Source organism: Agromyces litoreus (genome assembly GCF_040496015.1).
In the GTDB taxonomy this organism is placed as follows: Bacteria; Actinomycetota; Actinomycetes; order Actinomycetales; family Microbacteriaceae; genus Agromyces; species Agromyces litoreus.
The window spans coordinates 111203-168873 of sequence record NZ_JBEPKA010000006.1; the positions used below are offsets into that span (position 1 = coordinate 111203).

At 71.4% G+C, this 57671-nt stretch carries 46 protein-coding genes and 1 tRNA gene (2 of these 47 running past the window's edge); 8 read left to right on the forward strand and 39 right to left on the reverse strand.

Going from position 1 to position 57671, the window contains the following annotated elements; genetic code table 11:
* The 3 genes in view from ABME01_RS06785 to sufB are tightly spaced (at most 3 nt apart) and all read right to left on the reverse strand, a layout consistent with a single transcriptional unit that may run on beyond the window.
* Window positions 1-103, reverse strand: the 5' portion of a protein-coding gene (locus ABME01_RS06785; protein ID WP_353827612.1) for a non-heme iron oxygenase ferredoxin subunit. 224 nt of this gene lie to the left of the window's left edge; 103 of the gene's 327 nt are visible here — the first part of the coding sequence; it begins with the start codon at window positions 101-103; its stop codon lies beyond the left edge, outside the window.
* 1 nt (window position 104) lies between these two features.
* On the reverse strand, window positions 105-1286 hold the full coding sequence (gene sufD, locus ABME01_RS06790) for a Fe-S cluster assembly protein SufD (RefSeq protein ID WP_353827613.1): 1182 nt from the start codon (window positions 1284-1286) through the stop codon (window positions 105-107).
* Between the two features lie 3 nt (window positions 1287-1289).
* Complete coding sequence (gene sufB / locus ABME01_RS06795) at window positions 1290-2708, reverse strand: Fe-S cluster assembly protein SufB (RefSeq protein ID WP_353827614.1); 1419 nt, start codon at window positions 2706-2708, stop codon at window positions 1290-1292.
* A 242-nt stretch (window positions 2709-2950) separates the two neighbouring features.
* Here sufB and ABME01_RS06800 point away from each other — a divergent pair, with 242 nt between their 5' ends.
* The gene (locus ABME01_RS06800) at window positions 2951-3889 is read left to right on the forward strand and encodes a COX15/CtaA family protein (RefSeq protein ID WP_353827615.1); all 939 of its coding nucleotides are present in this window, start codon (window positions 2951-2953) and stop codon (window positions 3887-3889) included.
* 253 nt (window positions 3890-4142) lie between these two features.
* Here ABME01_RS06800 and ABME01_RS06805 read toward each other — a convergent pair whose 3' ends face one another.
* A complete protein-coding gene (locus tag ABME01_RS06805) occupies window positions 4143-5063 on the reverse strand; it encodes a heme o synthase (protein WP_353827616.1) in 921 nt (306 codons plus the stop codon).
* 282 nt (window positions 5064-5345) lie between these two features.
* Here ABME01_RS06805 and tkt point away from each other — a divergent pair, with 282 nt between their 5' ends.
* From tkt to pgl, 6 genes are read left to right on the forward strand one after another with little or no spacing between them, the layout of a single operon-like run.
* Entirely contained in the window at window positions 5346-7442 is a 2097-nt protein-coding gene (tkt, locus tag ABME01_RS06810) for a transketolase (protein ID WP_353827617.1), read from the forward strand.
* A gap of 23 nt (window positions 7443-7465) precedes the next feature.
* Entirely contained in the window at window positions 7466-8575 is a 1110-nt protein-coding gene (gene tal, locus ABME01_RS06815; RefSeq protein ID WP_353827618.1) for a transaldolase, read from the forward strand.
* Window positions 8572-10176, forward strand: a complete 1605-nt coding sequence (locus ABME01_RS06820) for a glucose-6-phosphate isomerase (RefSeq protein WP_353827619.1) — start codon at window positions 8572-8574, stop codon at window positions 10174-10176. Before tal ends, ABME01_RS06820 begins: the two co-directional genes overlap by 4 nt.
* Before the next feature lie 12 nt (window positions 10177-10188).
* Window positions 10189-11730, forward strand: a complete 1542-nt coding sequence (gene zwf, locus ABME01_RS06825) for a glucose-6-phosphate dehydrogenase (protein WP_353827620.1) — start codon at window positions 10189-10191, stop codon at window positions 11728-11730.
* On the forward strand, window positions 11727-12698 hold the full coding sequence (locus ABME01_RS06830; RefSeq protein ID WP_353827621.1) for a glucose-6-phosphate dehydrogenase assembly protein OpcA: 972 nt from the start codon (window positions 11727-11729) through the stop codon (window positions 12696-12698). Before zwf ends, ABME01_RS06830 begins: the two co-directional genes overlap by 4 nt.
* Window positions 12695-13465: a 6-phosphogluconolactonase gene (gene pgl, locus ABME01_RS06835; RefSeq protein ID WP_353827622.1), complete on the forward strand. Its 771-nt coding sequence runs from the start codon at window positions 12695-12697 to the stop codon at window positions 13463-13465. Before ABME01_RS06830 ends, pgl begins: the two co-directional genes overlap by 4 nt.
* 73 nt (window positions 13466-13538) lie before the next feature.
* Here the strand turns inward: pgl and ABME01_RS06840 are convergent, their stop codons facing one another.
* From ABME01_RS06840 to ABME01_RS06915, 16 genes are all read right to left on the reverse strand, one after another.
* Window positions 13539-13910, reverse strand: a complete 372-nt coding sequence (locus tag ABME01_RS06840) for an RNA polymerase-binding protein RbpA (RefSeq protein WP_353827623.1) — start codon at window positions 13908-13910, stop codon at window positions 13539-13541.
* Between the two features lie 16 nt (window positions 13911-13926).
* Window positions 13927-14178 carry a preprotein translocase subunit SecG gene (secG, locus tag ABME01_RS06845; RefSeq protein ID WP_353827624.1) on the reverse strand — a complete coding sequence of 84 codons (252 nt, stop codon included), beginning with the start codon at window positions 14176-14178 and terminating at the stop codon, window positions 13927-13929.
* 121 nt (window positions 14179-14299) lie between these two features.
* Entirely contained in the window at window positions 14300-15088 is a 789-nt protein-coding gene (tpiA, locus tag ABME01_RS06850; protein ID WP_353827625.1) for a triose-phosphate isomerase, read from the reverse strand.
* Complete coding sequence (locus tag ABME01_RS06855) at window positions 15079-16293, reverse strand: phosphoglycerate kinase (RefSeq protein WP_353827626.1); 1215 nt, start codon at window positions 16291-16293, stop codon at window positions 15079-15081. Before ABME01_RS06855 ends, tpiA begins: the two co-directional genes overlap by 10 nt.
* An 11-nt stretch (window positions 16294-16304) precedes the next feature.
* Entirely contained in the window at window positions 16305-17309 is a 1005-nt protein-coding gene (gap, locus tag ABME01_RS06860) for a type I glyceraldehyde-3-phosphate dehydrogenase (protein WP_353827627.1), read from the reverse strand.
* A gap of 96 nt (window positions 17310-17405) precedes the next feature.
* Window positions 17406-18032: a superoxide dismutase gene (locus ABME01_RS06865; RefSeq protein WP_353827628.1), complete on the reverse strand. Its 627-nt coding sequence runs from the start codon at window positions 18030-18032 to the stop codon at window positions 17406-17408.
* Between the two features lie 131 nt (window positions 18033-18163).
* Complete coding sequence (gene whiA / locus ABME01_RS06870; protein ID WP_353827629.1) at window positions 18164-19144, reverse strand: DNA-binding protein WhiA; 981 nt, start codon at window positions 19142-19144, stop codon at window positions 18164-18166.
* Between the two features lie 43 nt (window positions 19145-19187).
* Complete coding sequence (gene rapZ / locus ABME01_RS06875) at window positions 19188-20084, reverse strand: RNase adapter RapZ (protein WP_353827630.1); 897 nt, start codon at window positions 20082-20084, stop codon at window positions 19188-19190.
* Between the two features lie 16 nt (window positions 20085-20100).
* A complete protein-coding gene (gene uvrC, locus ABME01_RS06880) occupies window positions 20101-22035 on the reverse strand; it encodes an excinuclease ABC subunit UvrC (RefSeq protein WP_353827631.1) in 1935 nt (644 codons plus the stop codon).
* 2 nt (window positions 22036-22037) lie between these two features.
* Window positions 22038-24929 carry an excinuclease ABC subunit UvrA gene (gene uvrA / locus ABME01_RS06885; protein WP_353827632.1) on the reverse strand — a complete coding sequence of 964 codons (2892 nt, stop codon included), beginning with the start codon at window positions 24927-24929 and terminating at the stop codon, window positions 22038-22040.
* 109 nt (window positions 24930-25038) lie between these two features.
* Window positions 25039-27099: an excinuclease ABC subunit UvrB gene (uvrB, locus tag ABME01_RS06890; protein WP_353827633.1), complete on the reverse strand. Its 2061-nt coding sequence runs from the start codon at window positions 27097-27099 to the stop codon at window positions 25039-25041.
* A 74-nt stretch (window positions 27100-27173) separates the two neighbouring features.
* On the reverse strand, window positions 27174-27803 hold the full coding sequence (coaE, locus tag ABME01_RS06895) for a dephospho-CoA kinase (RefSeq protein ID WP_353827634.1): 630 nt from the start codon (window positions 27801-27803) through the stop codon (window positions 27174-27176).
* 116 nt (window positions 27804-27919) lie between these two features.
* Window positions 27920-29362 carry a 30S ribosomal protein S1 gene (gene rpsA, locus ABME01_RS06900; protein ID WP_353827635.1) on the reverse strand — a complete coding sequence of 481 codons (1443 nt, stop codon included), beginning with the start codon at window positions 29360-29362 and terminating at the stop codon, window positions 27920-27922.
* A gap of 200 nt (window positions 29363-29562) precedes the next feature.
* Entirely contained in the window at window positions 29563-31242 is a 1680-nt protein-coding gene (locus ABME01_RS06905; protein WP_353827636.1) for a DUF885 domain-containing protein, read from the reverse strand.
* 73 nt (window positions 31243-31315) lie between these two features.
* Window positions 31316-34003 (reverse strand): DNA polymerase I, encoded by a 2688-nt coding sequence (gene polA / locus ABME01_RS06910; RefSeq protein ID WP_353827637.1) that lies wholly within the window; start codon window positions 34001-34003, stop codon window positions 31316-31318.
* Between the two features lie 187 nt (window positions 34004-34190).
* On the reverse strand, window positions 34191-34799 hold the full coding sequence (locus tag ABME01_RS06915; RefSeq protein ID WP_353827638.1) for an ANTAR domain-containing response regulator: 609 nt from the start codon (window positions 34797-34799) through the stop codon (window positions 34191-34193).
* Between the two features lie 37 nt (window positions 34800-34836).
* Here ABME01_RS06915 and ABME01_RS06920 point away from each other — a divergent pair.
* Window positions 34837-34919: transfer RNA gene (locus ABME01_RS06920), tRNA-Leu, on the forward strand.
* Window positions 34920-35095: 176 nt separating this feature from the next.
* Here ABME01_RS06920 and pyk read toward each other — a convergent pair.
* The 19 genes from pyk to metK form a co-directional block, all read right to left on the reverse strand.
* Window positions 35096-36511 (reverse strand): pyruvate kinase, encoded by a 1416-nt coding sequence (pyk, locus tag ABME01_RS06925; RefSeq protein WP_353827639.1) that lies wholly within the window; start codon window positions 36509-36511, stop codon window positions 35096-35098.
* 69 nt (window positions 36512-36580) lie between these two features.
* On the reverse strand, window positions 36581-38038 hold the full coding sequence (locus ABME01_RS06930; protein ID WP_353827640.1) for a glutamate synthase subunit beta: 1458 nt from the start codon (window positions 38036-38038) through the stop codon (window positions 36581-36583).
* A gap of 53 nt (window positions 38039-38091) precedes the next feature.
* Window positions 38092-42615, reverse strand: a complete 4524-nt coding sequence (gene gltB / locus ABME01_RS06935) for a glutamate synthase large subunit (RefSeq protein ID WP_353827665.1) — start codon at window positions 42613-42615, stop codon at window positions 38092-38094.
* A 164-nt stretch (window positions 42616-42779) separates the two neighbouring features.
* Window positions 42780-43766 carry a prolipoprotein diacylglyceryl transferase gene (gene lgt / locus ABME01_RS06940; RefSeq protein WP_353827641.1) on the reverse strand — a complete coding sequence of 329 codons (987 nt, stop codon included), beginning with the start codon at window positions 43764-43766 and terminating at the stop codon, window positions 42780-42782.
* A 65-nt stretch (window positions 43767-43831) separates the two neighbouring features.
* Complete coding sequence (gene trpA, locus ABME01_RS06945) at window positions 43832-44617, reverse strand: tryptophan synthase subunit alpha (RefSeq protein ID WP_353827642.1); 786 nt, start codon at window positions 44615-44617, stop codon at window positions 43832-43834.
* Window positions 44614-45819 (reverse strand): tryptophan synthase subunit beta, encoded by a 1206-nt coding sequence (gene trpB / locus ABME01_RS06950; RefSeq protein WP_353827643.1) that lies wholly within the window; start codon window positions 45817-45819, stop codon window positions 44614-44616. Before trpB ends, trpA begins: the two co-directional genes overlap by 4 nt.
* Window position 45820: 1 nt before the next feature.
* On the reverse strand, window positions 45821-46591 hold the full coding sequence (trpC, locus tag ABME01_RS06955; protein ID WP_353827644.1) for an indole-3-glycerol phosphate synthase TrpC: 771 nt from the start codon (window positions 46589-46591) through the stop codon (window positions 45821-45823).
* 3 nt (window positions 46592-46594) lie between these two features.
* Entirely contained in the window at window positions 46595-46825 is a 231-nt protein-coding gene (locus ABME01_RS06960) for a DUF6704 family protein (RefSeq protein ID WP_353827645.1), read from the reverse strand.
* 31 nt (window positions 46826-46856) lie between these two features.
* A complete protein-coding gene (locus ABME01_RS06965) occupies window positions 46857-47558 on the reverse strand; it encodes a Trp biosynthesis-associated membrane protein (RefSeq protein ID WP_353827646.1) in 702 nt (233 codons plus the stop codon).
* Window positions 47555-49105 carry an anthranilate synthase component I gene (locus ABME01_RS06970; RefSeq protein WP_353827647.1) on the reverse strand — a complete coding sequence of 517 codons (1551 nt, stop codon included), beginning with the start codon at window positions 49103-49105 and terminating at the stop codon, window positions 47555-47557. The genes ABME01_RS06965 and ABME01_RS06970 overlap by 4 nt, the downstream gene beginning before the upstream one ends.
* The gene (gene hisI / locus ABME01_RS06975; RefSeq protein WP_353827648.1) at window positions 49102-49530 is read right to left on the reverse strand and encodes a phosphoribosyl-AMP cyclohydrolase; all 429 of its coding nucleotides are present in this window, start codon (window positions 49528-49530) and stop codon (window positions 49102-49104) included. Before hisI ends, ABME01_RS06970 begins: the two co-directional genes overlap by 4 nt.
* Window positions 49527-50288, reverse strand: a complete 762-nt coding sequence (hisF, locus tag ABME01_RS06980) for an imidazole glycerol phosphate synthase subunit HisF (RefSeq protein ID WP_353827649.1) — start codon at window positions 50286-50288, stop codon at window positions 49527-49529. Before hisF ends, hisI begins: the two co-directional genes overlap by 4 nt.
* Before the next feature lie 10 nt (window positions 50289-50298).
* Window positions 50299-51138 carry an ATP phosphoribosyltransferase gene (gene hisG / locus ABME01_RS06985; RefSeq protein ID WP_353827650.1) on the reverse strand — a complete coding sequence of 280 codons (840 nt, stop codon included), beginning with the start codon at window positions 51136-51138 and terminating at the stop codon, window positions 50299-50301.
* 46 nt (window positions 51139-51184) lie between these two features.
* Entirely contained in the window at window positions 51185-51448 is a 264-nt protein-coding gene (locus tag ABME01_RS06990; RefSeq protein WP_353827651.1) for a phosphoribosyl-ATP diphosphatase, read from the reverse strand.
* Window positions 51445-52140 (reverse strand): ribulose-phosphate 3-epimerase, encoded by a 696-nt coding sequence (rpe, locus tag ABME01_RS06995; RefSeq protein ID WP_353827652.1) that lies wholly within the window; start codon window positions 52138-52140, stop codon window positions 51445-51447. Before rpe ends, ABME01_RS06990 begins: the two co-directional genes overlap by 4 nt.
* Before the next feature lie 30 nt (window positions 52141-52170).
* The gene (locus ABME01_RS07000) at window positions 52171-53511 is read right to left on the reverse strand and encodes an RsmB/NOP family class I SAM-dependent RNA methyltransferase (protein ID WP_353827653.1); all 1341 of its coding nucleotides are present in this window, start codon (window positions 53509-53511) and stop codon (window positions 52171-52173) included.
* A 134-nt stretch (window positions 53512-53645) separates the two neighbouring features.
* Window positions 53646-54572, reverse strand: coding sequence for a methionyl-tRNA formyltransferase (gene fmt, locus ABME01_RS07005; protein ID WP_353827654.1), 927 nt, complete (start codon window positions 54570-54572; stop codon window positions 53646-53648).
* A 40-nt stretch (window positions 54573-54612) separates the two neighbouring features.
* Window positions 54613-56568: a primosomal protein N' family DNA-binding protein gene (locus tag ABME01_RS07010; RefSeq protein ID WP_353827655.1), complete on the reverse strand. Its 1956-nt coding sequence runs from the start codon at window positions 56566-56568 to the stop codon at window positions 54613-54615.
* A 20-nt stretch (window positions 56569-56588) separates the two neighbouring features.
* Window positions 56589-57671, reverse strand: the 3' portion of a protein-coding gene (gene metK / locus ABME01_RS07015) for a methionine adenosyltransferase (RefSeq protein ID WP_353827656.1). It continues 111 nt past the right edge of the window; 1083 of the gene's 1194 nt are visible here — the last part of the coding sequence; its start codon lies beyond the right edge, outside the window; the stop codon is at window positions 56589-56591.

Consider the following 57671-nt stretch of genomic DNA (forward strand, 5'->3'; position numbering starts at 1 on the left):
CGGCGGCGTCCTTCACGACGGCGATGGGCACGCCGTCGACCTCGACCTTCCTGGCCTCGTTGACCGCGAGGTCGTCGACCCCGCACACGCGCGTGGCTGCCACGTCAGCTCCCCTGCAGTTCGGCTTCGAGCGCCTCCGTCAGGCGCCCCTCGAGCTCGGCGTCGCCGATCTGCTGCACGACCTCCGCGAGGAAGCCGCGCACGACGAGGCGACGCGCCTCGTCCTCCGGGATGCCTCGAGCCTGGAGGTAGAACAGCTGCTCGTCGTCGAAGCGGCCCGTCGCCGAGGCGTGCCCCGCACCCTCGATGTCGCCGGTCTCGATCTCCAGGTTCGGGACCGAGTCGGCACGGGTGCCGTCGGTGAGCACGAGGTTGCGGTTCTGCTCGTAGCTGTCGGTGCCGACCGCGGCGTTGCCGATGAGCACGTCGCCGATCCAGACGCTGCGCGCGCCCTCGCCCTGCAGCGCGCCCTTGTAGGTCACGCGCGAGCGGGTGTGCGGGGCGTCGTGGTGCACGAAGACCTGCTGCTCGAGGTGCTGTCCGGCATCCGAGAAGTACATCCCGTAGGCCTCCACGTCGCTCCCCTGCTCGGCGAGGTGCGTCGACGGGTTGACCCGCACGACCTTGCCGCCGAGGGAGACGACGATGTGCTTCAGCTTGGCGTCGCGTCCGATGCGGGCGAAGTGGCTCGCGAGGTGGACCGACTCGTCGGACCACTCCTGCAGCGAGACGACCGTGAGGTTCGCGCCCTCGCCGACGACGATCTCGACGTTCTCGGCGAGTCGGGCATCGCCCGTGCCGCGCAGCACCACGAGGCCGCGGCTGTTGGGCGCCGCCTCGATGATCGTGTGCGCCGCGCGGGGCGTCTCGCCCAGGCCGGAGCGGGTCACGGTGGCCGTCTTGGCCTCCTCGCCGCCGACCTCGACGAGGAGCGCCTCGGCGAAGCCGGACCAGGCGTTGGCCGACGCGCGATCCTCGGGCAGCCCGGCTCGCCCGATGCGGGCGTCGTCGCGCGGGATCCACGAGACGTCGACGCCGGCGACGTCGGTCGCCTCGACCTCGACGCGCGAGCCGTCGAGCTCGCCGGAGGTCAGGTCCGCGAACGCGGCGACGGGCGAGTACTTCCACTCGTGCTCACGGCCAGTGACCGGCGCGAACTCGGCGACGTCGGTCGAGCGGAAGCGCTCCGAGCGGGTCTGGACCGGGACGACCGGGCCGTCCGAATGGGGGCGGAAGCCGTGCTGCTCCGCGGTGGGCATGGCGGTGCTCTGCATCGTCGTGCTCATCTGTCAGCCGACCGATCCTTCCATGCCCATCTCGATGAGCTTGTTGAGTTCCATCGCGTACTCCATGGGCAGCTCGCGCGCGATCGGCTCGATGAAGCCGCGCACGATCATCGCCATGGCCTCGTCCTCCGGCATGCCGCGCGACATCAGGTAGAACAGCTGCTCCTCGCTCACCTTCGAGACGGTCGCCTCGTGGCCGAGCTGGACGTCGTCGACGCGGATGTCGATCGCGGGGTAGGTGTCCGAGCGCGAGATGGTGTCGACCAGCAGCGCGTCGCATCGCACCGTGTTCGCCGAGTGGTGCGCGTTGGCGTCGACGCGGACCTCGCCGCGGTAGCCCGCGCGGCCGCCGCCGCGCGCGATCGACTTCGAGACGATCGACGACTGCGTGTACGGCGCCATGTGGATCATCTTCGCGCCGGCGTCCTGGTGCTGGCCCGGGCCCGCGAAGGCGACGGAGAGCGTCTCGCCCTTGGCGTGCTCGCCCATGAGGAAGATCGACGGGTACTTCATCGTCACCTTGGAGCCGATGTTGCCGTCGACCCACTCCATGGTGGCGCCCTCGTGCGCGACGGCGCGCTTGGTCACGAGGTTGTAGACGTTGTTCGACCAGTTCTGGATCGTCGTGTAGCGCACGCGGGCGTTCTTCTTCACGATGATCTCGACCACGGCCGAGTGCAGCGAGTCCGACTTGTAGATGGGGGCGGTGCAGCCCTCGATGTAGTGGACGTAGCTGTCCTCGTCGGCGATGATCAGGGTCCGCTCGAACTGGCCCATGTTCTCGGTGTTGATCCGGAAGTAGGCCTGCAGCGGGATCTCGACGTGCACGCCCTTCGGGACGTAGACGAACGAGCCGCCCGACCACACGGCGGTGTTCAGTGCGGCGAACTTGTTGTCGCCCGCGGGGATCACCGTGCCGAAGTACTCCTCGAAGAACTCGGGGTGCTCGCGCAGCGCGGTGTCGGTGTCGAGGAAGATGACGCCCTGCGCCTCGAGGTCCTCGCGGATCTGGTGGTAGACGACCTCGGACTCGTACTGTGCGGCGACACCCGCCACGAGGCGCTGGCGTTCGGCCTCCGGGATGCCGAGGCGCTCGTAGGTGTTGCGGATGTCCTCGGGGAGGTCCTCCCAGGTCTGGGCCTGCTTCTCGGTGGAACGGACGAAGTACTTGATGTTCTCGAAGTCGATCTCCGAGAGGTCGGCGCCCCAGGACGGCATCGGCTTGCGGTCGAACAGCTGGAGCCCGCGCATGCGGCGCTGCAGCATCCACTCCGGCTCGTCCTTCAGCCGCGAGATGTCGGCCACCACCTCGGGCGACAGACCGCGGCGAGCGGATGCGCCGGCCACGTCGGAGTCGGCCCAGCCGAACTCGTACGTGCCCAGCCCCTCCAACTCGGGGCGGTCGATGAGTACGTCCGTCATGCTCTCCCTCTTCTCCCCCCGCGCACCGGCTATCAGGCCGGCCCACCCCTGCTGCCCGGTCGAGGTGCCGCTGCGGTCGTGGGGTGATGTGCGGGTGGCTTCGTCGCGAACCTACAATGGTGATGCGCCGCGCGCGTGAGCGCGCCGACTCGCATCAACCAACCAAGTCTATAGGGTCGACCGGTTCCGAGGGCCCGACTCCCAGCGCCCTCCCACCGCGATCCGGATCAGGAACGACCAGCGTGAACCGCCTCATCGCGTGGCTGCCCGACCGCATCGACCGCCGCGTGCGCGTGGCGGCCTGGCTCTCGTTCGTGCTGAACGTGCTCATCATCGCCACGGGTGGAGCGGTGCGACTCACCGGGTCCGGACTCGGGTGCACGGACTGGCCGGTGTGCGTGCCGGGCTCGCTGACCCCGACCCCGGAGATGGGGATCCACGGCGTCATCGAGTTCGGGAACCGGACCATCAGCGGCCCGCTGCTGCTCACCGCCGTCGCGGTGGTGCTGTTCGTGTGGCGGATGCGTCGATCGCGTCGCGACCTGTTCGGCCTGGCGCTGCTCGTGCTCGCCCTGGTCCTGGTGCAGGCGCTCGTCGGCGGGATCGTCGTCTGGGAGGGGCTCGACGCGGTGCTCGTCGGATTCCACTACACGGTCTCCGTCGTCATCGTGTGCCTGACGGCGGCGTTCCTGCGGCGCATGAGCACGCCCGAGGGGCCGCGCGCCCGTGCGGTCCCCCGGCGGTTCGCGATCCTGACCCACGCGACGAGCCTCGTCCTGGCGGTGACGGTCCTCGTCGGCGTCGTGACGACGGCGTCCGGTCCGCACTCGGGCGACGAGGACGTCGTCCGGCAGGGGTTCGACGCGACGGTGCTGGCGCACGTCCACGCATGGCCCGGGTACCTGCTCGGGGTCCTCGTCGTCGTCCTCGCCGCCTGGGCCGCCGCGAAGCGGCTGCGTCCCCTGCCGTGGATCCTGACGCTCGGCGGCATCGTCCTCGTGCAGATCGCCGTGGGCCTCTACCAGGCGCGCAACGGGCTGCCGCCGGTCGCGGTCGGCGTGCACATGGTGCTCGCGGCGCTCTCGGCGGCGACGATGACGGTGCTGGTGCTGTCGCTCACGCACCCGACCGCGTCGGATGACGTGGAGGCCCCGCAGGCGGTCGCGGCCGCCGCCGACTGAGCGGAGCTCACTCCCCGGCGGCCGACCGATCCTCGTCGAGCCGGTGCACGAGGCGCGCCGACTCGACCCGGTTCGCCGAGCCGGTCTTCCCGAGCAGGTGCGAGACGTTCGTGCTCACGTCTTCTCGCTGATCATGGGCGCGCTCGCGATCTCCGCGTGGGTCCGCGGAGCCCTCCGCGGGCCGGGTCGCGGATCGCCCAGCAGGGACCGGCCGGAGGGAGGTCGGCGCCGCCGACCATTCGCCCGACGCGACTCAGACCGGCAGCAGCGGGTCGATCCCGATCGCGAGGAACAGCAGCGAGAGGTAGACGATCGAGCCGTGGAACACGCGCATCGGCGAGACCTCCTCGCCGCGCACGGCGAGCCCGTAGAGCCGGTGGCACTCGGCCACGAACCAGACGCCGATCACGACCGCGACGCTCGAGTAGAGCAGTCCCATGCCGGCGACGGGGATCAGCAGCAGCGACGCGGCGACCGTGGCCCACGCGTAGAGGATGACCTGGAGGCCGACCTGGGCGCGCCCGCGGACGACGGCGAGCATGGGCACCCCGGCGGCGGCGTAGTCGTCCTTGTACTTCATCGAGAGCGGCCAGTAGTGCGGCGGCGTCCAGAGGAAGATGATGAGGAACAGGATGAACGGCGCCCAGCTGAGGCTCTCGGTGACCGCGGCCCATCCGATCAGCACGGGCATGCAGCCGGCGACGCCGCCCCACACGATGTTCTGCGCGGTGCGGCGCTTGAGGATGAGGCTGTAGAAGACGACGTAGAGCAGGATGGCGGCGAGCGAGAGCAGCGCCGCGAGCCAGTTGGCGAACACCCAGAGCCACACGATCGACGCCGTGCCCAGCGCGTACGCGAAGACCAGCGCCTCGCGGTCGGTCAGCTCGCCGGTGACGAGCGGCCGCCCCTTGGTGCGCTTCATCACGCGATCGATGTCGCGATCGATGTAGCAGTTGAACGCACCCGCCGACCCGGCGCTCATCGCGCCGCCCACGAGCGTCGCGAGCAGGAGCCACAGGTCGGGCAGCCCGTTCGAGGCGAGGATCATGGTCGGCGCCGTGACCACGAGCAGCAGCTCGATCACCCGCGGCTTCGTGAGCGCGACGTACGCGGCGACCTTGCGTCGCACGCTCGTCGTCGGTCGAGCTTCACGGACGGTCGGCGCGGCCTGCATACATTCCTCTTCCGGGGGCACGCCGAAAGGACGAGGCGCGCGCATCCCGTTCGATTCTAGGCCATCCCCCGACCCTCGGATGGACGCGTCAAGGCCCGTCACAGTGGGCGGGCCAGTCCATATACTGAAGCCAGCGCGCCCGGCGGCGCGGATCCGACGTGCACTCCACCTGACGCATGTCCGGATCGGTCCCGGGCTCCACCGCGCCGTCGCGTTTCCCGGCGGGTCGGCGGCCGTATGGAGCGGCCCCGACGCCGTCACGACCGGAAGGAACAGCAACCCGTGGCAACTCTGCACTGGGACCACATCGACGATCGCGCGGTCGACACGGCGCGCGTGCTCGCCGCCGACGCCGTGGAGAAGGTCGGCAACGGCCACCCCGGCACGGCGATGAGCCTCGCCCCCGTCGCGTACCTCCTCTTCCAGAAGGTGATGCGTCGCGACCCGGCCGACCACGACTGGCTCGGCCGCGATCGCTTCATCCTCTCGGCGGGCCACAGCTCGCTCACGCAGTACGTCCAGCTCTACCTCGCCGGCGACGGCCTCGAGCTCGCCGACCTCGAGGCGCTGCGCACCTGGGGGTCGAAGACCCCGGGCCACCCCGAGTACGGGCACACGGCCGGCGTCGAGATCACGACCGGGCCGCTCGGCCAGGGACTCGCCTCCGCGGTCGGGTTCGCATACGCCTCGCGGTACGAGCGCGGCCTCTTCGACCCGGAGACCCCCGCGGGCGAGAGCCCGTTCGACCACCACGTCTACGTCATCGCCTCCGACGGCGACCTCGAGGAGGGCATCACGAGCGAGGCGTCCTCGCTCGCCGGCCACCAGGAGCTCGGCAACCTCGTCGTCATCTACGACTCGAACCAGATCTCGATCGAGGACGACACCGACATCGCCTTCACCGAGGACGTCGCGAAGCGCTACGAGGCCTACGGATGGCACGTGCAGACGGTCGACTGGAAGAAGTCGGGCGAGTACGTGGAGGACGTGCCCGAGCTCGACGCGGCGATCGAGGCGGCGAAGGCCGAGACCGGTCGCCCCTCGATCATCGTCCTGAAGACGATCATCGGCTGGCCCGCGCCGAACAAGCAGAACACCGGCAAGATCCACGGCTCCAAGCTCGGCGCCGAGGAGCTCGCCGCGACCAAGGAGATCCTCGGCTTCGATCCCGAGCAGCACTTCGCGGTGGCCGACGAGGTCATCGAGCGGACGCGCGCGAACGCGCGCGACCGGGCGGCCGAGGCGAAGCGCGACTGGCAGGCCTCGTTCGATGCCTGGGCCGAGGCGAACCCCGAGCGCAAGGCGCTGCTCGACCGCCTCGAGGCGGGCGAGCTGCCGGACGGCCTGGAGGACGCGCTGCCCGTGTTCGAGGCCGGATCGGACGTCTCGACGCGCGCCGCGTCCGGCAAGGTGATCAACGCGCTCGCCGCACACCTGCCCGAGATGTGGGGCGGGTCGGCCGACCTCGCCGAGTCGAACCTGACGACCATCAACGGCGCCGCCTCGTTCATCCCGACCGAGCACTCGACCCACGAGTTCCCGGGCAACCCCTACGGCCGGGTGCTGCACTTCGGCATCCGCGAGCACGCCATGGCCGCGATCCTGAACGGGATCGTGCTGCACGGCCCGACCCGCGCGTTCGGCGGCACGTTCCTGATCTTCAGCGACTACATGCGCCCCGCGGTGCGCCTGGCCGCGCTCATGGACATCCCGTCGATCTTCGTCTGGACGCACGACTCGGTCGCCCTCGGCGAGGACGGCCCGACGCACCAGCCGATCGAGCAGCTGAGCTCGCTGCGCGCCATCCCCAACCTGTCAGTGGTCCGGCCGGCCGACGCGAACGAGACCGCGTGGGCATGGCTCGAGATCCTGAAGCGCCGCGGCGGTCCGGCCGGCATCGCACTGACCCGCCAGAACGTGCCCGTCTTCGAGCGCGGCGACGGCTCGGCCTCGGGCGACACGCTCGCGGCGGCGTCGAACACCCCCAAGGGTGCGTACGTGCTCGCCGAAGGCGGATCGGGCGAGCCCGACGTGATCCTCATCGCGACCGGCTCCGAGGTGCAGGTCGCCCTCGCGGCGCGTGAGCAGCTCGCCGCCGACGGCATCGCCGCGCGCGTCGTGTCGGCCCCGAGCCTCGAATGGTTCGAGGAGCAGCCGGCCGAGTACCGCGAGTCCGTCCTCCCGTCCGCGGTCACGGCTCGCGTCAGCGTCGAGGCCGGCGTGGCGATGAGCTGGAACCGCTACCTCGGCTCGCGCGGCCGCGCGGTCTCGATCGAGCACTTCGGCGCGTCCGCCGACTACCAGACCCTGTTCCGCGAGTTCGGCATCACGCACGAGCACGTCGTCGCCGCCGCGAAGGAATCGCTCGCGTCGGACTGACCGGGCACGAAGGAGACCACATCATGAGCACGACTCCCACCGCCGCCCTCTCGGAGGCCGGCGTCAGCATCTGGCTCGACGACCTGTCGCGCGAGCGCATCGCCTCCGGAGGCCTCGAGCGCCTCATGGCGGAGCGGAACGTCGTCGGCGTGACGACCAACCCGACCATCTTCGCCGGAGCGCTCGCCAACGGCGATGCGTACCGCGAGCAGGTCGCGACGCTCGCGGCCGACGGCGCCGACGTCGACCGCGCCGTCTTCGAGATCACCACGGACGACGTGCGCGCCGCCGCCGACCACTTCCTTCCCGTCTACGACCGCACCGACGGCGTCGACGGGCGCGTCTCCATCGAGGTCGCGCCCGGGCTCGCCCGCGAGACCGACGCGACGATCGCGGAGGCCCACCGCCTGTGGGAGAAGGTCGATCGGCCGAACGTCATGATCAAGATCCCGGCGACCCGCGAGGGCCTGCCCGCGATCACCTCGGCGATCTCGGCGGGCATCAGCGTGAACGTGACGCTGATCTTCAGCCTGGACCGCTACCGCGAGGTCATCGACGCGTACCTCACGGGCCTCGAGCAGGCGAAGGACGCCGGCCGCGACCTGTCGACGATCCACTCGGTCGCCTCGTTCTTCGTCTCGCGCGTGGACACCGAGGTCGACAAGCGCCTGGAGGCCATCGGCTCCCCCGAGGCGCTCGCCCTGAAGGGACGAGCCGGCGTCGCGAACGCGCGCCTCGCCTACGAGCTGTACCAGCAGGAGTTCGGCGGACCGCGCGCGACCGCCCTCGTGGAGGCGGGCGCGAACCACCAGCGACCGCTCTGGGCCTCGACGGGCGTGAAGGACCCCTCGCTCCCCGACACGCTCTACGTGACGGAGCTCGTCGCACCGGGCGTGGTGAACACCATGCCCGAGAAGACGCTCGAGGCGACCTTCGACCACGGCGTGGTCGAGGGCGACACGATCACGGGCGCATTCGCCGAGGCCGGCCGGGTGCTCGACGCGCTCACGTCCGTCGGCGTCGACTACGACGACGTCACCGACCTGCTCGAGCGGGAGGGCGTCGACAAGTTCGTCGTCTCCTGGAACGAGCTCCTCGACACCGTGCGCGCCGCACTGGAGTCGGCTCGGTGAATGTCCGCATCTCCGTGAGCGGCCCGGCGGCCGACGCGGTGCGCCGCGTCGTCCCCTCGCTCGCGGCGGAGCGGCTCGCGACGGGCATCACCGGACTCGACGCGAGCCTGTGGGGCGCGGCGGCCGAGGCGGAGGCGGCCCGGCGACTCGGGTGGACCGAGGCCGTCGCGGTCTCGCGCCCGCTCGTCGCCGAGATCGCCACGCTCCGCGACGAGCTGCGGGCACGCGGCGTCGACCACGTCGTGCTCGCGGGCATGGGCGGGTCCTCGCTCGCCCCGGAGGTGATCGCCCGAACGGCACGCGCCGACCTGACGGTCCTCGACTCCACCGAGCCCGGCCAGGTGCGCGCGGCCCTCGGCGACCGGCTGGCGCGCACCGCGCTGGTGGTCTCCTCGAAGTCGGGGGCGACCGTCGAGACGGATTCGCAGCGCCGCGTCTACGAGCAGGCCTTCCGCGAGGCGGGGATCGACCCGGTCACGCGGATCGTCGTCGTCACCGACCCCGGCTCGCCGCTCGAGGCGGCGGCGCGGGAGGCAGGCTACCGGGTGTTCACCGCGGACCCCGACGTCGGCGGGCGCTATTCGGCGCTGACCGCGTTCGGATTGGTGCCCTCGGGGCTCGCGGGCGTCGACCTCGACGAACTGCTCGACGAGGCGGAGGCCATCGAGCTCGAGCTCGCACTCGACGCCGACGACAACCCCGGTCTCGTGCTGGGCGCGGCGATCGCCGCGACCGACCCGCGACGCGACAAGCTCGCGATCGTCACCGACGGGACGCACCTGGTCGGCTTCCCCGACTGGGCCGAGCAGCTCATCGCCGAGTCCACCGGGAAGGACGGCACCGGGATCCTCCCGGTGGTGCTCGGCACGGGCGCGCCCGAGCTCGCGCGACGACCCGCCGACCTGCAGGTGCTCCGCCTCGTGGACGACGCCGGGACCGACCGGCATCGTCACGGCGACGACGGCGAGATCCACGTGTCGGGCACCCTCGGGGCGCAGTTCCTCGTCTGGGAGTACGCGACCGCCGTCGCCGGCCGGCTCCTCGGCATCAACCCCTTCGACCAGCCCGACGTCGAGTCGGCGAAGGCCGCCGCCCGCGGCCTGCTGCAGGCCCGACCCGAGCCGTCGCCGGCCGCGTTCGTCGCCGGCGGGATCGAGGTGCGCGGGACACCGGACGTGATCGGCGCCGCCAGCGACCTCGGCTCGGCCCTCGAGGTGCTCCTCGAGGAGATCCCCGCCGACGGCTACCTCGCCGTGCACGCCTACGTCGATCGCGTCTCGCACCCGCGCTTCGCGGAGCTGCGCGACCTGCTGGCGGCCCGGACCGGCAGGCCGGTCACCTTCGGCTGGGGGCCGAGGTTCCTCCACTCGACCGGGCAGTACCACAAGGGCGGCCCCGCCAACGGCGTGTTCCTGCAGCTCGTGCAGCGGCCCGCCGAGGACCTCGCCGTCCCCGGACGCGACTTCACCCTCGGCGATCTCATCGCCGCGCAGGCGTCCGGCGACGCGACCGTGCTCGCCGAGCACGGGCGGCCGGTGCTCACGTTGACCCTCTCCGATCCCGCGCGCGACCTCGCGTCACTCCGCGGCGCGATCGACTGACCTGGAGGACCCATGGATCCGGTCGAGATCACGGCGAGCAGCAACCCGCTGCGGTCGCCGAAGGACTACCGCCTGAACCGCATCGCCGGCCCGTCGAGCCTGATCATCTTCGGCGTGACGGGCGACCTGTCGCGCAAGAAGCTGATGCCCGCGGTGTACGACCTCGCGAACCGCGGTCTCCTGCCGCCCGGGTTCGCCCTCGTGGGCTTCGCCCGCCGCGACTGGGAGGACGAGGACTTCGCCGAGGTCGTGCACGACTCGGTCAAGCAGTACGCGCGCACCGAGTTCCGCGAGGACGTCTGGCAGCAGCTCTCGCAGGGCATCCGCTTCGTGCAGGGCACGTTCGACGACGACGAGGCGTTCGCGCGCCTGCGCCGAACGGTCGACGCGCTCGACCGCGAGCGCGGCACGATGGGCAACCACGCGTTCTACCTCTCGATCCCGCCGAAGTCCTTCCCGCTGGTGACCGAGCAGCTGAAGCGCTCCGGGCTGACCGAGCAGAGGGACGGCCAGTGGCGTCGCGTCGTCATCGAGAAGCCCTTCGGTTCCGACCTGAAGACGGCGATCGAGCTGAACGACGTGGTCGCATCGGTCTTCCCGCCCGACGCGGTGTTCCGCATCGACCACTACCTCGGCAAGGAGACGGTCCAGAACATCCTGGCGCTGCGCTTCGCCAACCAGCTCTACGAACCCATCTGGAACGCCAACCACGTCGACCACGTGCAGATCACGATGGCCGAGGACATCGGCGTCGGCGGCCGGGCCGGCTACTACGACGGCATCGGCGCGGCCCGCGACGTGATCCAGAACCACCTCCTCCAGCTGCTCGCGCTGACCGCGATGGAGGAGCCGATCTCGTTCGACGCCGCCGACCTGCGCGCCGAGAAGGAGAAGATCCTGCGCGCGGTGCGCCTGCCCGCCGACCTCGCGGCGGCGACCGCACGCGGCCAGTACACCGGCGGATGGCAGGGAGGCGAGAAGGTCGTCGGGTTCCTCGAGGAGGACGGGATGAACCCGGATTCCACGACCGAGACCTACGCCGCCATGAAGCTCCTCATCGGCACGCGACGGTGGGCCGGCGTGCCCTTCTACCTCCGGGCGGGCAAGCGGCTCGGCCGACGCGTCACCGAGATCGCGGTGGTCTTCAAGCGTGCACCGCAGCAGCTCTTCGCCGACAGCCAGACCTCGCAGCTCGGCCAGAACGCGCTCGTGATCCGCGTCCAGCCCGACGAGGGGGTCACCATCCGGTTCGGCTCGAAGGTGCCGGGTGCGGGAATGCAGGTGCGCGACGTCACCATGGACTTCGGCTACGGCCACGCGTTCACCGAAGCGAGCCCCGAGGCCTACGAACGACTCATCCTGGACGTGCTGCTCGGCGACCCGCCGCTCTTCCCTCGCCAGGAGGAGGTCGAGCTGTCGTGGAAGATCCTCGATCCGATCGAACGCTTCTGGGCCGAGGGCGGGCGCCCCGAGCAGTACACGCCAGGATCGTGGGGACCGCCGTCGGCCGACGAGCTCCTCGCCCGTGACGGACGCACCTGGAGGCGGCCATGATCGTCGAACTGCCCGACACCACGACCAGCCAGATCTCGAAGGTCCTCGTCAAGATCCGGGAGGAGGGCGGCGCCGTCGCCCTCGGTCGGGTGCTGACCCTCCTCATCGCGGCGGAGCGCGGCCGCGAGGAGGAGGCCATCGAGGCCGCGAACGACGCCTCGCGCGAGCACCCGATGCGGGTCATCGTGATCTCGACCGACGGCGACGCGCCCTCGGACGAACGCGTGAGCCGGCTCGACGCGGAGATCCGCGTGGGCGGCGACGCCGGCGCGAGCGAGGTCATCATCCTGCGCGCCCGAGGCGACGCGGCGGCCGACGAGCAGAGCCTCGCCATGGGCCTGCTGCTGCCCGACGCCCCGGTCGTGACCTGGTGGCCCGGTGCCTCCCCCGAGATCCCCGGCGACTCGCCCCTCGGGCGGATCGCGCAGCGGCGCATCACCGACGCGTCCACGCAGCCCGATCCCCAGCAGGCCCTCGAGCACCTCGCCCGAAGCTACCGTCCGGGGGACGCCGACTTCGCCTGGACGCGCCTGACGCTCTGGCGCGCGCAGCTCGCCGCCGTGCTCGACCAGCCCCCCTACGAGCCGGTCACCAACGTCCGCGTGACCGGGTCGATCGACTCCCCGTCGACGACCCTCCTCGCCGCCTGGCTGTCCATGCAGCTCGGGGCCTCGACGGACTGCACGCTCACCGGACTCGAGCACGGCTCGCACGGGATCCGCGGGGTCTACCTCGGCCGGGAGACCGGGACCATCGAACTGGTCCGCGACGTCCCGGGCGTCGCCACGCTGCGCCAGCCCGGGCAGCCAGTCCACGACGTGGCCCTCCCCCGGCGCAGCCTGCGCGACTGTCTGGCGGACGAGCTGCGCCGCCTGGACCCCGACGAACTGTACGGTGAGGTGATCACCAGGGGCCTCGGTCTGCTCCCCGAACGGCGGACCGTCGACGACGAAGGAGTCACTGCATGACGAACGAGCGGCGCGTGCTCGTCCACCCCGACAAGTCCGCCCTCGCCGGGTCGGTCGCGGCCCGATTCATCACGAAGGTGCTCGACCTCCTCGACGTGCAGGAGACCGTCCACGTGGTGCTGACCGGCGGGACGATGGGCGCGTCGGTCCTGGAGGCGGTCCGGCACTCTCCGGCGCACACGTCGATCGACTGGTCCCGCGTGCACTTCTGGTGGGGCGACGAACGCTGGGTCCCCGACGGGGACGCCGACCGGAACGACCGGCAGTCCCGCGACGCGCTGCTCGACGACCTCGACCTCCCCGTCGGCAATGTGCATCCCTTCCCGGCCTCGGACGCGGGCCTGACGCTCGACGAGGCGGCCGACGCCTACGCCGCCGAGCTGGCGCGGTTCGGCATGGAGGGTCGCTCGCATCCGGTGTTCGACATCGTCTTCCTCGGCGTCGGCCCGGACGGTCACATCGCCTCGCTGTTCCCCCACCGCTCCGGTATCCAGGTCGTCGACCGCACGGTCATCCCGGTCCGGAACTCGCCGAAGCCGCCGCCCGAACGGCTCAGCCTCACGCGCCCGGTGATCAACGCGTCGCAGCGGATCTGGTTCGTCCTGGCCGGCTCCGACAAGGCCTCCGCGCTCGGACTCGCGCTCGCCGGCGCGAGCCGCGACGAGGTGCCCGTCGCCGGCATCAAGGGCCGTCGTCGCACGGTGTTCTTCGTGGACCGACAGGCATCCGCCGAGGTGCCGGAGGCGCTCATCGCCCGCGACTACTGAGACGCTCGCACCTCACCCGTACGACGAAGGGCCGCCCCGATGGGGCGGCCCTTCGTCGTACGTCGGTGCGGCGTCAGTCGTCGTCGGACGACGCGGTGCCGCGACGTGCGCGGAGCTGCTGCAGCGCCTCCTCGAGCAGGGCTGCCGCCTCCTCCTCGGTGCGGCGCTCCTTCACGTAGGCGAGGTGCGTCTTGTACGGCTCGGTCTTCGCCACCGCGGGCGGGTTGTCCTTGTCGCGCCCGGCCGGCAGGCCCGTGGACGGGCTGTCGATGACGTCGGGGATCTCCTCCTCCGGGAGGTTGGCCGCGAAGTGCCGAACGGTCTCGTTGCCTTGGGCGTCCCAGTAGCTCACCGCCACGCGGTCGGCGTGGAAGCCGCGGTCCTGTTCGCCCATCGGACCTGAACCGACCCGCGAGCCGCGGATCGCACTGTTTCCGGAAACCACCTTGCGTTCGCCTCCGTCAGATTCCCGCGTCGAACTTCGTGATGAGTCCGAGGATCACGATGCAGGTGACCCAGACGAGTCCGAGGATGATCGTGATGCGGTTGAGGTTGCGCTCCGCGACCCCCGACGCGCCGAGGCTGGACGTCATGCCGCCGCCGAACATGTCGGAGAGACCGCCGCCGCGGCCCTTGTGCAGCAGGATCAGGAGCGTGAGCAGGATGCTCGTGAGGCCGAGCAGGACCTGCAGGACGACCTGGAGAATCTCCACGGTGAAACCTTTCCGGGCATGAGGGGGTAGTCGATGCCGCTGAACGAGTATAGCCGCCGCCCCGTCCACCCCGCGTTCGGGCGGGCCGGACGGCGCGGCGGCCGCGGTGGATGCCCGGTGGTCAGGCCCCCACGTGCTTCTTGAAGCGCACGATGCTCGAGAACTCGTCGAGGTCGAGGCTCGCCCCGCCGACCAGCGCGCCGTCGACGTCGGGCTCGCGCATGAATGCGGCGATGTTCGCCGCCTTCACCGACCCGCCGTAGAGGATGCGGGTCGAGGCGGCCAGTTCATCACCGGCGACCTCGGCGAGCACCGCGCGGAGGGCGGCGGCCACCTGCTGCGCCTGGTCCGGCGTCGCGGCCTGGCCCGAGCCGATCGCCCAGACCGGCTCGTACGCGACGACGAGGCCCTCGGCGACGTCGACGCCCTCGAGCGCCGCGCGGAGCTGCGCGACGGGCACGGCGCTCGCGCCGTGCTGCTCCAGGTCTTCCGCCGTCTCGCCGACGCAGAGCACCGGGACGAGGCCGTGGCGGTGGGCCGCGACGACCTTCGCGTTGACGACCTCGTCGGTCTCCGCGTGCATCGTGCGACGCTCCGAGTGGCCGATGATCACGTACGCGCAGTCGAGCTTGGCCAGGAACGCGCCCGACACCTCACCGGTGTAGGCGCCGGAGTCCTTCGCCGAGACGTCCTGTGCGCCGTACTTGACGGGCAGGTCGTCGGCCGAGACCAGCGTCTGGACCGACCGCAGGTCGGTGAAGGGCGGGAACACCGCCACTTCGGCGTCGGCCGGATCGTGCTTGGCGTCCGAGAGGTTCCATGCGAGCTTCTGCACGAACGCGATCGCCTGGAGGTGGTCCAGGTTCATCTTCCAGTTGCCCGCGATGAACGGGGTGCGGGTCACTGCCATCCGAGGACCTCCAGTCCGGGGAGTTTCTTGCCTTCGAGGAATTCCAGGCTCGCGCCGCCGCCCGTCGAGATGTGGCCGAACGCGGCCTCGTCGAACCCGAGCTGCCGCACGGCCGCCGCGGAGTCGCCACCGCCGACGACGCTGAGGCCGTCGAGCTCGGTGAGCGCGGATGCCACGGCGCGCGTGCCGTCGGCGAAGGGGGCGAGCTCGAACACGCCCATCGGGCCGTTCCAGAACACCGTCTTCGCACCGCGCACGCGCTCGGCGAACGCGGCGGCCGTGTCGGGGCCGATGTCGAGGCCGAGGCCCGAAGCGCCGAACGGCGTCTCCTGGATCGCATCGGCCGCGGCGACCACGTGGTCGGCCTCGGCGGAGAACGACGCGGCGACCACGACATCCGTCGGCAGCACGATGTCGACGCCGCGCTCCGCGGCGTCGGCGAGGTAGCCCTTCACCGTGTCGATCTGGTCGGCCTCGAGGAGGCTCGAGCCCACCTCGTGACCCTGTGCGGCGAGGAACGTGAACAGCATGCCGCCGCCGATGAGGAGCGCGTCCACGCGCGGCAGCAGGTGCTCGATGACGCCGAGCTTGTCGGAGACCTTCGAGCCGCCGAGCACGACGACGTAGGGGCGCTGCGGGTTCTCGGTCAGCCGGTCGAGCACCTCGAGCTCGTCGGCGATGAGGAGGCCCGCCGCGCTCGGCCGGAGCTGCTCGAGCTCGTAGACGCTCGCCTGCTTGCGGTGCACGACGCCGAAGCCGTCGGAGACGACGGCGTCGGCGAACTCGGCGAGCCGGCCCGCGAACGCGGTGCGCTCCGCCTCGTTCTTGCTGGTCTCGCCGGGGTTGAAGCGGAGGTTCTCGAGCACGAGCACCTCGCCGTCGCCGAGCGCGGCGACCTTGGCCGCGGCGTCATCGCCGACCGTGTCGGCGGCGAACCCCACCGGCGCGTCGAGGAGCTCGCCGAGCCGAGCCGCGACTGGCGCGAGGCTGTACTTCGGGTCCGGCGCGCCGTCGGGGCGGCCGAGGTGGGAGATCACGATCACCTTGGCGCCTTGGTCGACCAGGCGCGTGAGCGTGGGGACCGACGCGCGCACGCGGCCGTCGTCCGTGATGACCCCGTCCTTGAGCGGGACGTTGAGGTCGCAGCGGACGACGACGCGCGTGCCGGCGAGCGGACCCAGGGAATCGATGGTTCGGAGGGTCACGTCGTCTCGATTCAGAGGCGCTCGGCCACGAACTCGGTGAGGTCGACCAGGCGGTTCGAGTAGCCCCACTCGTTGTCGTACCACGACGAGAGCTTGACCTGGTCGCCGATCACGCGCGTCAGGCCCGCGTCGAAGATCGACGAGTGCGGGTCGGTGACGATGTCGCTGGAGACGATCGGGTCCTCCGTGTACTTGAGGATGCCCTTCATCGGACCCTCGGCGGCCTTCTTGTAGGCGGCCTTGACCTCGTCGACCGTGACGGGCCGCGAGGAGGTGACGGTCAGGTCCGTGATCGAACCGGTCGGGACCGGCACGCGCAGCGCGAAGCCGTCGAGCTTGCCGACGAGCTCAGGGAGCACCAGGCCGATCGCCTTCGCCGCGCCGGTCGAGGTCGGGACGATGTTGATGGCGGCGGCGCGTGCGCGGCGGAGGTCCTTGTGCGGGCCGTCCTGGAGGTTCTGGTCGGCCGTGTACGCGTGGACGGTCGTCATGAGGCCGCGCTCGATGCCGAACTCGTCGTTGAACACCTTCGCCAGGGGCGCGAGGCAGTTCGTCGTGCACGACGCGTTCGAGATGATGTGGTGCGCGTCCGGATCGTACGAGTCCTCGTTCACGCCCATGACGAAGGTCGCGTCCTCGTCGGTCGCGGGCGCCGAGATGAGCACCTTCTTCGCGCCGGCGTCGAGGTGCTTGCGCGCATCGGCGGCCTTGGTGAAGAAGCCGGTCGACTCGATCACGATGTCGACGCCGAGGTCGCCCCAGGGCAGGTTCGCGGGGTCGCGCTCGGCGAACGCCTTGATGGCCTTGCCGTCGACGATCAGGTTCTCGTCGTCGTACTCGACCGAGGCGTCGAGGCGCCCGGTGATGGAGTCGTACTTGAGCAGGTGCGCGAGCGTCTTGTTGTCGGTGAGGTCGTTCACGGCGACGATCTCGAGGTCTGCGCCCTGCGCGAGCGCGGCGCGGAAGTAGTTCCGGCCGATACGGCCGAAGCCGTTGATGCCGATCTTTACTGACACAGGAATCTCCCCTGTAGGTACGGGCGCGAACGCGCCTATCGAGATGGATCCGATCGGACGGCGGTGTCCCCGGACGGCGCCCGGGGACACCATCCGCTATGACAGTAGCAGCAGGCCCGAAGTCCGCTCGGTCGCGGCCTGGAAGCGCTGCTGGACGTTCGCCCAGTCGACGATGTTCCAGAACGCCTTCACGTAGTCGGCGCGCACGTTCCGGTAGTCGAGGTAGTACGCGTGCTCCCAGACGTCGAGCATCAGGAGCGGCACGACACCCGCCGGGAGGTTCGCCTGCTGGTCGAAGAACTGCAGCACGACCAGGCGCTGGCCGATCGAGTCCCAGGCGAGCACCGCCCAGCCCGAGCCCTGGACGCCGAGTGCGGTGGCGGTGAAGTGCGCCTGGAACTTCTCGAACGACCCGAAGTGGTCGTCGATGGCCGACGCGATCTCGCCGGTCGGCTCGTCGCCGCCGTCGGGCGACATGTTGGTCCAGAAGATCGAGTGGTTGACGTGGCCGCCGAGGTTGAACGCGAGGTCCTTCTCGAGCTTGTTCACGTTCGCGAGGTTGCCGGAGTCGCGCGCCTCGGCGAGCTGCGCGAGCGCCGTGTTCGCACCGGTCACGTAGGCCTGGTGGTGCTTCGAGTGGTGCAACTCCATGATCGTGCCGCTGATCGACGGCTCGAGCGCCGAGTAGTCGTACGGGAGGTCAGGGAGGGTGTAGTCAGCCATTGCTTCTCCTTGTCAGCGGCCGGGTCGTACCGGACGTCTGCCCGGCGTACCGCGGCCTCCTCGATCCTATGCCCGCGCCGCGAGCCGATGACGAGGGTTGACGACCTTCACGGTCGTCGTTCCCCTGCCGTTCAGACGTCGTCGAGGTCGGCGGGCAGGCTCGCCTCCGTGCCCGGCACGCCGAGTTCCGCGGCGCGCTTGTCGGCCATCGCGAGGAGGCGGCGGATCCGCCCGGCGACGGCATCCTTCGTCAGCGGCGGATCGGCGTGGTGGCCCAGCTCGTCGAGGCTGGCATCGCGGTGCGCGAGGCGCAGCTCGCCGGCGTAGCGGAGGTGCTCGGGCACCCCGTCGCCCAGGAGCTCCATCGCGCGCTCGACCCGGGCGCACGCCGCCACCGCCGCCTGCGCCGACCGCCGCAGGTTCGCGTCGTCGAAGTTCACCAGGCGGTTCGCCGTGGCGCGGACCTCGCGACGCTGCCGCAGCTCCTCCCAGTTGCGGACCGTCTCGGTCGCGCCCATGAGGCCGAGCATGGCGCTGATCGCCTCGCCGTCGCGGATCACCACCCGGTGCACGCCGCGCACCTCGCGCGCTTTCGCCGGCACGCCGAGTCGCCCGGCGGCTCCCACGAGCGCCATGGCCGTCTCGCTTCCCGGGCACGTCACCTCGAGCGCCGCCGATCGGCCGGGGTCGGTGAGGCTTCCGCGGGCCAGGAACGCGCCGCGCCACACGGCCGCGACCTCCTCGCGGGACCCGGTCGTGAGCTTGTTCGGCAGTCCGCGGACAGGTCGGCGGCGAGCGTCGAGCAGCCCGGTCTGGCGGGCCAGGGTCTCGCCGCCGTCGAGCACCCGGACGAGGTACTGGTTGGTCCGGCGCAGGCCCGAGGCCGAGATGACGGACACGTCGGGGCGCACGCCGTAGAGCTCCCCGAGGTCGCGCGTCACGCGCCGCGCGAGGCCGGGTGCGTCGAGCTCCGCCTCGATGGCGATCCGCCCCGAGATGATGTGGAGTCCCCCGGCGAACCGGAGCACGGATGCGAGCTCCGCGGCCCGCACCGAGGTCCGCGCGACCTCGACCTTCGCCAGCTCCTCTTTCACCTCAGCCGTCAGGGCCACGTGGTCGTCCTCTCTGTCGTGCGATGGCGCTCGTGGCGCCGGTTCATTCCCGTCCGAGGTCGCGATGCTTCACGCTGACCGCGAGTCCCGGGATCGATGCGAGCCTCGCCGCGAGTTCGCGTGCGAGCGCCACCGAGCGATGCTTGCCGCCGGTGCAGCCGATCGCGATCATCGCGTGCCGCTTGTTCTCCCGTTGGTAGCCGTCGAGCACGGGTCGCAGCGCTGCGACGTACGCGTCGAGGAACTCACGCGCTCCGACCTGCCCGAGGACGTAGTCGCTGACGTCGTCGTCCTGGCCGGAGAGCGACCGCAGCTCGGGCTCCCAGAAGGGGTTCGGGAGGAACCGCGCGTCCGCGACCAGGTCGGCGTCGGGCGGCAGGCCGTACTTGAAGCCGAAGCTCTGCACCGCCACGCGCAGTCCCGCACGATCCTCCTCGGCGAAGGTCTCGGTGACGAGGGTCGCGAGCTGGTGGATGTTCAGGTCGGAGGTGTCGACGATGATGTCGCTCGACTCGCGAACGGCGGCGAGCCGGGCGCGTTCGGCGCCGATGCCGTCGAGCAGCGTGCCGTCGCCCTGCAGCGGATGCGGACGGCGGACGGACTCGAAGCGACGCACGAGCACCGCGTCGTTCGCGTCGAGGAACACCACGCGCACGTCGACGCGGTCGCGCAGCGACTCGACCATCTCCTGGAGTTCGGAGAAGAACTCACCGCCGCGGATGTCGACCACGGCCGCGATCCGCGGGAGCGAGGCGCCGGCGCGCTGCGCGAGCTCGACCAGCGGGCGGAGCATCTGCGGCGGCAGGTTGTCGACGACGTACCAGCCGAGGTCCTCGAGCGCGTCCGCGACGGTGGAACGCCCGGCCCCGGACATCCCGGTGACGATGAGCATCTCCTGGCGATCGCCGTCGGTCATGCGTTCGGCGCTCCCTTCCTGCATCCCCCGAGGGTCCAGCCTAGTCGGCGCTGGAACGCGCGGTCGCCAGCAGGTGGCCGCGGATCGCGGTGGCGAGGTTCGGTCCGATGCCGGGGACGTCGGCGATGGCCGACTCGTCGGCCTCGCGGAGCCGCGCCACCGAGCCGAAGTGCTTCAGCAGCGCCTTCACGCGGGCCGGGCCGAGCCCGGGCACCTCGCTCAGCACGGTCGCGATGTCGCGCTTGCGGCGCTGCCGCTGGTGCGTGATCGCGAACCGGTGCGCTTCGTCGCGGATGCGCTGGAAGAGGAAGAGGGCGTCGCTGTTGCGCGGCAGGATCACCGGGAAGTCGGACTCCGGCGTCCAGATCTCCTCGAGTCGCTTGGCGATCCCGCACAGGTAGATCCCTTCCACCCCGGACTCGCGGAGGGCACGCTCGGCCGCCGCCACCTGCGGCTGCCCGCCGTCGACGACGAGGAGGTTCGGCCGGTAGGCGAACTTCGCTCGCCGGGTCGAGGTGACGACCTCGCCGTCGGCGACCGCGTCGGCCCCGGCGGCGGCAGCGACGTCGGGCAGCGTCGTACCGTCGTCCCCCGGATCCGCGAGGTAGGCCAGGCGCCGGGTCAGGACCTGGTGGATGGAGTCGGTGTCGTCGGTCGAGCTCGGGATCGTGAACCGCCGGTACTCGTCCTTGCGCGGAAGGCCGTCCTCGAAGACCACCATTGAAGCGACGATGTTCGTCCCGCTCAGGTGGGAGACGTCGAAGCACTCGATGCGCAGCGGCGCGTCAGCCATCCCCAGCGCCTCCTGGATGTCCTCCAGCGCGCGTGAGCGCGCCGTGAAGTCGGCGCTGCGCCGAGTCTTGTACAGCATCAGGGTCTGCTTGGCGTTCTGCTTGGCGGTCTCGAGCAGCGCGGCCTTGTCGCCCCGCTTCGCCGCGCGGAGCCGGACCTTCCGACCGCCGATCGCCCCGAGCCATCCCTCGAGCGCCTCGGCGTCGTCGGGGAGGGCCGGCACGACCACCTCGGCGGGCGGACGGATGTCGTCGCCGTAGGCGTGCTGCACGACGGAATCGACGAGATCGCCGAGCGGCATGTCGAGCTCGGTGTCCACGGTCCAGGAGCGCACGCCGCGGATGCGTCCGCCGCGGACCATGAAGAGGTGGACGGCCGCGGCGAGCTCGTCGTGGTCGATCCCGAACACGTCGACGTCGACGTGCTCGCGGAGGACCACGGCGCTCTTCTCGAAGAACGACTCGGCGGCCTGCAGCTCGTCGCGCCGTCGCGCGGCGGTCTCGTAGTCCTGCACGGCTGCGGCGGCCCGCATCTGCTGGGTGAGGTCGGTGACGATGCGCCGGTCCTGGTTCTGCATGAACGCGACGAACCGTTCGACGTTCGCGCGGTGCTCCGCGACCGTGACCCTGCCGGAGCACGGGCCGAAGCACCGCCCGATCTGCCCGGCGAAGCAGGGCTTCCCGGTCTGGATCGCGCGCTTGTAGTCGGAGTCCTTGCACGTGCGGATCGGGAAGAGCTTGAGGAGCAGGTCGAGGGTCTCGTTGACCGCCCAGACCTTGGGGTACGGGCCGAAGTACTTCGCCCCCGGAATGCCGCGTCGACGCGTCACGATGGCCCGGGGGGCCTCGTCGGCGAGGGTGACCGCGAGGTAGGGGTAGGACTTGTCGTCGCGGTACTTGACGTTGAACGGCGGCGCGAACTCCTTGATCCAGGTGTACTCGAGCTGCAGCGCCTCGATGTCGTTGCCGACCACCGTCCACTCGACCGACGACGCGGTGGTCACCATGCGCCGCGTCCGCTCGTGCAGGGTGTGCAGCGGCGCGAAGTAGTTCGACAGCCGGGCGCGCAGGTTCTTCGCCTTGCCGACGTAGAGCACGCGGCGCTCCGCGTCGCGGAACCGGTAGACACCCGGGTCGGTCGGGATCTCGCCCGGCCTCGGACGATAGGGGACGGTGGTCGCCATGCTCAGCTGGCGGCCTCCGCCGGGCCCGCGGCCGCGTCGAAGATCTCGCGGAGGAAGTACCCCGTGTGGCTCTCGTGGACCTGCGCGACCTGCTCCGGGGTGCCCGTCGCGACGACCTGCCCGCCGCCGGACCCGCCCTCGGGGCCGAGGTCGACGATCCAGTCGGCCGACTTGATGACGTCGAGGCTGTGCTCGATCACGATGACCGTGTTGCCCTTGTCGACGAGCTTGCCGAGCACCTTGAGCAGCTTCCGGACGTCCTCGAAGTGCAGTCCGGTGGTCGGTTCGTCGAGTACGTAGACGCTGCGCCCGTTCGACCGCCGCTGCAGTTCCGTGGCGAGCTTTACACGCTGCGCCTCGCCCCCGGAGAGCGTCGTGGCGCTCTGCCCGAGCTGCACGTACCCGAGCCCGACGTCGACGAGGGTCTTCAGGTACCGGTGGATCGCCGAGATCGGCTCGAAGAACTCGGCCGCCTCGCTGATCGGCATCTCGAGCACCTCTGAGATGTTCTTGCCCTTGTAGTGCACCTGCAGCGTCTCGCGGTTGTACCGCTTGCCGCCGCACACCTCGCACGCGACGTACACGTCGGGGAGGAAGTTCATCTCGATCTTGATCGTGCCATCGCCCTGGCAGTTGTCGCAGCGACCGCCCTTGACGTTGAAGCTGAACCGGCCCGGCAGGTAGCCGCGCGCCTTCGCCTCCGCGGTCTCGGAGAACAGCGTTCGGATGCGGTCGAAGACCCCCGTGTAGGTCGCGGGGTTCGAGCGCGGCGTGCGACCGATCGGTGCCTGGTCGACGTGCACGACCTTGTCGAGGTGCTCGAGGCCCGTGACCCGACGGTGCTTGCCGGGCACCTTGCGGGCGCCGTTGAGCCGGTTGGCGAGCACCCGGTAGAGGATGTCGTTCACGAGGGAGGATTTGCCCGACCCGCTGACGCCCGTGACGGCGGTGAACGTGCCGAGCGGGAAGTCGACGTCGACGTTGCGGAGGTTGTTCGCCTGGGCCCCCTGGACGTGGATCATCCGCTCCGGGTCGATCGGACGCCGCGAAGCGGGGATCGGGATCTCCTTGCGCCCGGCGAGGTAATCGCCGGTGAGGGAGTCGGTGTTCTTCATCAGGTCGGCGTAGCTGCCGCTGTGCACGACCGTGCCGCCGTGCACGCCCGCGCCCGGCCCGATGTCGACGATCCAGTCGGCCGTCCGGATGGTGTCCTCGTCGTGCTCGACGACGATCAGGGTGTTGCCGAGGTCGCGCAGGGCGACGAGCGTGTCGATGAGCCGGCGGTTGTCGCGCTGGTGCAGGCCGATGCTCGGCTCGTCGAGCACGTACAGCACGCCCGTGAGGCCGGATCCGATCTGCGTCGCGAGGCGGATGCGCTGCGCCTCCCCGCCCGAGAGGGTTCCGGCGGCCCGGGCGAGGTCGAGGTAGCTGAGCCCGACCCGGATCAGGAAGTCGAGGCGGAGCTTGATCTCCCGGAGCACCTGGGCCGCGATCGTCTGCTCGCGGTCGGTGAGCTCGAGGCGATCCATGAACGCGCGGGCGTCGTGCAGGCTGAGACGGCACACGTCGGCGATCGAGGCGTCGTGGATGAGCACCGACAGCACCTCGGGCTTCAGGCGGTCGCCGTGGCAGACCGGGCACGGCACCTCTCGCAGGTACTCGGCCCAGCGGGCGCGCTGCACGTCGGTCTCGGCCTGCAGGTACTGCCGCTCGATGTAGGGGACGACCCCCTCGAAGCCGGAGGTGTAGCTCATCTCGCGGCCGTATCGGTTGCGCCAGCGCACGCGGACCTCGAAGTTGTCGCCTCGGAGCACCGCGGCGCGGGCGGACTCGTCGAGTTCCTCCCACGGGGTGTCGAGCGAGAACCCGAGGTCGCGGGCGAGCCCGTCGAGCAGCTTCTCGTAGTAGTTGTAGAGGCTCTTGCCCTGCGAGGTCCACGGCAGGATGACGCCGTCGGCGATGCTCAGCGACGGGTCGCCGAGCAGCAGGTCCTCGTCGACCGACATCCGCGTGCCGAGGCCGGAGCACTCGGGGCACGCGCCGAACGGGGCGTTGAAGGAGAACGTGCGCGGCTCGATCTCGGTGAGCGCGATCGGATGCTGGTTCGGGCAGCTCAGCTTCTCGGAGAAGGTCTGCCACGCGGCATCCCCCTCGCGGTCGACGTAGTTGACCTGGACGAGTCCGTCGGTCAGTCGCAGCGCGGTCTCGAGCGAGTCGGTCAGGCGGCCGAGGATATCGTCGGAGGCGACCAGCCGGTCGATCACGACCGAGATGTCGTGCTTGACCTGCTTCTTCAGCTTCGGGGCCTCGTCGAGCCGGATGAGCTCGCCGTCGACGACGGCGCGCGAGTAGCCCTGCCCCGAGAGGTCGCGGAACAGGTCGACGAACTCGCCCTTCTTCTGCGACACGACCGGGCTCAGCACCTGGAAGCGGGTGCCGGACTCGAGTTCCATGAGCCGGTCGGCGATCTGCTGGACCGTCTGGCGCTGGATGCGCTCGCCGCAGACCGGGCAGTGCGGGACGCCGATGCGCGCCCACAGCAGGCGCATGTAGTCGTAGATCTCGGTGATCGTGCCCACCGTCGAACGGGGGTTGCGGTTGGTCGACTTCTGGTCGATCGAGACCGCGGGGCTGAGCCCCTCGATGAAGTCGACGTCGGGGCGGTCCACCTGGCCGAGGAACTGCCGCGCGTACGCCGAGAGGGATTCGACGTAGCGTCGCTGGCCCTCGGCGAAGATCGTGTCGAAGGCGAGCGAGGACTTGCCCGATCCGGAGAGCCCGGTGAAGACGACCATGGCGTCGCGGGGGATCTCCACGTCGACGTCGCGCAGGTTGTGGACGCGTGCCCCCCGGACGCTCAGACGCGAATGGGCATCGAGACGTGAAACTGGCACCCTACGAGTTTACGAACGCCCTCCGACATGACCGCCCTGACGGCAGGTGCTCACAGCGAACACGCGTTCGATCCCCGGACGCACGGCAGCGGCCGACGCGATGCGCCGATCAGCCGAGGTGGCCCGCCTTCTCCATCTGGCGCAGTTCGCGCTTGAGTTCGGAGACCTCGTCGCGCAGCCGCGCGGCGAGCTCGAACTTCAGCTCACCCGCCGCCTCGAGCATCTGCTCGTTCAGGTCGCGGATGAGGTCCTCAAGGTCGTTCGCACCGGCGGCGGCGATGCCGTCCCGCTTCGCGGGCGCCGAGCCGCCCTTCCCGTCGCGACCCGCGAGCAGCGCGGCGGTGTCGGCCTCCTCGCGCGCGAGGACCTGGGTGATGTCGGCGATGCGCTTGCGCAACGGAGCCGGGTCGATGCCGTTCGCCCGGTTGTACTCGAGCTGCTTGTCGCGGCGACGGTTCGTCTCCTCCATGGCCAGCTGCATCGACTCCGTCTCGACGTCGGCGTACATGTGCACCTGCCCCGAGACGTTGCGCGCCGCGCGCCCGATGGTCTGGATGAGCGAGGTCGACGAGCGCAGGAAGCCCTCCTTGTCGGCGTCGAGGATCGCCACGAGCGACACCTCCGGGAGGTCGAGCCCCTCACGGAGCAGGTTGATGCCCACGAGCACGTCGTAGACGCCCGCCCGGAGCTCGGTGAGCAGTTCGACGCGGCGGAGCGTGTCGACGTCGGAGTGCAGGTAGCGCACGCGCACCCCGGCCTCGGTGAGGAAGTCGGTGAGCTCCTCCGCCATCCGCTTGGTCAGCGTCGTGACGAGCACGCGCTCATCGCGCTCGGTCCGAAGGCGGATCTCCTCGAGCAGGTCGTCGATCTGGCCCTTGGTCGGCTTCACGACGATCTCGGGGTCGACCAGCCCGGTCGGGCGGATGATCTGCTCCACCACGCCGTCGGCGATCCCCATCTCGTACTTCCCCGGGGTCGCCGAGAGGTAGACGGTCTGGCCGACGCGGTCCTTGAACTCGTCCCACTTGAGCGGCCGGTTGTCGAGTGCGCTCGGGAGCCGGAAGCCGTGCTCGACGAGCGTGCGCTTGCGCGACGCGTCGCCCTCGTACATCGCCCCGATTTGGGGCACGGTCACGTGCGACTCGTCGATCACGACCAGGTAGTCGTCCGGGAAGTAGTCGAGCAGGCAGTGCGGCGCCTCCCCCGCGGCGCGGCCGTCGATGTGGCGCGAGTAGTTCTCGATCCCCGAGCAGAAGCCGATCTGCTCCATCATCTCGAGGTCGAACGTGGTGCGCATGCGCAGCCGCTGGGCCTCGAGCAGCTTCCCCTCGCGCTCGAGCTCCTGCAGGCGTTCGTCGAGCTCGTCGCGGATGGTGCCGATCGCGCGCTGCATGACGTCGACGCTCGCGACGTAGTGCGATGCCGGGAAGACCGGGACCGCGTCGAGCTTCGCGATGACCGAGCCGGTCAGCGGGTGGAGGCTGTGCAGCGCCTCGACCTCGTCACCGAACATCTCGATCCGGATCGCGTGCTCCTCGTAGACCGGGATGATCTCGATCGTGTCGCCGCGCACGCGGAAGGTGCCGCGCGAGAACGCGACGTCGTTGCGCTGGTACTGCATCGAGACGAACTTGCGGATGAGCCAGTCGCGGTCGACGCGCTGGCCGACCTGCAGCGGCATCATGGCGCTGAGGTACTCCTCGGGCGTGCCGAGTCCGTAGATGCACGACACGGTCGAGACGACGACCACGTCGCGCCGGCTCAGCAGCGAGTTCGTGGTGGAGTGGCGCAGCCGCTCCACCTCGGCGTTGATCGAGGAGTCCTTCTCGATGAACGTGTCCGTCTGCGGGACGTACGCCTCGGGCTGGTAGTAGTCGTAGTACGAGACGAAGTACTCGACCGCGTTGTGGGGCATCAGCTCGCGGAACTCGTTCGCGAGCTGGGCGGCGAGGGTCTTGTTGTGCGCCAGCACGAGCGTGGGTCGCTGCACCTGCTCGATGAGCCAGGCGGTGGTCGCGGACTTGCCGGTGCCGGTCGCTCCCAGCAGAACGACGTCGGTCTCGCCGGCGTTGATACGGCCCGCGAGCTCGGCGATCGCCTGCGGCTGGTCACCGCTCGGCGCGTACTCGCTGACGACCTCGAACGGGCGCACGGAACGGGTGGACTGCATGGATTCCAGTCTAGGTTCGGCCGCCGACACGACGCCCGGACGAGTTCCGCCGTGGGCGGACGGCCGGCCTCCGGTCAGGTGCCGGACTGCTCGCGTCGCGAACGTCGTGCGCGGTCGACGTCGACCCAGAGCGCATCCGTCTGGCTCATCGTGTGCGCCAGGGTGCCGCCGGTGTCGATCACGACGTCGGCGACAGCGCGACGCTCCTCGTCGGAGACCTGCGCATCCACCCGCGCCTCGGCCTGGATCGGGTCGAGTCCGCGCTCCTCCACGAGTCGGCGCACCTGGTCGCGCTTGGGCGCGCTGGTCACCACCACCAGGTCGAACGGATGGTCCACCTGCGCCTCCACGAGCAGCGGGACGTCGTAGACGACCACCGCGTCGGGATCCTCGTCGCCCGCCTTCTCGATGAGCCGACCCGAGAGCTCGCGCACGGCCGGATGGACGATGGCGTTCAGCCGCGATCGCGCCTCGTCGTCGTGGAAGACGATCTCCCCGAGGCGCGTGCGGTCGAGGGTGCCGTCCGAGCGGATCAGCTCGTCGCCGAACGCGTCGGCGATGGCCTGCAGGCAGGCGGTGCCGGGCTCGACCACGCGCCTGGCCAGCTGGTCGGCATCGAGGTGGACGGCGCCGTGCTCGACGAGCCGACGCGCGACGGTTGACTTGCCGGACGCGATGCCGCCGGTGAGGCCGATCAGGTACACGCCTCCACCCTATTGGGCGCGAGCGCGGCGCGGTCGACCGGGCGGCGGGACGCCGGAAGGCCGGCCCCCGAGGGAACCGGCCTTCCGTTGCACCTGCAGCGCGGGCTGCGCGGCGACTAGTTGCTCGAGAGCTTCTCGCGAAGCGCCGCGAGCGAGGCGTCGTCGGCGAGGGTGCCGGCGCCGGCCGAGTCGCTCGTGTAGGTCGAGCCGCCGAAGGAGTCGTCCTCGGCCTGGGCCGCGATGGTGGCCGCGACCTGCTTCTTGTGAGCCTCCCAGCGAGCCTGGGCCGCAGCGTACTCCTGCTCCCACGCCTCGCGAGCGGCCTCGAAGCCCTCGCGCCACTCGTTGGTCTCCGGGTCGAAGCCCTCCGGGTACTTGTAGTTGCCCTGCTCGTCGTACTCGGTGAGCATGCCGTAGAGCGCCGGGTCGAACTCGGTGCCCTCGGGGTCGACGCCCTCGTTGGCCTGCTTGAGCGAGAGCGAGATGCGACGACGCTCGAGGTCGATGTCGATGACCTTGACGAAGACCTCCTCGCCGACCGACACGACCTGCTCGGCCAGCTCGACGTGGCGGCCGGACAGCTCCGAGATGTGCACGAGGCCCTCGATGCCGTCCGCGACGCGCACGAACGCACCGAACGGAACCAGCTTGGTGACCTTGCCCGGGGTGACCTGGCCGATGGCGTGGGTCCGGGCGAAGACCTGCCACGGGTCCTCCTGGGTCGCCTTGAGCGACAGCGAGACGCGCTCGCGGTCGAGCTCGACGGAGAGCACCTCGACGGTGACCTCCTGGCCGACCTCGACGACCTCGGACGCGTGCTCGATGTGCTTCCACGAGAGCTCCGAGACGTGGACGAGACCGTCGACGCCACCGAGGTCGACGAACGCACCGAAGTTGACGATCGACGAGATGACGCCCTTGCGGATCTGGCCCGGGTGGAGGTTCTGCAGGAAGGTCGAGCGCGACTCCGACTGGGTCTGCTCGAGGAGGGCACGGCGCGACAGGACCACGTTGTTGCGGTTCTTGTCGAGTTCGAGGATCTTCGCCTCGAGCTCCTGGCCGAGGTACGGCGTGAGGTCGCGGACACGGCGGAGCTCGATGAGCGACGCGGGCAGGAAGCCGCGGAGGCCGATGTCGACGATGAGGCCGCCCTTGACGACCTCGATGACCTGGCCGGTGACGACGCCGTCGTTCTCCTTGATCTTCTCCACGTCGCCCCACGCGCGCTCGTACTGCGCGCGCTTCTTCGACAGGATCAGACGGCCTTCCTTGTCCTCCTTCTGGAGGACGAGGGCCTCGACGGTGTCGCCGACCTCGACGACCTCGCTGGGGTCGACGTCGTGCTTGATGGAAAGTTCGCGGGAGGGGATGACACCCTCGGTCTTGTAGCCGACGTCGAGGAGGACCTCGTCGCGGTCGATCTTCACGACGGTGCCCTCGATCAGGTCGCCGTCGTTGAAGAACTTGAGCGTCTTCTCGACCGCGGCGAGGAAATCGTCAGCAGATCCGATGTCGTTGATCGCGACCTGCTTGGGCGCCTTGGTCGTTGCGGTTGTCATGTAGTGGATGCTCCGTAATGGACAGAATCAGGCCCGACGCGGAAAGATCGTTGTCTTGGTTGTTCCGCGACGGGCAGGCGGACATGGATGTCACAAAAGTGACAGTCCATCCTATCCGCTCCGCTGGGCAGGCGGCAACTCCGGGCGTGTCGTCCGTCCGACGCGCAGTCAGGCCCCGGTCGCGCGCGACGCGACGCGCGTCAGGCCGCCGCGGCCGACCCCGCCAGCGCCGAGCGGAGGGTGTCGAGTCCGACGCCGCCGAGGCCGAGCGCGCGCGAGTGGAACGCCCGGATGTCGAAGCCGTCGCCCTCGCGGCGACGCAGGTCGTCGCGCAGCTGCTCCCAGATGCGCTGGCCGACCTTGTACGACGGCGCCTGGCCGGGCCATCCGAGGTACCGGTGCACCTCGAAGCGGACGAACTCGGGCGGCATGTTCACGTTCCGGCCCATGAAGTCGAACGCGTACTCCCCCGTCCACGCGCCCTGCCCGTCGGGGCGCGGCTTGCCGAGGTGCACGCCGATGTCGAGCACGACGCGCGCCGCGCGCATCCGCTGGCCGTCGAGCATGCCGAGCCGGTCCGCGGGGTCGTCGAGGTAGCCGAGCTCCTGCATGAGCCGTTCGGCATACAGCGCCCAGCCCTCGGCGTGGCCGGAGGTGCCGGCGAGCTGGCGGCGCCAGGTGTTCAGGTGCCCGCGGTTCACCACGGCCTGCCCGATCTGCAGGTGATGGCCGGGGACGCCCTCGTGGTACACGGTGGTCTTCTCGCGCCAGGCGTCGAACTCGGTCACGCCCTCGGGCACCGACCACCACATGCGTCCCGGACGGCTGAAGTCGTCGCTCGGCCCCGTGTAGTAGATGCCACCCTCCTGGGTGGGGGCGATCCGGCACTCGAGGGTGCGGATCTCCTCGGGGATGTCGAAGTGGGTCTCGCCGAGCTCGGCCACCGCCCGGTCGCTCGTCTCCTGCATCCAGCGACGGAGGGCGTCCGTGCCGAAGAGCTTGCGCGACGGGTCGGCCTCGAGGTGCGCGACGGCCTCCTCGACGCTCGCGCCGGGCAGGATCTCGTTCGCGATCGACTCCTGCTCGGCCACCATGCGGGCCAGCTCCTCGATGCCCCACTCGTACGTCTCGTCGAGGTCGATCACGGCGCCGAGGAAGTGGCGCGAACGGAGCGCGTAGATCTCGCGGCCCACGGCGTCCTCGCGTCCGGCACGCGGCGCGAGTTCGTCCTCCAGGAACCCGGCCAGCCGGCCGTAGGCCGCCGCGGCCTCCGCCGCCCCGGCGTCCAGGTCGAGACGCAGCGCCTCGCCTGCGGCATCCCCCGCGCCCGCGGCGAACGCGGCGAAGAACCCGTCGGGCCGCGCGTGCTTGCGCGCCTGCAGCGCGACCTCGCGCACCTGGCGCTCTGCGGGGACCGAGCCCCGCTCGATGCCCAGGCGGAGCGTCTCGACGTAGCCGTCGATCGCGCCGGGAACCGCCGCCAGCCGGGCGGCGATGCGCGCCCAGTCCTCCTCGCCGGTCGTGGGCATGAGGTCGAAGACGTCGCGGATCTCCTGCGCCGGGCTCGCGATCACGTTGAGGTCGCGCAGCGGCAGGTCGGCGACATCCTCCTCGAGGTCCAGCTCGAGCTCGCTCCCGAGGTCGGCCACCGTGATCTCGTCGACCTCGTCGGCGGGCGTCGCCGACCGCAGGGCGGCCAGCGTCTCGCGCACCGCCGCCACGCGCGCCGCATGCCCGGCGGGAGAGAAGTCCGGCAGCCGGTGATCCTGGTCCGTGCGACCGATGTAGGTGCCGACGGTCGGGTTCAACTCGACCAGGGTGTCGACCCACCCCTCCGCGATGCGATCGACGTCGGTCGGGGTGCGGTCTTCGGTGGCCATGCGGGCGAGCCTAGACGAGCGGATGTCGCCGACGCGAGCCGTCGAAGCGGGCTCACCTCCGGCGCCAGGCGGATCAGTGGGCCGCGTCCTCCCAGTCGCGGCCTCGACCCACCTGCACGTCGAGCGGTACCAGCAGATCGGCCGCGTGCGACATCCGATCGTGCACGACGGCTTCGAGCTCCTCGCCCTCGCCGGCGGCGACCTCGAAGATGAGCTCGTCGTGCACCTGCATGAGCATGCGCGAGCGGAGCTCGCGCGCCCGCAGCTCGCGCTCGACGCCGATCATCGCGAACTTCATGATGTCGGCCGCCGATCCCTGGATCGGGGCGTTGAGCGCGGCCCGCTCGGCGTTCTCGCGGAGCACGCGGTTCGGGCTGTTGAGGTCGGGGAACGGGCGCCGGCGGCCGAAGATGGTCTCGGTGTAGCCGTCGAGCTTCGCCTGGGCGACGACGCCGCGGAGGTAGTCGCGGACGGCGCCGAACCGCTCGAAGTAGTCGGTCATGAGCGTGGTCGCCTCGGACCGGTCGATGCGCAACTGCTTCGACAGCCCGAAGGCGCTGAGCCCGTAGGCGAGTCCGTACGACATCGCCTTCACCTTGGTGCGCATGAGCGGCGTCACGTCGGCCGGGTCGACGTCGAAGATGCGGGCGCCCACGAAGCGGTGGAGGTCCTCGCCGGAGTGGAACGCCTCGATCAGGCCCGGGTCCTCCGAGAGATGGGCCATGATGCGCATCTCGATCTGCGAGTAGTCGGCGGTCAGCAGCTCGACGTACTCCGGGCCGTGCGTGAAGGCCGCGCGGATGCGCCGGCCCTCCTCGGTGCGGACCGGGATGTTCTGCAGGTTCGGGTCGGTCGAGGAGATGCGGCCGGTCGTCGTGCCCACCTGCACGTAGCTCGTGTGCACGCGGCCGTCGGACTGGATGGACTTGTCGAGCGTCTCGACGATCTGGCGCAGCTTGGTCGCGTCGCGGTGCTCGAGCAGGAGCCCGAGGAAGGGATGCGGGTTGCTCTCCTGCAGGTCGGCCAATGCACCGGCATCGGTCGAGTAGCCGGTCTTCGTGGCTCGGGTCTTCGGCATGCCGAGCTGGTCGAAGAGCACCTCCTGCAGCTGCTTGGGCGAGCCGAGGTTCACCTCGCGACCGATCTCGGCGTACGCCGACTGCGCGAGCCCGGCCGCCCGCTCCCCCAGCTGCGACGACAGCGCCGCGAGCCGGTCGTGCTCGACGGTGACGCCGCGCAGCTCCATCTCGGCGAGGATGCCCACGATCGGGATCTCGATGTCGGCGAGCACCCGCCGAGAGCCCTCGGAGAGGGAGGCGAGCACGATCGGCGCGACTCGGAGCGAGTACCAGGCGAACTCGGGAGCGCCGGCGGTGCCCTCGGCGTCCGGCACGAGCTGCGCCGGGTCGGCCATCGGCACCTCCTCGCCGAGGTAGCGCGAGACCAGGTCGACGAGGTCCTTCTCGGCGAGGTTCGGCCGGACGAGCCAGCCCGCGATGAGCGTGTCGACGACCAGGCCGTCGAACGCGAGGCCCGAGCGATGCAGCGCCTTGAGCTGCGGCTTCGCGTCGGTCATGACCTTCGGGGCCACGCTCGCGAGCCAGGCCTCGAACGGAGCCAGCCCGGCGTCGCCGGGCGTCCACTCGAGTCGCAGGCTCTCGGTCGTGCTCGCGACGCCGGCGCCGATCACGCGTCCGTCGAGCACCTCGAGGCTGAGCCCGAGGCCTGCGGGCTCCGCCGTCGTCGCGCGCGCGAACCAGGCCTCCAGTGCGTCGCCGCGCAGGGACTGCGGCGCGGGCGTCACGGCGGCGGGCTCGGCCTGGGCCGACAGCGCGGCGCTGCCGTCGGCCGTGAGGCCGTTCGACTCGGCCGCCATCTTGGTGACTCGCTCGAGCAGGGTCTTGAACTCCAGGCGGTCGAACAGCTCGCGGACCGCGGCCTCGTCCATGGGCTTCGCCGAGAGGTCGGCGAGGTCGACGTCGAGCTCGAGGTCGCGCACGAGGCGATTCAGCCGGCGGTTCCGCACCGCGTTCTCGCGCTCGCGGCGCAGGTTTTCGCCGACGACGCCCTTGATCTCGTCGATGTGCTCGAGGATCCCGTCGAGGCTGCCGTACAGGCCGAGCCACTTCACGGCGGTCTTCTCGCCGACCTTCGTGATGCCGGGCAGGTTGTCGCTGGTCTCGCCGACCAGCGCCGCGACGTCCGGGTACTGCTCGGGACGCACCCCGTACTTCTCGACGACCGCCTCGGTGTCGTAGCGCTTGAGCTGGGAGACGCCCTGCACGTTGGGGTAGAGCAGGGTGATGTCGTCGTCGACGAGCTGGATCGTGTCGCGATCGCCCGAGACGACGAGGACCTCGTAGCCCTCAGCGGCGCCGCGGGTCGCGAGGGTCGCGAGGATGTCGTCGGCCTCGAAGTCCTCCTTCGTGAGGACGGTGATGCGCATCGCCTCGAGCGCGTCCTTCAGGAGCGGGATCTGGCCCTTGAACTCCTGCGGGGTCGCGCTGCGGTTGGCCTTGTACTCGGTGTACTCCCGCGTGCGGAACGACTCGCGCGACGTGTCGAATGCGACGGCCAGGTGGGTCGGCCGCTCGTTGCGCAGCAGCATGAGCAGCATCGACAGGAACCCGTGGATGGCGTTCGTGTGCTGGCCGTCTCTGGTGCTGAAGCTGTCGACGGGCAGGGCGTAGAAGGCGCGATAGGCCAGCGAGTGGCCGTCGACGACGAGCAGGGTGGGCTTCTCGGGGGTGGGGTCCGGCACCCGCCAAGCCTACAAGCGGCCGCCGACACGCTCGCGCCGCAGCGGGCCCGCCCGCGACGTCGCGCGAGGCCGCCCGAGGCGACGGCCGCACGGGACTCGGGAGGAGCCCGCCGGGACGACGGATGCCGCGACGAACGGGTCGTCGCGGCATCCGCCGGCGGGCGCTCGGCCCGGTCGGTTCAGGGGTTCAGGACTTCTTGGGCGCCAGCTGCTCGATGATCGCCTGGGACACGTCCTTCATGGTGAGGCGTCGGTCCATCGAGGCCTTCTGGATCCAGCGGAACGCCTCGGGCTCGGTCAGCCCCATCTTCTCGTTCAGCAGGCCCTTGGCGCGGTCCACGAGCTTGCGGGTCTCGAAGCGCTCGACGAGGTCGCCGACCTCGGCCTCGAGCGCGATGATCTGGGCGTGGCGGGCGAGCGCGATCTCGATCGCGGGCAGCAGGTCGTTGGGGGTGAACGGCTTGACCACGTAGGCGAGCGCGCCCGCTTCGCTGGCGCGCTCGACGAGCTCCTTCTGGCTGAACGCGGTGAGGAGCACGACCGGGGCGATGTGGCCCTTCGAGAGTCGCTCCGCGGCCGAGATGCCGTCCAGCTGGGGCATCTTCACGTCCATGATGACCAGGTCGGGGCGGAGCTCGGTCGCGAGCTGGACCGCCGTCTCGCCGTCGCCGGCCTCGCCGACCACCTCGTAGCCGTTGTCGCGCAGGATCTCGACGATGTCGAGGCGGATGAGCGACTCGTCCTCCGCGACGACCACGCGACGCGGGCTCGGCTGGGTGTCTTCGGTGTCTGTCACGCAGAAGAGCCTACGGTATTCTGGCCGGGGCCTTCAGGCCGGTGTGGCGGAATGGCAGACGCGGAGCACTCAAAATGCTTTGCCCGAGAGGGCGTGTGGGTTCGACCCCCACCACCGGCACCGACCACCTCATCCGCCCCGAGGGGCGAGTCTCCGCGGTGTCCCCGCGCCGACCCGGCGCCCTGTCCTCGGGCCGCACCGTCGCACGCCGCGGCCGCCCCGCATCGCCCTCGCGGGCGCCCGGAGACGCCCACGGCCCGGTCGCGCGTTCGCGCGCCCGGGCCGTGGGGATCGGATCAGAGCACCTCGCCGACGATGTGCACGCGCACGTCGTTGGTGGTGCCCGGGATGCCGGGAGGCGAGCCCGAGATGATGACGACCTTCTCGCCGTTCTGGGCCTTCCCGGTCTTCTCGAGCACGTCGTCGACCTGGCCGACCATCTGGTCGGTGTGGGTCACGCGGTCGACGACGAACGACTCCACGCCCCAGTAGAGCGCCATGCGACGGCGGATCGCGGGATCCGGCGTGAACGCGAGGATCGGGATCACCGACCGGATGCGCGCCATCCGCCGCACCGATTCCCCGGTCTCCGTGAACACGCACAGGTACTTCGCCTCGACGAAGTCGGCGACCTCGACCGCGGCCAGCGTGATCGCGCCGGACTGCGTGCGCGGCTTCGTGCCGAGCGGGGCGATGCGGTCGAGCCCGTGCTGCTCGGTCGAGGCGACGATGCGCGCCATGGTCTTCACGGTCTGCACCGGGTACTCGCCGACGCTGGTCTCACCGGAGAGCATGACGGCGTCCGCGCCGTCGAGGATCGCGTTCGCGACGTCGGAGGTCTCCGCACGCGTCGGAACCGGCGCGTGGGTCATCGACTCGAGCATCTGGGTGGCGACGATGACCGGCTTGGCCAGTCGACGGGCGATCTCCACGGCGCGCTTCTGCACGATCGGCACCGCCTCGAGAGGGAGCTCGACGCCGAGGTCGCCGCGGGCGACCATGATGCCGTCGAACGCCTCGATGATCCCCTCGAGCGCCTCGACGGCCTGCGGCTTCTCGATCTTCGCGATGACCGGGAGTCGGCGACCCTCCTCGCGCATGATCTCGTGGACGCGGTCGATGTCGGCGGCGTTGCGCACGAACGAGAGGGCGATGACGTCGGCGCCGAGCTGGAGCGCCCAGCGCAGGTCGGCCTCGTCCTTCTCCGACAGCGCCGGGACGTTCACCGCGACGCCCGGGAGGTTGATGCCCTTGTTGTTCGAGACCGGGCCGGCGACGATCACCTTGGTGGTCACGACCGTGCCGTCGGTGTCGAGGACCTCGACGCGGACCTTGCCGTCGTCGATGAGCAGGTGGTCGCCCTCCTCGACGTCGTGGGGCAGGCCCTTGAAGGTCGTGCCGACGATCTCCTTCGTGCCGAGGATGTCCTCGGTCGTGATCTTGAAGATGTCGCCCTCGGCGAGCTCGTGCGGGCCGTCGGCGAACTTGCCGAGCCGGATCTTCGGCCCCTGGAGGTCGACGAGCACCCCGACCGCGCGACCGGAGTCGTTCGCGGCCTTCCGCACGTTCTGGTAGACGCCCTCGTGGACGTCGTAGCTGCCGTGGCTGAGGTTCATGCGGGCCACGTCGACGCCGGCATCGATGATCGCGCGGATCTGTTCGTAGCTCGATGTCGCCGGCCCGAGGGTGGCGACGATCTTCGCTCTTCTCATGTCTGCTGTGCTCCAGGGGTTACGCGCCGTAGCGCTGGATCGGGGTCTGCGGGCGCCGGATGGCGCCGGTCACACGGCGAAGGCTCGCGCCGTCGCCGGGATCGGGCTCGGCAGCTGCGTCTCACCTTCAAGGTAGCGGTCGACGGATGCGGCCGCAGCCCGGCCCTCGGCGATGGCCCACACGATGAGCGACTGGCCGCGACCGGCGTCGCCCGCCACGAACACGCCGGCCTCGCCGGTCGCGTAGTCGTCGCCGCGCGCGAAGTTGCCGCGGTCGGTGGCCAGCAGGCCGAGCTGGTCCGAGGCCGCCTCGGTCTCGGGACCGGTGAAGCCGAGCGCGAGCAGGACGAGGTCGGCCGGGATCTCCCGCTCGGTGCCCGCCTTGGGCACGCGGCGGCCGTCGAGGTACTCGGTCTCGGCGACGCGGATGGCGCGGACCTCGCCCATCTCGTTCGCGAGGAACTCGACGGTCGAGGCGAGGTACTGGCGCTGGCCGCCCTCCTCGTGCGCGCTCTGCACCTCGAACAGGTTCGGGTGCATGGGCCAGGGCTGGTCGGCCGAGCGGGTCGGGCTCGGCTGCTTGCCGATGGCGAGGTTCGTGACCGAGAGCGCGCCCTGGCGGTGCGCCGTGCCGATGCAGTCGGCGCCCGTGTCGCCGCCGCCGAGCACGACGACGTGCTTGCCCTCGGCGCTGATCTGGTCGAACACGTCGTCGCCCGCGCCCACGCGGTTGGCCTGCGTCAGGTACTCCATGGCGAAGTGCACGCCCGGCAGGTCGCGTCCCGGGATCGGCAGGTCGCGCGGCTCGAGCGCACCGGTCGCGACCACGACCGCGTCGTAGCGACGACGCAGCTCGTCCCAGGTCAGGTCGACGCCGATCTCGACGCCCGCGCGGAAGCGGGTCCCCTCGGCGGTCATCTGCGCGAGGCGCTGGTCGAGGTGCCGCTTCTCCATCTTGAAGTCGGGGATGCCGTAGCGCAGGAGCCCGCCGATGCGGTCGTCGCGCTCGTACACGGCCACCGTGTGGCCGGCGCGCGTGAGCTGCTGCGCGGCGGCCAGGCCCGCGGGGCCGGAGCCGACGACGGCCACCGTCTTGCCCGTCAGCCGCCCCGGGGGCTGCGGCTGCACCCAGCCGCTGCCGAACGCCTGGTCGATGATCGAGACCTCGACCTGCTTGATCGTGACGGCGGGCTGGTTGATGCCGAGCACGCACGACGACTCGCACGGCGCCGGGCACAGCCGCCCCGTGAACTCCGGGAAGTTGTTCGTCGCGTGCAGTCGCTCGATCGCCGCGCGGCCCTCGCCGCGCCACACGAGGTCGTTCCACTCGGGGATCAGGTTGCCGAGCGGGCAGCCCTGATGGCAGAACGGGATGCCGCAGTCCATGCAGCGCCCCGCCTGGCGACGCAACTGCGCGGAGTCGCCGGCCTCGTAGACCTCTTTCCAGTCCATGATCCGCACCGGGACGGGACGGCGCTTCGGCAGCTCCCGCTCGGTGACCTTCAGAAAGCCCTTCGGGTCAGCCACCCGTCACCTCCATGCGCTCGACGGGCAGCGCCCGATTCCGGTCGTTCGTCGGCTCAGCCACCGGTCACCTCCAGGATCCGCGACCAGACGACGTCGCCGTCGGGGTCCAGCCCCTCGTCGACCGCGCTCTGGCGCGTGCGAAGCACCGCGGCGTAGTCGCGCGGGAGCACCTTCGTGAAGCGGTCGAACGCGCCGTCGCCCTCGGCGAGGAGGGTCGCGGCGACCGCCGACTCGGTGTGCTCGAGGTGCTGCTCGAGCAGGTCGCGCACGATCTCGTGATCGGCGCTGCCGAGGGGGTGCAGCTCGAGTTCCCCGGTCGCGAGCGCCTCGCGGTTGACCTTCGCCTCGGCGAGGTCGAGCACGTACGCCGTGCCGCCCGACATGCCCGCGCCGAGGTTGCGCCCGGTCCCGCCGATGATGAGCGCGAGCCCGCCAGTCATGTACTCGAGCGCGTGGTCGCCCACGCCCTCGACGACGGCCGTCGCACCCGAGTTGCGGACGAGGAAGCGCTCCCCCACGATGCCGCGGATGAACATGCTGCCCTGCGTGGCGCCGTAGCCGATGACGTTGCCCGCGATGACGTTGCGCTCGGCGACGAAGCCCGCCTCGCGCGAGGGGCGCACGATGATCTGCCCGCCCGAGAGCCCCTTGCCGACGTAGTCGTTCGAGTCGCCCTCGAGCCGGAGGCGGACGCCGCCCGGCAGGAACGCCCCGAGCGACTGCCCGGCGCTGCCGGTGAGCGTCACCTCGATCGACCCCGGGGGAAGTCCCTGGGCGCCGTGGCGGGCGGTCACCTGGTGGCCGAGCATCGTGCCGACCGCACGCGCCGTGTTCTTGACGGGCAGGTCGATCTCGACGCGACCGCCCTCCTCGAGGACGATCCCGGCGCGGCGGATGAGCTCGTTGTCGAAGTGCTCCTCGAGCTCGTGGTCCTGCGGGCGGCCGTTGCGCCGCGGCTCGGACTCGGAGAAGTCCGGGCCGACGAGCACGGGAGTGAGGTCGAGCCCTGAGGCCTTCCAGTGCGCCACCGCGCGGTCGACGTCGAGGAGCTCGCGCCGGCCGATGACCTCGTCGAGCGACCGGTAGCCGAGCGCCGCAAGGTGCTCCCGCACCTCCTGGGCGATGAACTCGAAGAAGTTCACGACGAACTCGGGCTTGCCCGTGAAGCGCTTGCGCAGCTCCGGGTTCTGGGTCGCGACGCCGACCGGGCAGGTGTCGAGGTGGCAGACCCGCATCATCACGCAGCCCTCGACGACGAGCGGCGCCGTCGCGAACCCGAACTCCTCGGCGCCGAGCAGCGCGCCGATCAGGACATCGCGCCCGGTCTTGAGCTGCCCGTCGACCTGCACGACGACCCGGTCGCGCATGCCGTTCAGCATGAGCGTCTGCTGCGTCTCGGCGAGGCCGAGCTCCCACGGCGTTCCCGCGTGCTTCAGGGAGTTGAGCGGGCTCGCTCCGGTGCCGCCGTCGTGCCCCGAGACGAGGATGACGTCGGCGAGCGCCTTCGCGGTGCCCGCGGCGACCGCGCCGATCCCGGACTGGCTCACGAGCTTGACGTGCACGCGGGCGTTCGGGTTCGCGCGCTTGAGGTCGAAGATCAGCTGCTTGAGGTCCTCGATCGAGTAGATGTCGTGGTGCGGCGGCGGCGAGATGAGCCCGACGCCCGCGGTCGCATGACGCGTGCGAGCGACCCACGGGTACACCTTCGTCGGCGGCAGCTGGCCGCCCTCGCCGGGCTTCGCGCCCTGCGCGAGCTTGATCTGGATGTCCTCGGCGTGCGTGAGGTACATGCTCGTCACGCCGAACCGGCCCGATGCGACCTGCTTGATCGCACTGCGGCGCTCGGGGTCCAGCAGCCGATCCAGGTCCTCGCCGCCCTCGCCGGTGTTCGACTTGCCGCCGAGCCGGTTCATGGCGATCGCGAGGGTCTCGTGGGCCTCCTTCGAGATCGAGCCGTAGCTCATCGCCCCCGTCGAGAAGCGCTTGACGATCGACTCGACCGGTTCGACCTCGTCGATGGGGACCGGCGGCCGCATCCCGGTGCGCAGGGCGAACATCCCGCGGAGCGTCATCAGCTGCTCCGCCTGCGTGTCGACCATCGACGTGTACTCGCGGAAGATGTCGTAGCGCCGGTTCCGCGTCGAGTGCTGCAGGCGGAACACGGTCTCGGGGTTGAAGACGTGCGGGGAGCCGTCGCGCCGCCACTGGTACTCGCCGCCCGTCATCAACCGCTCGTGGGCGCGGACGGCGACGTCGGACGGGTAGGCGATCTCGTGCCGCGACCGGTTCTCGTCCGCGATCACGTCGAGTCCGACGCCGCCGAGCTTCGAGGTGGTGCCCGTGAAGAACTCGTCGATGAACTCCTGCGAGAGGCCGACCGCCTCGAACGCCTGCGCACCCGCGTAGGACGCGATGGTCGAGATGCCCATCTTCGACATGATCTTCAGCACGCCCTTGCCGAGCGCCGTGATCACGTTCCGCACGGCCTGCTCGGGCGTGACGCCCGTGAGGACGCCCGAGCGCACGAGCTCCTCGCAGGTCTCCATCGCGAGGTACGGGTTCACGGCCGAGGCGCCGTAGCCGACGAGCAGCGCGACGTGGTGGACCTCGCGTACGTCGCCGGCCTCGACCACGAGGCCCGCCTTCATGCGCGTCTCGGAGCGGATCAGGTGGTGGTGCACGGCGGAGAGCATGAGCAGCGACGGGATCGGCGCGAGGTCCTTGGTGGTGTCGCGATCGCTCAGCACGATGAACGACGCGCCCTCGTCGATCGCCTCGTCGACCTCGCGGCACAGCTCGTCGATGCGCTCGCGCAGCCCCTCGGGCCCCTCGTCTACGCGGTACAGGCCGCGCAGCGTGCGCGTCGAGCGCGCGCCCGACGGCGACGTCATGTGCACGATCTTCGCGAGCTGGTCGTTGTCGATCACGGGGAAGTCGAGCGACACCTGCCGCGCGTGCTCGGGGCCGGCGGCCAGGAGGTTCCGCTCCGGTCCGAGCGAGGTCGCGAGCGAGGTGACCACCTGCTCGCGGATCGAGTCGAGCGGCGGGTTCGTGACCTGCGCGAACTGCTGCGTGAAGTAGTCGAAGAGCAGTCGCGGGCGCTCGCTGAGCACCGCGATCGGCGTATCCGAACCCATTGCGCCGATCGGCTCGGCACCCGTTCGCGCCATCGGCGTGAGGAGGATCTTCACCTCCTCCTCGGTGTACCCGAAGGTGCGCTGTCGGCGGTTCACGGACGCGGGCGGGTGCACGATGTGCTCGCGCTCGGGCAGGTCCGTCAGGCGGATCCGCCCGTCGTCGAGCCACTGTCCCCAGGGCTCGGATGCCGCGAGCCCGGCCTTGATCTCGTCGTCCTCGATCAGCCGGCCGGCCTCCGTGTCGACGAGGAACATGCGGCCGGGCTGCAGCCGCCCCTTGCGCACGACCTTCCGCTGCGGCAGGTCGATGACGCCGATCTCGCTCGCGAGCACGATCAGCCCGTCGTCGGTCACGAGGTACCGGCCCGGACGGAGGCCGTTGCGGTCGAGGGTCGCCCCGACGAGCGCGCCGTCGGTGAAGACGATCGCCGCGGGGCCGTCCCACGGCTCCATGAGCATGGAGTGGTAGTCGTAGAAGGCGCGCCGCGCGGGATCGATCTCGGCCTGCTTCTCCCACGCCTCCGGCACCATCATCATGACGGCGTGCGGCAGGCTGCGGCCGGCGAGCGTCAGCAGCTCGACGACCTCGTCGAAGGACGCGGAGTCGCTCGCGCCGGGCGTCACGATCGGCATGAGCGGCGCGAGGTCGCCGAGCGCGTCGGCCTCGAGCTGCGACTGCCGCGCCCGCATCCAGTTCCGGTTGCCCTGGATGGTGTTGATCTCGCCGTTGTGCGCGATCATGCGGAACGGCTGCGCGAGCGGCCACGACGGGAAGGTGTTCGTCGAGTAGCGCGAGTGCACGAGGGCGAGCTTCGAGGCGAATCGCTCGTCGGAGAGGTCGGGGTAGAACGGCTCGAGCTGGAGCGTCGTGACCATGCCCTTGTAGACCATGGTCCGGCTCGACAGCGACGCGAAGTAGAGCTCGAGTTCGCGCTCGGCCCGCTTGCGCAGGCGGAAGGTCAGGCGGTCCAGCGCGATGCCGGCGAGGTGCGCGCCGTCGGCCGTGTTGGCGGAGCTGCGGACGTAGAGCTGCTGGACGGCCGGCATCGCCGCGCGCGCGAGCGTGCCGAGCTCCTCCGGGCGGACCGGCACCTCGCGCCATCCGATGACTTCGAGGCCCTCGGCCACGGCGATGCGCTGCAGCTGCTGCTTGACCTGGCTGCGCGCGGTTGGGTCGACCGGCAGGAAGGCGTTGCCGACGGCGTAGGCGCCGGCATCCGGAAGGGGGAAGTCGACCACCGCGCGCAGGAACGCGTCGGGCACCTGCGTGATGATTCCGGCGCCGTCGCCGGTGCCCGCATCCGAGCCCACGGCGCCGCGGTGCTCGAGGTTGCGCAGCGCGTCGAGCGCCGCGGTGATGATGTCGTGGCCTGCGGTTCCGCGCAGGGTCGCGACCATCGCGAGCCCGCAGGCATCCTTCTCGGCGGCGGGATCGTACATGCCCTGGGCGGGGGGCGTCAGTCCGAACCTGGAGTGGGGAAGGGGAAGCGACACGTTGGACCGTCCTCGGTATCTCGGTGGCAACGGGGACGTCGTCGGCCCACGATGGAGGATTCGCGACGCGAGGTGCGGCGTCGCGGCGGAGAACGCGGGGGCGGAGGCCCCTACGGGGCGGACCGGGCGGAGCTTGTGGCTGCCGGCTCGCCGGGTTCGTTCTCACCCTCGACGCCATCGTCGAGAGAGTCGGAGTCGGACTCGGTGTCGTCAGAGTCTACCTCAGCGTCGGCGGGCGCCCATTCGCGGCCGGGGCGGTACACGCTCGGCTCGATGCCGGTGTGCCGGCGCGTCTGCACGACGATGATCACGAGGCCGATGACGACGGCCAGGAGCGACGCCCACACGTTCGAGCGGATGCCGAGGAACATCTCGCTCGGGTCGACGCGGATGGTCTCGAAGACCGCGCGTCCCGCCCCGTACCAGATGAGGTAGGCGCCGAACATCTTGCCCCAGCGGAGGCGGAACGCGCGCTCGAGGGCGAGCAGCACGACGACGCCGGCGAGGTTCCACACGATCTCGTAGAGGAAGGTGGGGTGGAACAGCGTGCCGTCCGGGAGGCCGGCGGGGAAGGCCGGGTTGTCGGCCTCGATCTCGAGTCCCCAGGGCAGGTCGGTGGGCCAGCCGAACAGCTCGTCGTTGAACCAGTTGCCGAGGCGCCCGACGGCCTGCGCGACGAGCAGGCCCGGGGCCAGTGCGTCGGCGAAGGACCAGAAGCGGAGTCCGGTCAGGCGGCAGGCGATGATCACGCCGATCGCGCCGCCGATGAGCGAGCCGTAGATGGCGTTGCCGCCCTCCCAGATCGCGAAGACCTTCCACCACTCCTGCCCGGCGAAGTAGTCGTCGGGGTGCGTGACCACGTGGTAGAACCGGGCGCCGATGATGCCGAGCGGCACGGCCCAGAGCACGACGTCGAGCACGATGCCCGGCTCGCCGCCGCGCTTCGTCAGGCGCCGCGACGTGATGATCGTCGCGAGGATGATGCCCGCGAGGATGCACAGGGCGTACATCTGGATGGGGAGGGTGCCCCACGGCAGGGGGATCTCCAGGGTGCGCCACTCCGGGTCGGGGCTCGGGATGCTGAGCGGTGCGATCACGCCGGCGTCTGCCTTTCGTCGATGGTGCGGGGATGCCGTGGGGCGGCGGCCCCGTCGAGACTACTTCACTGTCGCGCGGTGCCGCGCGCGAGCTCCGCTGCGAGTGCGCCGACGCCCTCGACGCCGCCGTCGGCGAGCGCCTTCACGAGCGCCGAGCCGACGATCGCGCCCTCGGCGTACTCGAGGACCTCGGCCACCTGCGCGGCGGTCGAGATGCCGACGCCGACGCAGCTCGCGGGCGCGCCCGCGTCGCGGAGGCGGCCGACGAGCGTGCGCGCCGCGCGGTCGACGTCGGAGCGGGCACCGGTGATGCCCATGGTGGAGACGGCGTACACGAAGCCGCGGCTCGCCTCGACGGCCTGCGCGATGCGCGGGTCGGTCGAGCTCGGGGCCGCGAGGAACACGCGGTCGAGCCCGGTGCGCTCGGAGGCCTCGATCCACGACCCCGCCTCGTCGGGGATGAGGTCGGGCGTGATGAGTCCCGCTCCCCCGGCGGCGGCGAGGTCGTCGGCGAAGCGGCCGACGCCGTACTGCACGACGGGATTCCAGTACGTCATGAGGAGCACGGGCGCGTCGACGCGCTCGGTCACCCGGCGCACCGCCTCGAACGCGTGCGCGAGCCGGAATCCGTTCGCCAAGGCCTGCTGGGTCGCGGCCTGGATGACGGTGCCGTCCATCACGGGATCGGAGTACGGCAGGCCGAGCTCGAGCGCGTCCACGCCGTTCTCGACCAGCGCGACGGCGGCCTCGACGCTCTCGTCGAGGGTCGGGAACCCGACGGGGAGGTAGCCGATCAGGGCGCCCGCGGCCTCCTCGTTGCGGCGCGCGATGACCGGTCCGACGTTCCTCACTGCTCGCCTCCGTCGTACAGCCCGAAGTAGCGGGCCGCCGTGTCCATGTCCTTGTCGCCGCGACCCGAGAGGTTCACGAGGATCGTGGCGTCGGAGCCGAGCTCGTTCCCGAGCTCGAGGGCGCCGGCGAGGGCGTGCGCCGACTCGATCGCCGGGATGATGCCCTCGGTTCGCGTGAGCAGGCGCAGTGCCTGCATGGCCGCGTCGTCGGTGACGGGTCGGTAGGTCGCTCGCCCGAGCGCCGCGAGCCACGAGTGCTCGGGTCCGACTCCCGGGTAGTCCAGGCCGGCCGAGATCGAGTGCGACTCGATCGTCTGCCCGTCCTCGTCCTGCAGCAGGTAGCTGCGCGCCCCGTGCAGCACGCCGGGCCGGCCCATCGCGATCGTCGCGGCGTGGCGGGGCGTGTCCACCCCGTCGCCGCCGGCTTCGAACCCGTACAGCGCGACGTCCGCGTCGTCGAGGAAGGCGTGGAAGATGCCGATGGCGTTCGACCCGCCGCCGACGCACGCCGCGACCGCCGTGGGCAGCGCGCCGGTGAGGTCGAGGACCTGCTGCCGGGCCTCCTCGCCGATGATCTTCTGGAAGTCCCGCACCATCTCGGGGAACGGATGCGGACCGGCCACCGTGCCGAAGATGTAGTTCGTCGACTCGACGTTGGTGACCCAGTCGCGCATCGCGTCGTTGATGGCGTCCTTGAGCGTGCGGGAGCCGGTCTGCACCGCGATCACCTCGGCGCCGAGGAGGCGCATGCGGGCCACGTTGAGCGCCTGGCGCTCGGTGTCGACCTCGCCCATGTAGATCGTGCAGTCGAGGCCGAAGAGCGCGGCCGCCGTGGCGGTCGCCACGCCGTGCTGGCCGGCTCCGGTCTCGGCGATCACGCGCTGCTTGCCGATGCGCTTGGTGAGCAGCGCCTGGCCGAGCACGTTGTTGATCTTGTGCGAACCGGTGTGGTTCAGGTCCTCGCGCTTGAGGAGGATGCGCGCGCCCGAGGCGTGGGCGGCGAAGCGCGGCGCTTCGGTGAGGATCGACGGACGCCCCGTGTAGGTGCGGCCGAGCTCGGCGAGCTCGGCGCCGAACGCCGGGTCGAGCTTGGCGAGGTCGTACGCCTCGGAGAGCTCGTCGAGTGCGGCGATCAGTGATTCGGGGACGAAGCGTCCGCCGAACTCGCCGAAATAGGGACCGGTCTGGGCACGCAGCGCCATGTCACACCGCCAGGAATGCAGAGAGGTTCGAGATGGGATCGCCCGTGACGAGGGCCTCCCCCACGAGGACCGCGTCGGCTCCCGCCGCGCGGTAGTGCGCGACGTCGGCCGGCGACAGCACCGCCGACTCGGCGACCTTGATCGCGTCGTCGGGGAACCGGTCGGCGATGCGACCGAACAGGTCGCGGTCGAGCTCGAACGTGGTGAGGTCACGGGCGTTGACGCCGATGAGGCGCGCACCGAGCTGGGCGGCGCGGTCGAGCTCCTCGGCGGAGTGCGTCTCGACGAGCGCCGTCATGCCGAGCTCGGTGATGAGGCCGTACAGCTCGCGGAGCGTCGCGTCGTCGAGCGCGGCGACGATGAGCAGCACCAGGTCGGCGCCCGCCGCGCGGGCCTCGAAGACCTGGTACGCGGTCGCGATGAAGTCCTTGCGCAGCACCGGCAGCGACACCGCCTGCCGCACGGACTCCAGGTCGGCGAGCGAGCCGCCGAAGCGGCGCCCCTCGGTGAGGACGCTGACGGCGCTCGCGCCGCCCAGCTCGTAGGTCCGCGCGAGTGCGGCCGGGTCGGCGATCGCCGCGAGCGACCCGCGCGAGGGGCTCGATCGCTTGATCTCGGCGATCACCTTGATCCGGTCGGAGGGCGCGAGGGCGACCAGCGCGTCGAGGGCGTCGGGGCGGGCGAGGGCCGCCGCCTCGACCTCGACCATCGACCGGTCGACGCGACGCGCCTCGGCGTCGGCGACGGCGTTCGCGGTGAGCTCGTCGAGCACGCGTCAGTGCGCCTTGGGAGCGACCTTGTCGCCGTCGACCCCGTAGCCCGCGCGGGCCAGCGCCCACCCGGTCACGAGTCCGACCACGAAGAGCCCGAGCGACGCCCAGACGAGCCACTGCACGTCGAAGAAGAACGCGACCGTGCCCACGGCGAACGCGAGGAGCATGATCACCACGGCCGTCCACGCCGCGGGCGAGTGTCCGTGGCCGGGGTCAACGTGCTCAGTGCTCATGGTGCTCCTTCTGTGCGGGGTCGGGAAGAGTCTAGCGGGTGGTGTCGGCCCCGCCCGTCGGCGGGGCCGGGTCGGCCGGGCCGACGTCGGGGTCGGTCGGGGTCGCGCCCCCACGCTGGGGGTGGTCATCGGTGGGATCGTCGCCCCGGGTGAGGTCGTCCCAGTCGTCGACGGCGCGGTCCGACGGTGCCGAGGCGCCACGGTCGTCGGGCTGCATGCGCACGCCGCCGCCGTACCGCCGGGAGGTCGGCCACGCGCCGGCCGTGGTGATCACGCCGACGCCGGCGAGTGCGACGAGGACGCCCCCGATCAGGGCGACGACCGGCCACCCGCTCGAGGCCAGGTCGTCGACGAGCTCGGCGGTGGACGCGGCACCCGCCACGCCCGTGGCGTCGGCGACCGCCCCGGACACGGCGGCGACCGGGTCGGCGAGCGAGATCGATGCTGCGAGGACGATGCAGCCGCCGAGCACGGCGGCGAGCACGCCGAGCACGATCCGGATCACCGGACCGGCGATCGTCAGCGCGCCGGCGAGCGCCAGCCCGGCGAGGGCGAGCGCGGAGAGGGCCGGCGAGGCCGCCTGCCCCGACACCTCGAGCGATCCGGAGCCGGACGCGGCGGACCCGGGGACGAGCGCCACGGCGTACCAGGCCTGGCTCCAGGCCAGCAGCGCGAGCCCCGACCCGAGCAGGATCGCCAGGATCGCGGCGAGCTTCAGCCGTCCTCCGGTCACGCTCCCTCCGCCCGCACCGCGTGCATGGCGTTCGCGACCGCGACCGCGCGCAGCGGCGCCGCGGCCTTGTTCACGGACTCCTGGTACTCCGACTCGGGGTCGGAGTCGGCCACGAGCCCGCCGCCCGCCTGCACGCGCGCCACCCCTCCCGAGATGGTCGCCGTGCGGATCGCGATCGCGAGGTCCGCGTCGCCGCCGAACCCGAAGTAGCCCACCACTCCCCCGTACACGCCGCGCTGCGCGGGTTCCAGTTCGTCGATGATCTCGAGCGCCCGCGGCTTCGGCGCCCCGGAGAGGGTTCCGGCCGGGAACGTCGCGCGGAACACGTCGACGGCGTTGGCCTCGGGTGACAGGTCGCCCTCGACCGAGGAGACCAGGTGCATGATGTGGCTGAACCGCTCGACCCGCATGAACTCGGTCACCTCGACCGTGCCCGCCGTGCACACCTTGGCGAGGTCGTTGCGGGCGAGGTCGACCAGCATCAGGTGCTCGGCCTGCTCCTTGGGGTCGGCGACCAGCTCGGCCTCGAGGTCGGCATCGTCCTCCGGCGTCGCTCCGCGCGGCTTCGACCCGGCGATCGGATGCGTGTACACGCGATCGTCGACGACCTTCACGAGCGCCTCCGGCGAGGATCCGACGATCCAGTACGGCTCACCCCCGACGTCCTCGAGGTGCAGCAGGTACATGTACGGGCTCGGGTTCAGGCTGCGGAGGACGCGGTAGACGTCGATCGGGTGCGCCGTGGCGTCCTGCTCGAACCGCTGCGACACCACGACCTGGAAGATGTCGCCGTCGTGGATGTACTCCTTCGAACGGACGACCGCGGCGAGGAAGTCGGCCTTCTCGGTGCGGTGGCGGGGCTCGGGGGCACGCGACAGGTCGATCTCGGCGAGGTGCGCCTCGGCGGGTGCTGCGAGCGCCGCCTGGAGCCCGTCGAGCCGGGCCTGCGCATCGGCCCACAGCTGCTCGGCCGGCTCGTCCCGGTCATTGAGCACGGAGGCCACGAGCTGGACGGTGCCGGTGCGGTGGTCCATCACGACGAGTTCGGACACGAACGCGAACGCCTGGCCCGGCACGGAGAAGTCCGCGGGCGGACGGTTCGGCAGGTGCTCGATCTGGCGGATCGCCTCCCAGCCGATGAACCCCACCAGTCCGCCGGTGAGCGGCGGCGCGCCGGGGACGTCCTCGGTCTGCCAGCGCTCGTAGAGCGCCTCGAGCGCCTGGAGCGGGGCGAGGTCGGCGGCGGCGTCGCCGCCGAGGGCGCGCTCGCGCGACATCCCGTAGTCGAGCCACTCGACGCGGCCGTCGCGGTCGGTGAGCACGCCGTGCGAGGCGGCGCCCACGAACGAGTAGCGCGACCAGATGCCGCCCTGCTCGGCGGATTCGAGCAGGAACGTGCCGGGTCGACCGCCCGCGAGCTTGCGGTAGATGCCGACGGGCGTCTCGCCGTCGGCGAAGAGCTCGCGCACGACCGGCACCACGCGGCGCCCGGGCAGCAGGTCGGTGAACTCGTCGTATCCGGTCGTGGCGGTTCGGGCGGCCGTCATCGTGCTCCTCCGGGCGGCTGGTCGGGGTCGGGGGCGCCGACGACCACGCTGAGCGGATCGCCGTCGAAGCAGGTGCGCGTGCCGGTGTGGCAGGCGACGCCGACCTGCTCGACCTTCACGAGCAGGGTGTCGGCGTCGCAGTCGAGCGCGGCCGACCGCACGTACTGGGCGTGGCCGGACGTGTCGCCCTTGCGCCAGTACTCGCTGCGCGAGCGCGACCAGAACGTGACGCGCCCCTCGGTGAGGGTGCGGCGCATGGCCTCCCGGTCCATCCAGCCGAGCATGAGCACCTCGCCCGTGTCCCACTGCTGGATCACGGCGGGCAGGAGCCCGTCGGCGTTGAACGCCGCGCGGTCGACCGCCGACGCATCCGGAGCCCAGGACTCGGCATCGCGCTCCAGCTCCTCGTCGTCGCGGTACGTCATCGCACGATCCTCCCGTCGGCGGCGAGCACCTGCTTGACCTCGCCGATGGTCAGCTCGCCGTTGTGGAACACGGATGCCGCGAGCACCGCATCGGCGCCCGCCGCGACGGCCGGCGCGAAGTGCTCGAGCGCTCCCGCACCGCCCGAGGCGATCACGGGAACCGACGAGAGCCCGTGCATGAGGCCGACCAGTTCGAGGTCGAAGCCCGCCTTCGTGCCGTCGGCGTCGATCGAGTTCACGAGCAGTTCCCCGGCGCCGAGCTCGATCGCGCGGCGCGCCCAGTCGAGCGCGTCGAGGTCGGTCTCGGCGCGGCCGCCGTGCGTGGTCACGACGAAGCCCGACTCGGTGCGGTCGGAGCGCTTGACGTCGAGCGAGAGCACGCACACCTGCGCACCGAACCGGTCGGCGATCTCGGCGATGAGCTCGGGACGCGCGATCGCGGCGCTGTTGACGCCGATCTTGTCGGCCCCGTGGCCGAGCAGGCGCGCGACGTCCTCGTCGGAACGGACGCCGCCGCCGACGGTGAGGGGGATGAAGACCTGTTCGGCGACCCGGCGGACCATGTCGTACGTGGTCGACCGGTCGTCCACGGTCGCGGTGACGTCGAGGAAGGTCAGCTCGTCGGCGCCCTGCTCGGCGTAGCGCGCCGCGAGTTCGACGGGGTCGCCCGCGTCGCGGAGGTTCAGGAAGTTGACGCCCTTGACGACGCGGCCGGCGGCCACGTCGAGGCACGGGATCACGCGGACGGCGAGGCTCATCGCGGCCCGCCTACAGTCGCGCGGCGTGGATGGCGCTCACGAGGATGGCACGCGCGCCGAGCGCGTACAGCTCGTCCATGACCTGGTTGGTCTCCACGCGCGGGATCATCACGCGCACCGCGACCCATTCGGGGTCGTGCAGCGGCGAGACGGTCGGCGATTCGAATCCGGGCGCGGCGGCCGTCGCCGCCTCGAGCGCGGAGACCGGCACGTCGTAGTCGAGCAGCACGTACTGGCGGGCGACGAGGACGCCCTGGAGGCGCCGCACGAGGGTCTGGGTTCCCGGCTGGTCGACGCCGGATCCGATCAGCACGGCCTCGGAGTGCAGGATGACGGGGCCGAAGATCTCCAGGCCCGCCTTGCGGAGGGTCGAGCCGGTCGAGACCACGTCGGCGACCGCGTCGGCGACGCCGAGCCGGACGGCCGACTCGACCGCGCCGTCGAGCTTGACGAGCTCGGCGCGGACCCCGCGCTCGGCGAGGAAGTCGCCCACGAGACCGGGATAGCTGGTCGCGACGCGCACGCCCTCGAGGTCGGCGAGCTCGGCGTGCGAGCCGGGCGGACCGGCGAAGCGGAACGTCGAGTCGCCGAATCCGAGCGGGGCGATCTCGGTGGCGTCGCTGCCCGAGTCGAGCAGGAGGTCTCGGCCGGTGATGCCGACGTCGAGCGCACCCGATCCGACGTAGGTGGCGATGTCGCGGGGGCGGAGGTAGAAGAACTCGACCCCGTTGCGGGGGTCGGCGACGACCAGCTCGCGCGAGTCGCGGCGACCGGTGTACCCGGCCTCGTAGAGCATCTGCGCGGCGATGTCGGAGAGCGAGCCCTTGTTGGGCACGGCGATTCGGAGCATTCCCTGGCTTTCGTGTCGACGGAACTGATCTGCGGTCATGGCGGGATCAGAGATGTCGGTACACGTCGGCGGGCGAGAGCCCCTTGGCGAGCATCAGCACCTGCAGGTGGTAGAGCAGCTGCGAGATCTCCTCGGCGGTCTCGTCGTCGCCCTGGTACTCGGCGGCCATCCAGACCTCGGCCGCCTCCTCGACGATCTTCTTGCCGATGGCGTGCACGCCGGCGTCGAGCTGGCGGACGGTGCCACTGTCCTCGGGGCGGGTGCGGGCCTTGTCCTGGAGCTCGACGAAGAGGTCGTCGAAGGTCTTCACCCGTCCAGACTACCGGTGCCGTCGGCGTCGACATGGCGGTGTGACGCGACCGCCTCACGGAGCTCGGCGATGCGCTCCGCCGGATCGCCGCCGTTGTACACCGCCGAGCCGGCGACGAACGTGTCCGCGCCCGCCGCGGCCGCGATGCCGATGGTGTCGGCCGTGATGCCGCCGTCCACCTGGAGCCAGACGTCCAGGCCGGCCGCCTCCACCGCGTCGGCGACGCGGCGCAGCTTCGGCATGGTCTCGTGGATGAAGGACTGCCCGCCGAAGCCGGGCTCGACGGTCATGATGAGCACCTGGTCGAACTCGGGCAGCAGGTCGAGGTAGGGCGTGGCGTCCGTTCCCGGCTTCAGGGCGATGCCGGCGCGGGCGCCGATCTCGCGCAGTCGCCGCGCGAGCGCGACGGGTTCGCCGACCGCCTCGGCATGGAACGTGACGGATGCGGCCCCGGCCTCGGCGTAGCCCGGGGCCCAGCGGTCGGGGTCGTCGATCATGAGGTGCACGTCGAGCGGGATCGGCGTGACCTGCTGCAACCGCTGCACCATCGGCAGGCCGAACGTCAGGTTCGGGACGAAGTGGTTGTCCATGATGTCGACGTGCACGAGGTCGGCCGTGCGGATGCGCCCGAGCTCGCGCTCGAGGTTCGCGAAGTCGGCCGAGAGGATGCTCGGGTTGATGCGCGTCGCCATGCGGCCACCCTACCGGCGCTGCCCCGACCCTCAGCGCTTGCGCACGAGCGCGATGAACATGGCGTCGGTGCCGTGCCGGTGCGGCCAGAGCTGCACGGTGCGGCCGTCGCCGACGAGGTCGAGCGGATGCCGCGAGACGCGCTGCACGACGTCCGCCGTCGCCATCGTCTCGGCCGCGTCGCCCCATCGCGCGAGCGCGAGGCCGAGGCTGCCGAACGTCTCGGCCGTGTGCGGCGAGCACGTGACGTAGGCGAGGATGCCGCCAGGGGCGAGCGCACGGAACGCCGCGTCGGCCAGCTCTCCCTGCAGTGCGGTGAGCTCGGCGACATCCGACGGGTCCTTGCGCCAGCGCGCCTCGGGGCGACGGCGCAGGGCGCCGAGTCCCGTGCACGGGGCGTCGAGCAGGATGCGATCGAAGCCGCCCTCCGCGCCGAACGCGGCCGCGTCGAGTTCGCGGCCGTCGCTCACGTGGACCGGCACCTCGATCGGCAGCGGGGCGACCGCCTTGCGCACCAGCTGGGCGCGCGCCGGGACCACCTCGTTCGCGACGAGGCTCGCCCCGCCGGCCAGCGCCTCGGCCGCGAGCAGCACAGTCTTGCCGCCCGGGCCCGAGCACAGGTCGAGCCAGCGCTCACCCTGACGCACCGGCGCCGCACGGCTGAGCGCGAGCGCCGCGAGCTGCGAGCCCTCGTCCTGCACGCGGACGAACCCGTCGTGGCGTGCGACGATCGCGATCGGGTCGTCGCCGGTCAGGCCCGTCGGCGAGTAGCGGTCGGGCTCGCCGAGCTCCTCCGGCGCCGGTGCGAGGCCGGGCAGGGCGGCCAGGTTCACGCGCGGCGACGCGTTGTCCGCCTCGAGCAGGGCGACGAGCTCGTCGGCGCGGCCCTCCTTCTCGAGCGCGGTGCGGAGCGCCCGCACGATCCACGCCGGGTGCGAGTGCACGGCGGCCAGGGCGGTCAACGGCGAGTCGGCCTGCTCGGCGAGCTCGGCCAGCCAGTCGTCCTCCTCGCGGCGGGAGACCGCGCGGAGCACGGCGTTGACGAAGCCCGCCGCGGGCGGGGCGACCCGGCGCGCGAGGGCGACGGACTCGTTCACGGCGGCGTGCGTGGGCACCCGCGTGCTGAGGAGCTGGTGCACGCCGAGTCGGAGGACGTCCAGCACCGGCGGGTCGATCGCGTCGGCGGAGCGGCCCGCGGCCAGTTCGATCACCGCGTCGTACCGCCCTCGGCGTCGCAGGGTGCCGTAGGTGAGCTCGGTCGCGAGCGCCGCGTCCGCGCCGTCGAGACCCGCGCGCTGGATGCGGATGGGCAGCAGGAGGTTGGCGTAGGCGTCCGACTCGCGAACGGCCGCCAGCACCTCGAAGGCGACCATCCGCGCCGGCGAGACCCGGTCGTCGCGGTCACGGCCCCGACCGCCGGCCCCGCGCTGCCGTCGCGGCCCGCGCTCGCGTCGCGACGAGGACCCGCCGCCCGGCGCATCGCCGCCCCGGCTCCGGTCACGCCCGTTCATCGCGCCTCCGCACGCTCGACGCCGAGGCCGCGCCACCAGTCGGCGGCACCCATCGCCTTCCGCCCTGCGGGCTGCACGCGTCGCAGTTCCACGGCCCCGTCACCCGTGCCCACGACCACGCGGCGACCATCCATCACGACCTCGCCGGGGGCCAACCCGGGCACCGCCCCTGCGGGGACGGCGTCGAGCACCTTGAGCCGGACGCCGCCGACCTCGGTGTGCGCGCCGGGCTCGGGGGTGACCCCGCGCAGGCGGGCGTCGACCTCCCTCGTGGGTGCGGACCAGTCGAGCCGGGCGTCCTCGAGCCCGAGCTTCGGGGCGAAGGTCGGTTCGCCGTCCTGCGGGACGGCGACGGCCGTTCCCGCGGCGATCCGGTCGACGACCTCGAGCACCAGGTCGGCCTCGGTCTCGGCGAGGGACTCGAGCGCGAGACCCGCGGTCTCGCCCGGGGCGACCGGTCGGGTGCGCGAGGCGTACACGTCGCCCGCGTCGAGCTCCGGGACGAGACGGAACACGCTGGCGCCGAGCTCGGGGTCGCCCGCGATGATCGCGCGCTGCACGGGTGCGGCACCGCGCCACGCGGGCAGCGCCGAGAAGTGCAGGTTGATCCAGCCCTCGGCGGGCATCGAGAGCAGCGGCTCGCGCACGAGTCCACCGTAGGCGACGACCACGCCCAGGTCGGGCCGCAGCGCCGCGATGCGCTCGGTCGCCTCGGCGTCCAGGCGGGCGGCCTCGATCACCGGCAGGCCGAGCCGCTCGGCGGCCTGGGCGACGGGCGAGGGCGTGAGCACGCGCTTGCGGCCGAGCGGCGCCGGGGGCCGGGTGACGACGCCGACGACCTCGTGGGCGGACTCGGCGAGGCGATCGAGGGTGGGCACGGCGACGGCGGGCGTTCCCGCGAAGACGATCCGGAGGTGGGGCACACCCCATTGTCGCAACCCCGAGGCCCGTCCGCGGCGCGGCTCACGGCAGGTCCGGGTCGTCCATCCGGACGCGCAGCACGGGCGCGCGCCCGGGCCTGCGCCCGGCGACCGGCCGGCGGCGCTCGGTCGCAGCCCGGATCGCCTCGCCCTTGAGCCGCTGCGCGACCTCCGCTCCGGCGGCGTACCCGAACCGCACGATCGCGCGCTCGAGCCCCTCGCCCGCCGAGGTGGGACCGAGCACGTCGACCCCGTCCACGGCGCGGATCCGTTCGACGGCCTCCGCGAGCCGTTCACGGCTGGATACGACCGACGCCATCCGCACCGCCGGCGGGAATCGCAGCGCGCGGCGGGACTCGAGCTCCTCCGCCGCCCACGCCGGCTGCCTCCACGTGGCGAGCGCGGTGCCGAGCGCGCCGCCGACGCCGACCAGGAACACGGATGCCCCGGGAGCCGCGAGGGCGGCTGCGTTCGACCACCAGCGCAGGCAGTCCTCGGCGACCCGCAGCGACTCGCGCAGCAGCATGCGCTCGCCGTCGAGCAGCAGCACCGCGCGGTAGCCTCCGTCGGCGATCGGCTCGGCGCCGCGCGTCGCGACGACCAGCTGGGGCTCCGAACCGACGCGCAGCAGCGGCCGCTCGCCGTCGGAGACGACGACGCGCGATCGCGGGAACGCGCGACCGAGTTCCTCCGCCGTCCGGCTGGCGCCGACCACCGCGGCGCGCAGCTTCGTGCCCTCGCACACCGGGCACCGCCAGCCCGGTGCTCTCGTGCCGCACAGGACGCAGGCGGGCGCACCTCCCGCGCGCGGGACGACGAGCGCCCCGCCGCACGCGGTGCACCGGGCCGGCTCCCGGCAGCGGTCGCACACCAGCATCGGCGTGTGCCCGGGACGAGCGACCTGCACCAGGACCGGCCCGTCCACGATCGACGCCTGCGCCTCCCGCCACGCCGCCGAGGGGATGCGCGCGCCTGCGCTCTCGGGGGCGGCCTGCTGCTCGGTGAGCACGACGCGGGGCCGTGCGCCGCGGTGCAGCGGCACGTCGTGGACCCAGCCGAGGCCGACGAGCCGCTGCACGTCGACGCTGCGGCTGTGCGCCAGGAACACCAGTGCCGCGCCGGTCTGCTCTTGGCGGACGAGCGCCGCGTCGCGGCAGTGCACGCCGGGCGCGAGCGGCTCCGCATGCAGCGCGTCGCCGTCGTCCACGACGACGATGAGCCCGAGACGCGAGGCGGGGGCGTACACGGTGGACCGGTTGCCGATCACGATCCGCGCCGCGTCGCCGGTCGCCTCGAGGAATGCCCGGTACCGGGCCCCGCCGGTCTGCCGCGCGTCCGTGCGCAGGACGCGACGCGGGTCGACGACCTCGGCGAGTGCCGCCTCGAGCTGATCCTGGTCGCGGTAGTCGGGCACCGCGATGACGACGGACCGGTCGCCGGCCAGCGTGCGGGCGGCCGCCTGTGCGGCGGTGCGCGCCCACGCGCCGACCCACACCCCGGACTCCAGTCGCACGGGTCGGGCGTCGGCGGCCAGCGCCATCCGCTCCCCCGCGGCGATCCCGCGCTCGACCCGGCCCGGTTCAGAGCCCTCGATCTCGGGCGGATCCACCGGCAACGGCCCCGGGTCGGGTTCGGCGGCCGTCCACGCCCGCTCGGCGCGGACGTAGCGGGACGGGATCGCCAGGCGCAGGATGTCGCTCGCGTTGCCCGCCGCCCGGTCGGCGACCGCCCGCGCGAGGCGCCAGACGTCGGGGGTGAGCACGGGCACCCCGGAGACGACGTCGTCGACCTCGCTGAGCTCGCCCTGGTACTCCGACCGCTCGACCCGCTCCACGATCCATCCCGCGGCGATCCGACCGCCCGTGCGGAGCGGTACGCGCACCCGCGTGCCCGGGACCGCCTCCGCGTCGAGCCGGTCGGGGACGCGGTAGTCGAGGAGCTGGTCCAGCTGCGGCAGCGGCGAGTCGACGAGGACGCGCGCGACCGGCCGGTCGGTCACCTCAGCGCCCGCCCGACACGTCAGAGTCCGGCGGCGTCACGCAGGTCGTCGACGCGGTCGAGGCGCTCCCAGGTGAACTCGGGCAGCTCGCGGCCGAAGTGACCGTAGGTCGAGGTCCTCGCGTAGATCGGGCGCAGCAGGTCGAGGTCGCGGATGATCGCCGCCGGACGGAGGTCGAACACCTCGCGGATGGCCGACGTGATCCGCTCCTCCGGCAGGTGCGCGGTGCCGAACGTCTCGACGTACAGGCCGACGGGCGCGGCGGCGCCGATCGCGTACGCCACCTGCAGCTCGAGCCGGTCGGCGAGGCCGGCCGCGACGGCGTTCTTGGCGACCCATCGCATCGCGTAGGCGGCCGAGCGGTCGACCTTCGACGGGTCCTTGCCGCTGAACGCCCCGCCGCCGTGCCGACTCGCGCCGCCGTACGTGTCGATGATGATCTTGCGACCCGTGAGGCCGGCATCACCCTGCGGACCGCCGATCTCGAAGCGCCCGGTCGGGTTGATCAGCACCCGGAGCTCGGGCCGGGCGAGTTCGACGGTGTCGAGCACCGGGCGGATGACGAGCTCCTCGACCTCGGCCCGGAGCTGCTCGGTCGAGACCTGCGGCGAGTGCTGGGTGGACAGCACGACCGTCTCGATGGTCTTCGCCGTCTGGCCCTCGTACCCGACGGTGACCTGGGTCTTGCCGTCGGGGCGCAGGTAGTCGAGCTCGCCGTTCTTGCGGACCGCGGCGAGCCGCTCCGCGAGCCGGTGCGCGACCCAGATCGGCACGGGCATGAGCTCGGGCGTCTCGCGCACGGCGTAGCCGAACATGATGCCCTGGTCGCCGGCTCCTTGGCGGTCGAGCTCGTCGACGCTCGCGCCCTCGCGGGTCTCGAACGCGTCGTTCACGCCCTGCGCGATGTCGGGCGACTGCCCGCCGATCGACACCGAGACCCCGCAGGACCGGCCGTCGAACCACACGTCGGACGAGTCGTACCCGATCGAGGTGATGCGCTCGCGGACGATCGCGGGGATCTCGACGTAGCCCTCGGTCGACACCTCGCCCGCGACGTGGACCAGGCCGGTCGTGACGAGCGTCTCGACCGCCACGCGGGAGTG

Coding starts and splice junctions, on each gene's coding strand:
- tal (WP_353827618.1), top strand. CDS start 7,466: ATGAGCACGACTCCCACCGCCGCCCTCTCGGAGGCCGGCGTCAGCATC.
- sufB (WP_353827614.1), bottom strand. CDS start 2,708: ATGACGGACGTACTCATCGACCGCCCCGAGTTGGAGGGGCTGGGCACG.
- ABME01_RS06805 (WP_353827616.1), bottom strand. CDS start 5,063: ATGCAGGCCGCGCCGACCGTCCGTGAAGCTCGACCGACGACGAGCGTG.
- hisG (WP_353827650.1), bottom strand. CDS start 51,138: ATGCTCCGAATCGCCGTGCCCAACAAGGGCTCGCTCTCCGACATCGCC.
- rpe (WP_353827652.1), bottom strand. CDS start 52,140: ATGGCGACGCGCATCAACCCGAGCATCCTCTCGGCCGACTTCGCGAAC.
- ABME01_RS06905 (WP_353827636.1), bottom strand. CDS start 31,242: ATGGCCACCGAAGACCGCACCCCGACCGACGTCGATCGCATCGCGGAG.
- hisF (WP_353827649.1), bottom strand. CDS start 50,288: ATGAGCCTCGCCGTCCGCGTGATCCCGTGCCTCGACGTGGCCGCCGGC.
- pyk (WP_353827639.1), bottom strand. CDS start 36,511: ATGAGAAGAGCGAAGATCGTCGCCACCCTCGGGCCGGCGACATCGAGC.
- ABME01_RS06865 (WP_353827628.1), bottom strand. CDS start 18,032: ATGGCTGACTACACCCTCCCTGACCTCCCGTACGACTACTCGGCGCTC.
- pgl (WP_353827622.1), top strand. CDS start 12,695: ATGACGAACGAGCGGCGCGTGCTCGTCCACCCCGACAAGTCCGCCCTC.
- ABME01_RS06970 (WP_353827647.1), bottom strand. CDS start 49,105: ATGACGGCCGCCCGAACCGCCACGACCGGATACGACGAGTTCACCGAC.
- hisI (WP_353827648.1), bottom strand. CDS start 49,530: ATGACGTACCGCGACGACGAGGAGCTGGAGCGCGATGCCGAGTCCTGG.
- ABME01_RS06960 (WP_353827645.1), bottom strand. CDS start 46,825: ATGAGCACTGAGCACGTTGACCCCGGCCACGGACACTCGCCCGCGGCG.
- tpiA (WP_353827625.1), bottom strand. CDS start 15,088: ATGGCAGTGACCCGCACCCCGTTCATCGCGGGCAACTGGAAGATGAAC.
- gltB (WP_353827665.1), bottom strand. CDS start 42,615: ATGTACGATCCCGCCGCCGAGAAGGATGCCTGCGGGCTCGCGATGGTC.
- uvrB (WP_353827633.1), bottom strand. CDS start 27,099: ATGCAGTCCACCCGTTCCGTGCGCCCGTTCGAGGTCGTCAGCGAGTAC.
- rapZ (WP_353827630.1), bottom strand. CDS start 20,084: ATGCAGGAAGGGAGCGCCGAACGCATGACCGACGGCGATCGCCAGGAG.
- ABME01_RS07000 (WP_353827653.1), bottom strand. CDS start 53,511: ATGGTCGCCTTCGAGGTGCTGGCGGCCGTTCGCGAGTCGGACGCCTAC.
- sufD (WP_353827613.1), bottom strand. CDS start 1,286: ATGAGCACGACGATGCAGAGCACCGCCATGCCCACCGCGGAGCAGCAC.
- trpB (WP_353827643.1), bottom strand. CDS start 45,819: ATGGCGCTGCGTGCCCAGACCGGTCCCTATTTCGGCGAGTTCGGCGGA.
- ABME01_RS06830 (WP_353827621.1), top strand. CDS start 11,727: ATGATCGTCGAACTGCCCGACACCACGACCAGCCAGATCTCGAAGGTC.
- zwf (WP_353827620.1), top strand. CDS start 10,189: ATGGATCCGGTCGAGATCACGGCGAGCAGCAACCCGCTGCGGTCGCCG.
- uvrC (WP_353827631.1), bottom strand. CDS start 22,035: ATGGCGACCACCGTCCCCTATCGTCCGAGGCCGGGCGAGATCCCGACC.
- rpsA (WP_353827635.1), bottom strand. CDS start 29,362: ATGACAACCGCAACGACCAAGGCGCCCAAGCAGGTCGCGATCAACGAC.